This window comes from Pseudomonas sp. AC463 (genome assembly GCF_979253585.1).
This window is the reverse complement of sequence record NZ_CEEDDZ010000011.1, coordinates 170753-224315: the sequence shown is the minus strand read 5'-3', so window position 1 is coordinate 224315 and position 53563 is coordinate 170753. Positions and strand designations below refer to the sequence as shown.

51 protein-coding genes (1 of these 51 only partly in view) are annotated in these 53563 nt (G+C 61.1%); 27 read left to right on the top strand and 24 right to left on the bottom strand.

What is annotated here, in order from left to right; all coding sequences use genetic code 11:
• Positions 1 to 99: 99 nt before the first annotated feature.
• The 5 genes from AC0IYH_RS16295 to exaC form a co-directional block, all read right to left on the bottom strand.
• On the bottom strand, positions 100 to 558 hold the full coding sequence (locus AC0IYH_RS16295) for a GNAT family N-acetyltransferase (RefSeq protein WP_116629415.1): 459 nt from the start codon (positions 556 to 558) through the stop codon (positions 100 to 102).
• A 91-nt stretch (positions 559 to 649) separates the two neighbouring features.
• The gene (gene eutC / locus AC0IYH_RS16290; protein ID WP_471835115.1) at positions 650 to 1483 is read right to left on the bottom strand and encodes an ethanolamine ammonia-lyase subunit EutC; all 834 of its coding nucleotides are present in this window, start codon (positions 1481 to 1483) and stop codon (positions 650 to 652) included.
• Positions 1480 to 2874, bottom strand: a complete 1395-nt coding sequence (locus AC0IYH_RS16285) for an ethanolamine ammonia-lyase subunit EutB (RefSeq protein ID WP_471835113.1) — start codon at positions 2872 to 2874, stop codon at positions 1480 to 1482. The genes eutC and AC0IYH_RS16285 overlap by 4 nt, the downstream gene beginning before the upstream one ends.
• Positions 2875 to 2926: 52 nt before the next feature.
• Positions 2927 to 4360, bottom strand: a complete 1434-nt coding sequence (gene eat / locus AC0IYH_RS16280; RefSeq protein WP_116629412.1) for an ethanolamine permease — start codon at positions 4358 to 4360, stop codon at positions 2927 to 2929.
• 145 nt (positions 4361 to 4505) lie between these two features.
• Positions 4506 to 6026: an acetaldehyde dehydrogenase ExaC gene (gene exaC / locus AC0IYH_RS16275; RefSeq protein ID WP_122774074.1), complete on the bottom strand. Its 1521-nt coding sequence runs from the start codon at positions 6024 to 6026 to the stop codon at positions 4506 to 4508.
• A gap of 275 nt (positions 6027 to 6301) precedes the next feature.
• On the opposite strand from exaC, the gene AC0IYH_RS16270 reads away from it, so the two are divergent.
• The 6 genes from AC0IYH_RS16270 (at position 6302) to AC0IYH_RS16245 (ending at position 15383) form a co-directional block, all read left to right on the top strand.
• A complete protein-coding gene (locus AC0IYH_RS16270; protein ID WP_116629410.1) occupies positions 6302 to 8191 on the top strand; it encodes a sigma-54-dependent Fis family transcriptional regulator in 1890 nt (629 codons plus the stop codon).
• Between the two features lie 139 nt (positions 8192 to 8330).
• Positions 8331 to 11687, top strand: coding sequence for a hypothetical protein (locus AC0IYH_RS16265; RefSeq protein WP_471835110.1), 3357 nt, complete (start codon positions 8331 to 8333; stop codon positions 11685 to 11687).
• A 152-nt stretch (positions 11688 to 11839) separates the two neighbouring features.
• A complete protein-coding gene (locus tag AC0IYH_RS16260) occupies positions 11840 to 12904 on the top strand; it encodes a hypothetical protein (RefSeq protein WP_163821459.1) in 1065 nt (354 codons plus the stop codon).
• A gap of 226 nt (positions 12905 to 13130) precedes the next feature.
• Positions 13131 to 14480, top strand: coding sequence for a UDP-N-acetylmuramate:L-alanyl-gamma-D-glutamyl-meso-diaminopimelate ligase (mpl, locus tag AC0IYH_RS16255; RefSeq protein ID WP_471835105.1), 1350 nt, complete (start codon positions 13131 to 13133; stop codon positions 14478 to 14480).
• Positions 14477 to 15106 (top strand): flavin prenyltransferase UbiX, encoded by a 630-nt coding sequence (gene ubiX / locus AC0IYH_RS16250; RefSeq protein WP_003219402.1) that lies wholly within the window; start codon positions 14477 to 14479, stop codon positions 15104 to 15106. The genes mpl and ubiX overlap by 4 nt, the downstream gene beginning before the upstream one ends.
• Positions 15099 to 15383 carry a YceK/YidQ family lipoprotein gene (locus AC0IYH_RS16245; protein WP_471835103.1) on the top strand — a complete coding sequence of 95 codons (285 nt, stop codon included), beginning with the start codon at positions 15099 to 15101 and terminating at the stop codon, positions 15381 to 15383. Before ubiX ends, AC0IYH_RS16245 begins: the two co-directional genes overlap by 8 nt.
• A gap of 44 nt (positions 15384 to 15427) precedes the next feature.
• Here AC0IYH_RS16245 and AC0IYH_RS16240 read toward each other — a convergent pair whose 3' ends face one another.
• From AC0IYH_RS16240 to AC0IYH_RS16230, 3 genes are all read right to left on the bottom strand, one after another.
• A complete protein-coding gene (locus tag AC0IYH_RS16240) occupies positions 15428 to 16069 on the bottom strand; it encodes an oxidoreductase (RefSeq protein ID WP_116629405.1) in 642 nt (213 codons plus the stop codon).
• Positions 16070 to 16098: 29 nt separating this feature from the next.
• Entirely contained in the window at positions 16099 to 17817 is a 1719-nt protein-coding gene (locus AC0IYH_RS16235; protein WP_471835101.1) for a C13 family peptidase, read from the bottom strand.
• 105 nt (positions 17818 to 17922) lie between these two features.
• Complete coding sequence (locus AC0IYH_RS16230) at positions 17923 to 18378, bottom strand: MaoC family dehydratase (protein ID WP_101273166.1); 456 nt, start codon at positions 18376 to 18378, stop codon at positions 17923 to 17925.
• A gap of 165 nt (positions 18379 to 18543) precedes the next feature.
• Between AC0IYH_RS16230 and AC0IYH_RS16225 the strand changes: the two genes are divergently transcribed.
• The 3 genes from AC0IYH_RS16225 to AC0IYH_RS16215 are packed head-to-tail and all read left to right on the top strand — an operon-like array spanning position 18544 to position 20225.
• Entirely contained in the window at positions 18544 to 18897 is a 354-nt protein-coding gene (locus AC0IYH_RS16225; protein WP_015886074.1) for a CidA/LrgA family protein, read from the top strand.
• A complete protein-coding gene (locus AC0IYH_RS16220; RefSeq protein WP_471835099.1) occupies positions 18894 to 19610 on the top strand; it encodes an LrgB family protein in 717 nt (238 codons plus the stop codon). The genes AC0IYH_RS16225 and AC0IYH_RS16220 overlap by 4 nt, the downstream gene beginning before the upstream one ends.
• Before the next feature lie 21 nt (positions 19611 to 19631).
• Positions 19632 to 20225: an LON peptidase substrate-binding domain-containing protein gene (locus AC0IYH_RS16215; RefSeq protein ID WP_116629402.1), complete on the top strand. Its 594-nt coding sequence runs from the start codon at positions 19632 to 19634 to the stop codon at positions 20223 to 20225.
• Here AC0IYH_RS16215 and AC0IYH_RS16210 read toward each other — a convergent pair.
• Entirely contained in the window at positions 20219 to 21535 is a 1317-nt protein-coding gene (locus AC0IYH_RS16210; RefSeq protein ID WP_116629401.1) for a bifunctional DedA family/phosphatase PAP2 family protein, read from the bottom strand. The two genes, AC0IYH_RS16215 and AC0IYH_RS16210, sit on opposite strands and share 7 nt — an antisense overlap.
• A 169-nt stretch (positions 21536 to 21704) precedes the next feature.
• Complete coding sequence (locus tag AC0IYH_RS16205; RefSeq protein WP_116629400.1) at positions 21705 to 22376, bottom strand: DNA-3-methyladenine glycosylase; 672 nt, start codon at positions 22374 to 22376, stop codon at positions 21705 to 21707.
• A gap of 175 nt (positions 22377 to 22551) precedes the next feature.
• On the opposite strand from AC0IYH_RS16205, the gene AC0IYH_RS16200 reads away from it, so the two are divergent.
• The 13 genes from AC0IYH_RS16200 to AC0IYH_RS16140 all read left to right on the top strand — a co-directional run bounded on the left by AC0IYH_RS16200 (position 22552) and on the right by AC0IYH_RS16140 (position 35002).
• Positions 22552 to 23817 (top strand): glutamate-5-semialdehyde dehydrogenase, encoded by a 1266-nt coding sequence (locus AC0IYH_RS16200; RefSeq protein WP_122774080.1) that lies wholly within the window; start codon positions 22552 to 22554, stop codon positions 23815 to 23817.
• Positions 23817 to 24461: a nicotinate-nucleotide adenylyltransferase gene (gene nadD / locus AC0IYH_RS16195; protein ID WP_471835096.1), complete on the top strand. Its 645-nt coding sequence runs from the start codon at positions 23817 to 23819 to the stop codon at positions 24459 to 24461. Before AC0IYH_RS16200 ends, nadD begins: the two co-directional genes overlap by 1 nt.
• A gap of 69 nt (positions 24462 to 24530) precedes the next feature.
• Positions 24531 to 25025, top strand: a complete 495-nt coding sequence (rsfS, locus tag AC0IYH_RS16190; protein WP_003176298.1) for a ribosome silencing factor — start codon at positions 24531 to 24533, stop codon at positions 25023 to 25025.
• A gap of 9 nt (positions 25026 to 25034) precedes the next feature.
• Complete coding sequence (gene rlmH / locus AC0IYH_RS16185; RefSeq protein WP_003176297.1) at positions 25035 to 25502, top strand: 23S rRNA (pseudouridine(1915)-N(3))-methyltransferase RlmH; 468 nt, start codon at positions 25035 to 25037, stop codon at positions 25500 to 25502.
• Positions 25503 to 25517: 15 nt separating this feature from the next.
• Positions 25518 to 27419, top strand: a complete 1902-nt coding sequence (mrdA, locus tag AC0IYH_RS16180) for a penicillin-binding protein 2 (protein ID WP_116629397.1) — start codon at positions 25518 to 25520, stop codon at positions 27417 to 27419.
• Positions 27420 to 27450: 31 nt separating this feature from the next.
• Positions 27451 to 28554 carry a rod shape-determining protein RodA gene (gene rodA, locus AC0IYH_RS16175; protein WP_050442794.1) on the top strand — a complete coding sequence of 368 codons (1104 nt, stop codon included), beginning with the start codon at positions 27451 to 27453 and terminating at the stop codon, positions 28552 to 28554.
• Between the two features lie 17 nt (positions 28555 to 28571).
• On the top strand, positions 28572 to 29582 hold the full coding sequence (mltB, locus tag AC0IYH_RS16170) for a lytic murein transglycosylase B (protein WP_116629396.1): 1011 nt from the start codon (positions 28572 to 28574) through the stop codon (positions 29580 to 29582).
• Positions 29582 to 30580, top strand: coding sequence for a septal ring lytic transglycosylase RlpA family protein (locus AC0IYH_RS16165; protein WP_116629395.1), 999 nt, complete (start codon positions 29582 to 29584; stop codon positions 30578 to 30580). The genes mltB and AC0IYH_RS16165 overlap by 1 nt, the downstream gene beginning before the upstream one ends.
• Positions 30581 to 30760: 180 nt before the next feature.
• The gene (locus tag AC0IYH_RS16160; protein WP_065910075.1) at positions 30761 to 31918 is read left to right on the top strand and encodes a D-alanyl-D-alanine carboxypeptidase family protein; all 1158 of its coding nucleotides are present in this window, start codon (positions 30761 to 30763) and stop codon (positions 31916 to 31918) included.
• Between the two features lie 84 nt (positions 31919 to 32002).
• A complete protein-coding gene (locus tag AC0IYH_RS16155; protein WP_015886061.1) occupies positions 32003 to 32278 on the top strand; it encodes a DUF493 domain-containing protein in 276 nt (91 codons plus the stop codon).
• Positions 32278 to 32925, top strand: coding sequence for a lipoyl(octanoyl) transferase LipB (lipB, locus tag AC0IYH_RS16150; RefSeq protein WP_471835093.1), 648 nt, complete (start codon positions 32278 to 32280; stop codon positions 32923 to 32925). The genes AC0IYH_RS16155 and lipB overlap by 1 nt, the downstream gene beginning before the upstream one ends.
• Positions 32926 to 32951: 26 nt before the next feature.
• Positions 32952 to 33953 (top strand): lipoyl synthase, encoded by a 1002-nt coding sequence (gene lipA, locus AC0IYH_RS16145; RefSeq protein ID WP_162237654.1) that lies wholly within the window; start codon positions 32952 to 32954, stop codon positions 33951 to 33953.
• Between the two features lie 128 nt (positions 33954 to 34081).
• Positions 34082 to 35002 carry a S66 peptidase family protein gene (locus AC0IYH_RS16140; protein WP_471835092.1) on the top strand — a complete coding sequence of 307 codons (921 nt, stop codon included), beginning with the start codon at positions 34082 to 34084 and terminating at the stop codon, positions 35000 to 35002.
• A 111-nt stretch (positions 35003 to 35113) separates the two neighbouring features.
• Here the strand turns inward: AC0IYH_RS16140 and AC0IYH_RS16135 are convergent, their stop codons facing one another.
• The 5 genes from AC0IYH_RS16135 to leuS all read right to left on the bottom strand — a co-directional run bounded on the left by AC0IYH_RS16135 (position 35114) and on the right by leuS (position 41212).
• Positions 35114 to 36439, bottom strand: a complete 1326-nt coding sequence (locus AC0IYH_RS16135) for a lytic murein transglycosylase (protein ID WP_471835090.1) — start codon at positions 36437 to 36439, stop codon at positions 35114 to 35116.
• Positions 36440 to 36500: 61 nt separating this feature from the next.
• Positions 36501 to 36665 carry an alternative ribosome rescue factor ArfA gene (gene arfA / locus AC0IYH_RS16130; RefSeq protein WP_003176285.1) on the bottom strand — a complete coding sequence of 55 codons (165 nt, stop codon included), beginning with the start codon at positions 36663 to 36665 and terminating at the stop codon, positions 36501 to 36503.
• Between the two features lie 169 nt (positions 36666 to 36834).
• The gene (holA, locus tag AC0IYH_RS16125) at positions 36835 to 37872 is read right to left on the bottom strand and encodes a DNA polymerase III subunit delta (protein ID WP_116629389.1); all 1038 of its coding nucleotides are present in this window, start codon (positions 37870 to 37872) and stop codon (positions 36835 to 36837) included.
• Positions 37873 to 37911: 39 nt separating this feature from the next.
• On the bottom strand, positions 37912 to 38517 hold the full coding sequence (locus AC0IYH_RS16120; RefSeq protein WP_116629388.1) for an LPS assembly lipoprotein LptE: 606 nt from the start codon (positions 38515 to 38517) through the stop codon (positions 37912 to 37914).
• Between the two features lie 88 nt (positions 38518 to 38605).
• Positions 38606 to 41212, bottom strand: a complete 2607-nt coding sequence (gene leuS, locus AC0IYH_RS16115) for a leucine--tRNA ligase (protein WP_471835088.1) — start codon at positions 41210 to 41212, stop codon at positions 38606 to 38608.
• A gap of 262 nt (positions 41213 to 41474) precedes the next feature.
• Here leuS and AC0IYH_RS16110 point away from each other — a divergent pair, with 262 nt between their 5' ends.
• Both AC0IYH_RS16110 and AC0IYH_RS16105 read left to right on the top strand, forming a co-directional pair.
• The gene (locus AC0IYH_RS16110) at positions 41475 to 41792 is read left to right on the top strand and encodes a hypothetical protein (protein ID WP_116629386.1); all 318 of its coding nucleotides are present in this window, start codon (positions 41475 to 41477) and stop codon (positions 41790 to 41792) included.
• A gap of 97 nt (positions 41793 to 41889) precedes the next feature.
• Positions 41890 to 42651 carry a YdcF family protein gene (locus AC0IYH_RS16105; RefSeq protein ID WP_471835086.1) on the top strand — a complete coding sequence of 254 codons (762 nt, stop codon included), beginning with the start codon at positions 41890 to 41892 and terminating at the stop codon, positions 42649 to 42651.
• Between the two features lie 81 nt (positions 42652 to 42732).
• Here the strand turns inward: AC0IYH_RS16105 and lnt are convergent, their stop codons facing one another.
• The 5 genes from lnt to miaB form a co-directional block, all read right to left on the bottom strand.
• The gene (lnt, locus tag AC0IYH_RS16100; RefSeq protein ID WP_116629384.1) at positions 42733 to 44256 is read right to left on the bottom strand and encodes an apolipoprotein N-acyltransferase; all 1524 of its coding nucleotides are present in this window, start codon (positions 44254 to 44256) and stop codon (positions 42733 to 42735) included.
• An 8-nt stretch (positions 44257 to 44264) separates the two neighbouring features.
• Complete coding sequence (locus AC0IYH_RS16095; RefSeq protein WP_005791724.1) at positions 44265 to 45104, bottom strand: HlyC/CorC family transporter; 840 nt, start codon at positions 45102 to 45104, stop codon at positions 44265 to 44267.
• A 42-nt stretch (positions 45105 to 45146) separates the two neighbouring features.
• Entirely contained in the window at positions 45147 to 45605 is a 459-nt protein-coding gene (ybeY, locus tag AC0IYH_RS16090; RefSeq protein WP_116629383.1) for an rRNA maturation RNase YbeY, read from the bottom strand.
• Positions 45598 to 46602 carry a PhoH family protein gene (locus AC0IYH_RS16085; RefSeq protein ID WP_116629382.1) on the bottom strand — a complete coding sequence of 335 codons (1005 nt, stop codon included), beginning with the start codon at positions 46600 to 46602 and terminating at the stop codon, positions 45598 to 45600. The genes ybeY and AC0IYH_RS16085 overlap by 8 nt, the downstream gene beginning before the upstream one ends.
• A gap of 156 nt (positions 46603 to 46758) precedes the next feature.
• Complete coding sequence (gene miaB / locus AC0IYH_RS16080; protein ID WP_471835084.1) at positions 46759 to 48087, bottom strand: tRNA (N6-isopentenyl adenosine(37)-C2)-methylthiotransferase MiaB; 1329 nt, start codon at positions 48085 to 48087, stop codon at positions 46759 to 46761.
• Between the two features lie 131 nt (positions 48088 to 48218).
• Here miaB and AC0IYH_RS16075 point away from each other — a divergent pair, with 131 nt between their 5' ends.
• Positions 48219 to 48545: a DUF1820 family protein gene (locus AC0IYH_RS16075; protein WP_003194436.1), complete on the top strand. Its 327-nt coding sequence runs from the start codon at positions 48219 to 48221 to the stop codon at positions 48543 to 48545.
• Between the two features lie 8 nt (positions 48546 to 48553).
• On the opposite strand, the gene AC0IYH_RS16070 is transcribed toward AC0IYH_RS16075, so the two are convergent.
• From AC0IYH_RS16070 to AC0IYH_RS16055, 4 genes are all read right to left on the bottom strand, one after another.
• Positions 48554 to 49108 (bottom strand): tetratricopeptide repeat protein, encoded by a 555-nt coding sequence (locus tag AC0IYH_RS16070; protein WP_010206766.1) that lies wholly within the window; start codon positions 49106 to 49108, stop codon positions 48554 to 48556.
• A gap of 225 nt (positions 49109 to 49333) precedes the next feature.
• On the bottom strand, positions 49334 to 50617 hold the full coding sequence (gene hemL / locus AC0IYH_RS16065) for a glutamate-1-semialdehyde 2,1-aminomutase (protein WP_122774087.1): 1284 nt from the start codon (positions 50615 to 50617) through the stop codon (positions 49334 to 49336).
• Between the two features lie 11 nt (positions 50618 to 50628).
• Positions 50629 to 51258 (bottom strand): thiamine phosphate synthase, encoded by a 630-nt coding sequence (gene thiE / locus AC0IYH_RS16060; RefSeq protein ID WP_471835082.1) that lies wholly within the window; start codon positions 51256 to 51258, stop codon positions 50629 to 50631.
• Positions 51259 to 51281: 23 nt separating this feature from the next.
• Complete coding sequence (locus AC0IYH_RS16055; protein WP_116629378.1) at positions 51282 to 52079, bottom strand: hydroxymethylpyrimidine/phosphomethylpyrimidine kinase; 798 nt, start codon at positions 52077 to 52079, stop codon at positions 51282 to 51284.
• Between AC0IYH_RS16055 and AC0IYH_RS16050 the strand changes: the two genes are divergently transcribed.
• On the top strand, positions 52078 to 52332 hold the full coding sequence (locus AC0IYH_RS16050; protein WP_133250591.1) for a hypothetical protein: 255 nt from the start codon (positions 52078 to 52080) through the stop codon (positions 52330 to 52332). The genes AC0IYH_RS16055 and AC0IYH_RS16050 overlap by 2 nt on opposite strands.
• Positions 52333 to 52356: 24 nt before the next feature.
• On the top strand, positions 52357 to 53563 hold the 5' portion of the coding sequence (locus AC0IYH_RS16045) for a hybrid sensor histidine kinase/response regulator (RefSeq protein WP_471835080.1). 1184 nt of this gene lie beyond the right edge of the window; the window shows 1207 of its 2391 coding nt (coding positions 1–1207); it begins with the start codon at positions 52357 to 52359; its stop codon lies beyond the right edge, outside the window.

Below are 53563 nucleotides of genomic sequence, written 5' to 3'. Positions count from 1 at the left end.
TTAACCTGTAAACCATGTCCCCGGTTAGAAATGTAAACGATGTCCCCGGTTTGTACCGGGGCAAGCCCCCTCCCACAGGGGGTCTACAGTGCCTGGAAGTCAGTCTTCGCTGATCGGCAAGGTGTAGTTCTTGAATTCGGTATCTTCGCGAAAGCCGATGGACTCGTAGGTCTTCTGTGCCACCAGGTTGTCACTGCTGGTGGACACCCGCAGCCGCACGGCGTGGGTTTCCTTGGCCATTTTTTTTGCGGTACGCATCAGGTTGTCCGCCACCAATTGGCGGCGCGCATCTTCGGCTACATAGATGTCGTTGAGGATCCAAACGCGCTTGAGCGACAGCGATGAAAAGCTCGGGTACAGCTGGCAAAAGCCCAGCAGTTTTTTGTCGTCATCATCGGCCAGGGCCAGGTAGATCACCGATTCCTTGCGGCGCAGGCGCTTTTCCAGAAAGGCCCGCGAGGAGTCCGGAAAGGGCAGCGCGCCATAAAACTCGCGGTATTTGACGAACAACGGGGTCAACAGGTCCAGGTGTTCCAGGGTCGCTTGAGTAATCCGCATGCCAGGCCTCAACTTCCATAGGGGGATGACCACGCGAGCGGCCGTGACTTGATGCTGCCTAAAGAGGCGAAAAAGCGCAATCGTGCGGGTATCAGTCAGTGGGTGGGCTGAGCAGGAAATTTCCTTTCATCAAGTCCGGATCATCGGATTCGATGGTCTGTACCTGCGCTTCATCCTTCAGATTGACCCCCGACAATTGCCGGCGACACGCCTCTTTCATCAAGTACAGCAAACGATGGGCCGCCATGCCATAGCTCAAGCCCTCTAAACGTACATTAGAGATGCAGTTGCGATAGGCATCGGTCAGGCCGACCTTGGGGTTGTAGGTGAAATACAGGCCCAGGCTGTCCGGCGAGCTGAGCCCCGGCCGTTCGCCGATCAGGATCACCACCATTCTGGCGCCGAGCAATTGCCCGATCTCGTCCGCTACCGCCACACGGCCCTGTTCCACCAGAATCACCGGTGACAGGGACCACCCCTCGGCGTGGGTCTGTTCCTCCATGCGTGTAAGAAACGCCAGCGTATGTTTATGTACGGCCAGCGCCGATAAACCATCGGCCACCACAATTGCCAGGTCTACGCCGCCCGGATTGGCCTGGGCGTGTTCGCGCAAGGTTTGCGCCGAGTCATCACTCAAACGCCGCCCCAGGTCCGGGCGTTGCAAGTAGCTATGCCGGTCAGGGGCGGCGCTGTGCAGCAACAGGCTGTCACGCCCGCGTTCGGCCAGTTGGCTGCTTAAGCCTGCGTGGTCGAAGGGCAGGTGCACGGCGTCGCGCGCCTGGGCGTGGGCGAACTGGAAATCCAGTTGGGCACTGGTGGGAATGCTGGTGCCGGTACGCCCCAGGGCGATACGCGCCGGGGTCAGGCGGCGCAGTTCCAGCCACGGGTTGTCGGGCAGGTCTGGTTGCACGGTCGGCTCCTTCATCCCAGTTGCGCCAGGGCGTGGCGAAAGGCCGGTGGCAGGCTGTTGCCGAAATGCACCTTGCCGTCGGCTTGCGTGAAGATGCCCATTTTCGCCAGCCACTGTTCAAATTCCGGTGCCGGCTTTAAACCCAATGTTTGCCGGGCGTACAAGGCGTCGTGGAATGAGGTGGTCTGGTAGTTGAGCATGATGTCGTCGGAGCCGGGGATGCCCATGATGAAGTTGATCCCGGCCACCCCCAGCAGGGTCAGCAGGGTGTCCATGTCGTCCTGGTCGGCTTCGGCATGGTTGGTGTAGCAGATATCGCAGCCCATCGGCACGCCGAGCAGCTTGCCGCAGAAGTGGTCTTCGAGGCCGGCGCGGATGATCTGTTTGCCGTTGTACAGGTACTCGGGGCCGATAAATCCTACGACCGTGTTCACCAAAAACGGCTTGAAGTGCCGTGCTACGGCGTAGGCGCGGGTTTCGCAGGTTTGCTGGTCGACACCAAAATGCGCGTTGGCGGAGAGGGCACTGCCCTGGCCGGTTTCGAAATACATCAGGTTCTGCCCCAAGGTCTCGCGATTGAGGCTCAAGCCCGCCTCGTAACCTTCCTGCAGCACATTGAGGTTGATGCCGAAACTGGCGTTGGCCGCCTCGGTGCCGGCAATCGACTGAAACACCAGGTCCAGCGGCACGCCGCGGTTGATCGCCTCGATGGAGGTGGTGACGTGGGTGAGCACGCAGGCCTGGGTGGGGATTTCGTAGCGCTGGATGATCGCGTCGAGCATCTCCAGCATGGCGCAGATCGAGGCGATGCTGTCGGTGGCCGGGTTGATGCCGATCATGGCGTCGCCGTTGCCGTAGAGCAGGCCGTCGAGAATGCTCGCGGCGATGCCGGCCGGTTCATCCGTGGGGTGGTTGGGTTGCAGGCGGGTCGACAGGCGCCCGCGCAGGCCCATGGTGCCGCGAAACCGGGTGACTACGCGGATCTTCTGCGCCACCAGCACCAGGTCCTGCACGCGCATGATCTTCGAGACGGCCGCAGCCATTTCCGGTGTAAGCCCGGGCGCCAAGGCGCGTAGGGAATGTTCGTCTGCAGCGTCACTGAGCAGCCAGTCGCGAAAGCCGCCGACGGTGAGGTGGCTGACGACGCTAAACGCCTGTTTATCGTGGGTATCGATGATCAGCCGGGTGACTTCATCGCTTTCGTAGGGGATCAGCGCTTCTTCGAGGAAGTGCTTCAATGCAATGTTAGCCAGCGCCATTTGTGCGGCCACGCGCTCGCCGTCGTTCTGCGCGGCGACCCCGGCGAGAAAATCCCCGGAGCGCGCCGGGCTGGCCTTGGCCATCACGTCCTTGAGGCTGTCGAAGCGGTAGGTCTGTGCACCCACCGCGTGGGAAAAGCTTGCCATACAGTGTCTCCTTGACGACGCAAGCAGACGCCCGCGTCGAGGTTTACGGCTATCAGTGCAAGGCGGCCTCTGCGGCCTGGATCGCCGCGAATTCCTCTTCGGGCGTGCCTGCTACCAAGTGATGCCGGCTGTAGAAAGCAAAGTAAGCAATTAATACTCCATAGATGACCGCAGCGCCAATTACCACCCGTGGATCCACCAGAAAGCCCGCCACCACGGCCACGCAGGCCAGTACCAGGGCGACGCCGGAGGTGAAGATGCCGCCCGGTGTGCGGTACGGGCGGTCCATTTTGGGGCGACGGATGCGCAAGGTGATGTGCGCGGCCATCATCAGCACGTAGGAAATGGTGGCGCCAAACACCGCCACCAGAATCAGCAAATCACCCTGGCCGGTCAGCGACAGGCCAAAACCGATGATGCCGGGGATCACCAGCGCCAGCACCGGCGCCTTGCTCTTGTTGGTCTGCGACAGTTTGCGCGGCAGGTAGCCGGCACGGGACAAGGCGAAGATCTGCCGCGAATAGGCGTAGATGATCGAGAAAAAGCTCGCGATCAAGCCCGCCAGGCCGACCAGGTTGACGAAGCTGCCCATCCAGGTCGAACCGCCGTAGGACAGCGCCAGCGCTTCCACCAACGGGTTACCCGACTTGATCAGCGCGTAGGTGCCGGCGCCGCCCGGTGCGATCACCAGAATCAGCAGGGCAAAACTGGTGAGCACCACAATGGCGCCGATTAGGCCGCGCGGCAGGTCGCGCTTGGGGTTCTTGGTTTCTTCGGCGGCCAGCGGCACGCCCTCGACCGCGAGGAAAAACCAGATGGCGTAGGGGATCGCCGCCCACACGCCCACATAACCGAACGGCAGGAAGGTACTGGCGCCCTTGGCTTCGGTCACCGGAATGTCGAGCAGATTGGCGACGTTGAAGTGCGGCACCATCGCCACCAGAAACACGCCCAAGGCAATCGCGGCGACGGCGGTGATCACGAACATCAGCTTCAAGGCTTCACCGACGCCGAAGATGTGGATGCCGATAAAGATGATGTAGAACGCCAGGTAAATCATCCAGCCGCCGATACCGAACAGAGACTCACAATACGCGCCGATAAACACCGCGATGGCGGCGGGGGCGATGGCGTATTCGATCAGGATGGCGGTGCCGGTCAGGAACCCGCCCCAGGGGCCGAAGGCGCTGCGGGCGAAGCCGTAGCCGCCGCCGGCGGTAGGAATCATGGAAGACAGCTCGGCCAGGGAAAAACACATGCACAGGTACATGGTGGCCATCAGCAATGTGGCGAGGAACATGCCGCCCCAGCCGCCTTGGGCCAGGCCGAAGTTCCAGCCGGCGTAGTCTCCGGAGATGACGTAGGCAACGCCGAGGCCGACCAGCAGCACCCAGCCGGCTGCGCCTTTTTTGAGTTCGCGTTGTTGGAAGTATTGAGAGTCGACTTTTTCGAAGTCGACGGAGGATCCAGTAGGTTCGCTAGGCATGGGAAAGTACCTTTCATTGTTATTTTTTTAACTCGGCCTCTGTGTGCCGAATGCAATTCGCAAGTACTTATGAAGATCCAAATGTGGGAAGGGGCTTGCCCCCTCCCACATTTGATTGCATTTCAAATGTGGGAGGGGGTGTTAGTTAGAAGAAGCCCAACGGATTGATGTCGTAGCTCACCAGCAGGTTCTTGGTCTGCTGGTAGTGATCCAACATCATCTTGTGCGTTTCACGGCCCACACCGGACTTCTTGTAACCGCCAAACGCGGCATGCGCCGGGTACAGGTGGTAGCAGTTGGTCCACACGCGGCCGGCCTTGATCGCGCGGCCCATGCGGTAGGCGCGGTTGATGTCGCGGGTCCACACCCCGGCGCCGAGGCCGAACTCGGTGTCGTTGGCGATGGCCAGGGCTTCGGCTTCATCCTTGAAGGTGGTGATGCTCACCACCGGGCCGAAGATTTCTTCCTGGAACACGCGCATTTCGTTGGTGCCCTTGAGCAGGGTCGGCTGGATGTAATAGCCGCCGGCCATATCGCCGGTGAGCTGCTCAACCTTGCCGCCAGTGAGCAACTGTGCGCCTTCGCCCTTGGCGATTTCGAGGTAGGAGAGGATCTTGTCGAACTGCTGCTCGGACGCCTGGGCGCCGACCATGGTGTCGGTGTCCAGCGGGTCGCCGCGTTTGATCTGCTCGATCTTCTTCATCACCACTTTCATGAAGTCGTCGTAGATCGACTCTTCCACCAGCGCGCGGGACGGGCAGGTGCACACTTCGCCCTGGTTGAAGAACGCCAGCACCAGGCCTTCGGCGGCCTTTTCGATAAAGGTCGGCTCGGCTTTCATGATGTCGGCGAAGAAGATGTTCGGCGACTTGCCGCCCAGCTCAACGGTGGACGGAATGATGTTCTCGGCCGCCGCATGCATGATGTGCGAGCCCACAGGCGTGGAGCCGGTGAAGGCAATCTTGGCAATGCGCTTGCTGGTGGCCAGGGCTTCGCCGGCTTCTTTGCCGAAACCTTGCACCACGTTCAGCACGCCCGGTGGCAGCAGGTCGCCGATCACTTCCATCAACACGGTGATACCCAGCGGCGTTTGCTCGGCGGGCTTGAGTACCACGCAGTTCCCGGCGGCCAGGGCTGGCGCGAGTTTCCATGCAGCCATCAGGATCGGGAAGTTCCACGGGATGATCTGCCCGACTACGCCCAGGGGTTCATGGAAGTGGTAGGACGCAGTGTGTTCGTTGATTTCGGCGCTGGTGCCTTCCTGGGCGCGGATGCAACCGGCGAAGTAGCGGAAGTGGTCGGCGGCCAGCGGGATGTCGGCGTTGAGGGTTTCACGCACGGCCTTGCCGTTGTCCCAGGTTTCGGTGATGGCCAGCAGTTCGAGGTTCTGCTCGATGCGGTCGGCGATCTTCAGCAGCACCAGCGAGCGGTCCTGAGCCGAGGTCTTGCCCCAGGCATCAGCGGCGGCGTGGGCGGCGTCGAGGGCCTTGTCGATGTCTTTGGCAGTGGAGCGCGGGAATTCGGCGATAGGCTTGCCGTTGACCGGCGAGGTATTGGTGAAATAGTTGCCGTCGACCGGCGCAACGAATTCGCCACCAATGTAGTTGCCGTACTTGGCCTTGAACGAAACGATCGCGCCTTCAGTACCGGGGTGTGCGTAACGCATGGTGGGTATCTCCTGGCTTTTATGTTTATTGGAGTGCAGCGCTGTTGCTGCGCTTGGTAAAGCGTAGAGCAAAGGTTGGGCCACCGCTTTGCCGCCCAGGTAAATCAAGGGGTTGAGGTGTGTTGCGAGGCGTTGCTGTGTCGGGGTCGATACAGGTTCTGTGACAGTTTGTGCCATAAACGGTACAGCCCGTGACCGGCGGGTCGGCCTGGGATTGCAATGGCCGGTTGGCTGGGGGATGCTGGCTGTTCTCACGCAGGGAGAATAATAAGAACATGCATAACGATCATTTCAGTCGCCATGCCCAGCAGGTCCTCACGGTGGCGCGCGGCCGCGATCCCTCCAGCGATCCTTCCATCGCGCGCTCCTGGCTGCGTTGCCTGGAGGACTACCACCTCGACCCCGCGCAGACCATCGCCCCCACCGTGCTTGAACACGCCCGCCTGCTGGAAAGCCGCGAGCGTCTGCAACAAGTGTTGAGCATCGCCGGCAATGAGATGAACAGCCTGCACCAACAGCTCTCGGGCGCCGGCCACGCCGTGCTGCTGACCGATGCGCGCGGGGTGATCCTCAACTGTGTCACCGCGCCGTCCGAGCGCAGGATTTTCGAGCGCGCCGGGCTGTGGCTGGGCGCCGACTGGAGTGAGGCCCGGGAAGGCACCAACGGCATCGGCACCTGCCTGGTCGAGCGTCAGTCGCTGACGATTCATCGTGATGAACATTTTCGCGGCCGTCATATCGGGCTGACTTGCTCGGCGAGCCCGGTGTTCGACCCCCACGGCGAATTGCTGGCGGTACTGGATGTGTCCTCGGCGCGCGAAGCCGTTTCGCGCCAGAGCCAGTTCCACACCATGGCGCTGGTCAACCTGTCGGCGAAGATGATCGAGAGTTGTTACTTCCTGCGTCACTTTGAACAGCACTGGCTGCTGCGCTTTCACCTGCAGGCCGAGTCGGTGGGCCTGTTCAGTGAAGGGTTGTTGGCGTTCGATGGCGAAGGGCGGATTTGCGCGGCCAACCAGAGCGCGCTGAACCTGCTGGGCCAGGCCCGTGGAGGCTTGCTGGGGCAACCGGTGGAGGCGCTTTTCGACTGCGGCCTCGACCAACTGCTGGGGCGCGCCAGCGCGAATGCCACGGCCAGTTGGCCACTGCGCACGCGCGATGGCCGGCAGCTGTTCGCTGCGTTACGTGGCCAGGTGCGTAGCCTGCCGGCACCCATCGCCCAGCCGCAACCCGAGCGGCAACCTCTGCCGGGCATCTGCATGGGCGATCCGGCCCTGCAAAATGATTTCCGTAAAGCGCTGCGGGTCTTCGAGCGCGACGTGCCGTTATTGATCAACGGCGAAACCGGCTCCGGCAAAGAGGCGTTTGCCAAGGCCGTGCACCACGCCAGCCAGCGTGCCGCCAAACCCTTCGTGGCGCTCAACTGTGCCGCCATCCCGGAAAGCCTGATCGAGAGCGAACTGTTCGGCTATCGCGGCGGCAGTTTTACCGGCGCGCGCAAGGAGGGTATGCAAGGCAAGTTGCAACAAGCCGATGGCGGCACCTTGTTCCTGGATGAAATTGGCGACATGCCGCTGGCCCTGCAGACCCGGCTATTAAGAGTGCTGGACGACCGCATGGTAGTGCCCATCGGCGGTGAGCCCCAGGCAATCGATGTGCGCATCATCAGTGCGACCCATCGTGATTTGCTGGGGTGTATCCAGGGCGGCAGCTTTCGCGAGGATTTGTATTACCGGCTCAATGGGCTGGAAGTTTCATTGCCGGCGCTGCGCGATCGCAGTGACAAATCCCAGTTGCTGGATTTTCTGTTGGAGGACGCATCCGCGCCGCAGAAAGTGCTGCTCGATGTTGCTGCGCGCCAGCAGTTATTGGCGTTTACCTGGCCGGGCAATGTGCGGCAGATGCGCACCGTGTTACGTACGTTGTCGGCGCTGGCTGAGGAGGGGCGGGTTACGTCTGAAGACCTGCCAGCGATCATTCGCCGATCCCAACCGCAAACGGTTGATAAGGCGCTGGACCTGCCGCTGGAGCATGCTGAACGGCTGGCCTTGCTTGACGCGCTGGAGCAGCAGCACTGGCATATGACGCACGCCGCAACGCAGTTGGGGGTTAGTCGCAACACCCTTTATCGCAAATTGCGCAAGCATGGAATTACCCGTCAATGATCGGTGTTATTTCGTACGAATGCGCATTAGATGCAATGTTCTGTCGCATCTTTGTAAGTCGTCTGGTGCACGCTTTGTAGAATCTCCAGCCACTCAATGTAGGAGCAGGGAATTACTGCTTTTACATTGAGGTGTTTGAATGACAAATATTTCTGGTTTTCCTACAGCTTCTGGAATTAATTCCCGCTTGCCTGCCCAGGCGGCCCCTGCTGCGCAGCAGCCGGCCACAGTGCCAGGCACCTCGACGGCTTTTCCAGGCACTCATGGCAACGGCGTTCGACAAAAGCGTGATGCTCCACCGCCTGACACCCTCGAAACGCGTGCTGCCGCAGATGCCCAAGTGGCGAGTGCATTCGGATCCACATTGCATGATCTCTTCTTTGGAACGTCAGTCACCCCGCCGGATGTACCGGTACCCCCGAATTCCACGTTAGGGCGTTGGCGCGGCCTGCTGGACGATGCGCTCGGCAGCCCGGCGTTTACCGCCTGGGCCAAGCAACAGGGGGTGGATACCACGAGCATGAAGTTCAGCCCCTCCCGCGCAGAGATGACCGCCGTTGTTGGCAATGCGTGGAAGACCTTTTCTCTTTCGGACGATTCTGGCTGGGCCGAGGTGTCGCGAGCAGTCTTGGCAGCCGCTCGGCGAATTGCCCCGGGGCCTGGAGAAATATTAAGCGGCGTCTTACCAAAAGGTGATCTGCCATGGGGAGTAGTGGGCGCGTTTTACCTGCGGCCTTTTGAGCTGAGCCCTGAGCAAGTGTCGAGCTTTCACAAGCGTTATGTAGAAAAAGGGCACTTCGAGTTTCCGACCGATCCCTATGGGGCGCTGAGATCGCCGGAGGAATTCGCTAAGCATGAGGAGAGGTTGGGTGACAGCATCAATACCCATGCGCTCATCACCGCACTGGAATCCCAGGTCGACGATGCCGATGGCAAGATCGACTTGAGCAAGGTCAAGATACCTCTTGATCCACGCTCTGCGATTGCCAAGAGGCTCAAGAGCCGCAGAAGGCCGAGTTCAGAGATCAGCGCCGACAGGCTGGTCGGTCAACTCGAGATGAACGTGCCAGGAAATGCTGCGGGTGCGTTAAACGTGGCCCACATGTTGTCTTTCGACCTTGTCCACAGGGCGCCTCATGCCAGCGGCGGTGGCGCATTGCCGTTGACTCGGCTCTCTGAGAGCACCACCTTGGGCATTAACACGAAGAAAAAACTGATAGAAATAGTCGAGCGGTGGAAGACGTTGAACCCTGATCTTGCGCCGCAGGGCCAGGACGGGCCAGCGGCCCAGAGCCTGTTTGGTCGACTGATAAATTGCCTTCCCGACAACATCAGGAAGGTGATCAGCACTGACCCCGAAACCGCACTGAATGAGCTTATTCGAACGCCTGAAGCCAGGGCGCTGGGTAAGAAAATACAGGTTGAATTGGGAGGGGTTGAAACAGCTACCAGCAGCAATGAGTTTGTGAGCGCGGCACTGGCGCTCGAGTTTGACTCTATGGGCGGGGCGGGGCGTCATAACCTGAGTGGCTATAGCTTGTATGGTCAACAGAATATCGGTGCGACGGCCGATCAGATTATCGGCCGCTTTACGCGTCATCTAGAGGGACGGGTCGGGGCTGAAATGGCGCCGATTACGGCGCGGCTGTTGTTGTCGATATCGGCGCCAGAGCTTCTGACAAAAGATATGCCGCCTAACCTGGTTTATGGGTCTCATACGTGGGCCAACTACACCATTGAGGCGTTGCGTATTGAGAAGAGGGTGCCGGGTGCTGTGGCCAATATGACATTTAGCCAAGTGATGGTATTTGGTCAAACAGTCCCGGTTTCAGATAAGGGGCAAGCAGACCTGGAGGAAGTCAGGCGTGCGCCGGTCCTCGACTGGGCAGTGGCCAATGGGGTTATCCGTGCGAAGGAGAACTCAGTTTACTCCGCCGACGATTACAACGTGGCGGCGAACGCAATGGTCAAACAGCAAGGTGAATTGGGGTTGGCGTCAGAGGCCTTGAATGCTGAGCCGGTCAGTCGAAAAGAATTGGCGCTCCAAGAGTTGAAGAGGATTTATGGCAGTGATATAGATTTTGAAAAGAAGGTTATCAAAGACAGTCACGAAGTTTGGCCGGACATTACATATTATTCGGTACTGGACATCTACATGTCTGGGCACCTGGGCCAAAAGGCCTGGGAGTCGCGCGATGAGAAAACGTACCCATTTCATCCCGTGATGACGCGCAAATTTTATTTGTTAGCGGATATTAATAAAAAGTTTGATGACTTATTCGAAAAGTATAAGGCTCGGCGTGAGATCGCGATAAATGTCATGTTCCGATACCATGTTTCACTGTTGCCTGTGGCGGATCGAAACATTCTTGATGGCTCGGACATCAGTTTCTATTCAGTGCGCAAGCCTTACGATAAAAAAGTTGTTGGTAAAGCCGGAGGTCATGAAACCCAAAAGTATGTGAGCAGCAAGCCTAGCCTGGAAGAGACTTTGCAGTTGACCGGGCGCCAAGGCGTACTGATCAAGGCAGATCGAGGCAATGGGGATATCCACTATTACAGCTACTTGCCGGGGCAATCAAAAATCATCAAAGAGCCCGGATTGAAAGCGCCCCTCGTGAATCGCCCGCAAACAGAGTGGAAGAGGCCTGATTCAAGTGGTAAGCCGAACAATAGCATCGGCGATGAACTCAATTTTGATGCGAACCCTTATTATGGTCAGCCGTCACAAGGTGAGAAACCACGCTCACGAATCCTGGTCGAGCAATTAAGTTCTACCCATACAGATCGTGCTTCGGCTCACGTTCCAATTGATTCGGTAAAGCCAATCTCGGGTAGCTATTTTTCCACAAGAAATTTAGCCATGGGTAAAACCGTCAGCGATTTTTTTACTTATGGTCAAGAGGGTCGCAGGAGTGGATTGAAAGGCGTTACTCAACGTGAGCAGGAAATAATAAATAACAAGAAATTGACTGAGCTTTTTCTTAGCCTTGCTCCTTTTTATGATGGCGTCATGAACGCCATTAAGGGGAACGTTGCAGGCGCGATTTTTGACCTCGGATTTGATGCATTGGGGTTTCTTATTCCGGGTGCAAAAGGCTTTGCCACTGCCTTAAAGTCTGGCCGAGGCGCCCTTAAAGCGATCAGCTCCGGGTTTGTCAAAGGGTTAAGCTCCTCCTTAGGGGTTGACGATGTTTTTAAGGCGCCAAAAAATATCGGCGATGGACTAAGCGAAGCCGGACGCCTAGGCGGCAATTTGCTCTCAAAAGTGCAGTCGGGGTTGTCGATTGGTATTAAAAATCATGATGCGCAGAAGCTTTATAAGCATAAGGACGTCGTCAGTGACTTTTACTATAAGCGTCTTGGTCGTTCAGAGAAAATGGGGCCCGTTACCGCAATTTTTCTGCACGGTGCGTGGTATATCTATAATCTTGTAACAAAAACACCGTATGGAATACAGTTGACACAATATGGAGTTGTTCAGGCGGTTGCGTGATGGTTGTTCGGAGTTTGTGGCTGTATATAGTTGTCTGGCAGTAAGCTTTTTCCGGTTGGTAAATTTATCGGAACTTTTTAGAGGCTTTTGTCACATATATAGTGGAGGAAATGGATGGCTTCCTAATGCAAATTAATCATTAGGTGACTTATATGACAAGTATCAACTCTCCCGCATCACAGTGGTATTTTTCTCAGCCACAATTACATCCTGAGACTGTAAGTAAACCTTCGCCTGAACACCTGGCGCCTTCAATCGCCCGCAGTTCCGAGTCTGCTGAAAAAAACACTGGCAGCAGGGCGGCGTCTCTAGAGCCTGAAATGTTTGTCGCAGAAGACGTTAGTGCAAAGCGAGTGCCGCGCGGCTTTAGTAAGCTTTTTAATAGAGCGGGTTTGGGTCTTCCAGCAACCATCAAGGCTCCGGAAGGTGTCAAGGCGCCTGAGGGCGGCAACGTCGCAGTGGCGGGTACTTCTCGCTCGCTGGGGGCGGGCGCGACTAAATTTGATAAGGATTTTGTTGCAGAGCAAGGCAGTCTCAAGACAACAGATGACTATGCCAAAAAGCTTGGGCAGGAAGAGGTGGTGGAGGTTACACCGAAAACCTTTACGTCGACCTTTGAGATCCCGGCGTCAACGGTGAATGGCAAAGCCGTTGACGAATTTTCCAGCGCTAGTCTTAAAAAGTCAGGCGAAGAGCTTAATGAGGCTGCGGCTGCTGCTGATGTGAATTTGGACGCACTTAAACCTGCTGCGTCACCTTATAAAGTGGCGTTGTTTGCTAGTGGCGTCACTGCCGCTACTGGGGTGATCACAAACACCACTATTGAAACAATCAAAAAGGCATTCGCCGATTCGCCGGAGGCTATCTTTAAAAAAGGTCTTGCCGAGGCAAGAGCGGTAGACCAGGTTCAAGATGACGTGTTCACGGCGGTCAACACGCTGAAAACACTTAATGTAGAAGACCAGGTCAAGCCCGACTTTCAGTTGGCTCTTAAATCAAACGAAGAGCGTATGACTTCTCTGGAGTCAATCACCAATGGCCTCGGGCAATACTTTGTGGCGTTGGCCGATAAATACGGCATTCCAACTACGTTCTCGGTGTCGCGTAGCGAAGATCCGGACATTATAGTGCGCGCAAAAGTTATCGAGTCCAAACTGGCTTTTATTACCGACGTCTCTAAACAGGTCACGCTGAAAATAAAAGCGGCAGCGCAATAAGGCATTTTACCCCGTGACTGACTTCTGGCCTGCCAGCAGCACACAGCCTTGAGGACCCATGCTGTTGTATTCGATCGGGTCGCGTGCACGCGGTCTGATCGGATACATCGGCATTTTTGCGTCCCCGAACTGCTGGATTGAAGGCTCACCCATAAACGCTGACTCCTAAAGAGTGCCATTTGCCCCTCCCTGCGCTAACCTGCCTCGATGTTTTACGAGGTCGACTATGCACATTCATATTCTCGGTATCTGCGGTACGTTCATGGGCTCGATGGCGGTGCTGGCCAAAGAGCTGGGCCATCACGTTACCGGCTCCGATGCCAATGTTTACCCACCCATGAGCACGCAACTCCAGGCGCAGGGTATCGAGCTGACCCAAGGCTACGACCCGGCGCAATTCGACCCGGTGCCCGACCTTGTGGTGATCGGCAATGCCATGTCCCGTGGCAACCCGGCGGTGGAGTACGTACTCAATAAAGGTTTGCCTTATGTGTCCGGCCCGCAATGGCTGGCCGACCATGTGCTGCAAGGCCGTTGGGTATTGGCCGTTGCTGGCACCCATGGCAAAACCACCACCAGCAGCATGCTGGCCTGGGTGTTGGAGCATGCGGGCATGAGCCCGGGCTTTTTGATTGGCGGCGTGCCGCAGAATTTCTCGGTGTCGGCGCGTCTGGGTGACACGCCGTTTTTCGTGATTGAAGCCGACGAGTACGACAGCGCGTTCTTCGACAAACGCTCCAAGTTCGTCCACTACCGCCCGCGTACGGCGATCCTCAATAACCTTGAGTTCGATCATGCCGACATTTTCCCGGATCTGGCGGCCATCGAGCGCCAGTTCCACCACTTGGTGCGCACTATCCCGAGCGAAGGCCTGGTGATCCACCCGACCACCGAGCCGGCGTTGCAGCGCGTGATCGAGATGGGCTGCTGGACCCCGGTGCAAACCACCGGCGCCGGCGGGCAGTGGCAGGTCAAGTTGCTCAGTGAAGACGGTTCCCGGTTTGAAGTGCTGTTTGAAGGCGTGGCCCAGGGCATCGTTGATTGGGACATGACCGGCCAGCATAACGTCGCCAATGCCTTGGTGACCTTGGCTGCGGCACGGCATGTGGGCGTGGTGCCGTCGATGGGCGTTGCCGCATTGAGCGCGTTCAAGAGCGTGAAGCGCCGCATGGAAAAGGTCGCCGACGTGAATGGGATTACCATCTACGACGACTTTGCCCACCACCCCACAGCCATTGCTACCACCCTGGATGGCCTGCGCAAGCGGGTCGGCGATGCGCAGATCATTGCGATTGTTGAGCCGCGTTCCAACTCCATGAAGCTTGGCGCCCACCGCGACGGGCTGCCGGACAGCGTCAACGATGCCGATCAGGTGGTGTGGTACGCCCCGACCAACCTTGGCTGGGACCTGCCGGCGATTGCGGCGCTGTGCACCGTGCCGTCGAAGGTGTGTGATTCGATCGAGGGCATCATCGAACACGTCAAGCATCAGGCCAAGCCCGGTACCCACGTGGTCGTGATGAGCAACGGCGGCTTCGGCGGCCTGCACGGAAAATTGGCCGAGGCACTGAAATGAGCGGCCCGGAACGCGTCACCCTGGCGATGACCGGCGCATCCGGCGCGCCGTATGGCCTGCGCCTGCTCGATTGTCTGGTGCGCGAGGACCGCGAGGTGCACTTCTTGATCTCCAAGGCCGCGCAGTTGGTGTTGGCGACGGAAACCGACGTGGCGCTGCCGCCCAAGGTGCAAATGATGCAGGCCTTCCTCACCGAATACACCGGTGCGGCGGCGGGGCAGATCAAGGTCTACGGCAAAGAGGACTGGATGTCGCCGGTGGCCTCCGGCTCCGGCGCGCCGGCGGCGATGGTGGTGGTGCCGTGTTCCACCGGTACGCTGTCGGCGATTGCGACCGGGGCCTGCAACAACCTGATCGAGCGCGCGGCGGATGTGACCCTGAAGGAGCGTCGCCAGTTGATTCTGGTGCCGCGTGAGGCGCCGTATTCGAGCATTCACCTGGAGCACATGCTCAAGTTGTCGAACATGGGCGTGACCATCTTGCCAGCATCCCCTGGCTTCTATCACCAGCCGCAGACCATCGATGACCTGGTGGACTTTGTGGTGGCGCGGATTCTCAACCTGCTGAATATCCCCCAGGACATGCTGCCGCGTTGGGGCGAGCATCATTTGAGCAGCGATGAATAAGGCGCTTATAGTGGTGTTGGCGCTGCACCTGACCGGCTGCGCCACCGCGCGCACCCTGGACGCCGCCCAGCCCGGCGCGCCGGTGGTGTACGCCGGCACGCGGCTGGATTTGTATGCCATGAACGGTGGTTGCTGCGCCAAGGACCGGTTTGGTGCCGAAGCGCCGAGCTACCCTGGTGTAGACCTGCCGGCCAGTGCGTTGCTCGACACATTGCTGCTGCCGCTGTCGGTGTTGACGGTGCTGGGGGTTGGCTTCAACGCCACGGGCGGGCTTTAACCCCAGTCGCACCGTCCCTCCCACATTTTGCTTTGCGTTGAGGCTTATTTACCCAGCTTGCGCAACTCATCCGACTCCACCACCCGCACCCCATCCTGCTCTTCCAGCGCCAGGCGCCACATGGCGCGGGCCAGTTCGCACACTTCAATGCCGTGGTACTTGCCCGGAATCAACCGCGACAGCGGCCCGGCCAATTGCTCGGCGAGGCGCGGCTCCAGGCGTTCCCCCAGCAGCAAGGAGGGCCGCACGATGGTCAGTTGCGGCCAGTCTTGGGCCTTCAGCGCTTGCTCCATTTCGCCCTTGACCCGGTTGTAGAAGATCGACGATTTCGGGTCGGCGCCAATCGCGCTGATCACGATCAGGTGCCGCGCGCCCATGTCCCGGGCACGTCGGGCGAAGGCCACGACCATGTCCAGGTCGACAGCGCGGAAGGCGGCTTCGGAGCCTGCCTGTTTGATGGTGGTGCCCAGGCAGCAGAAGGCGATATCCACGCGGCCGCTCAGTTGCGGCAGGAACACCGCCGGGTCGCCCACCGGGTTTTCCAGATGCGGGTGTTCGGCCAGCGGCTTGCGGCTGGGCGCCAGTACGCGGGTCACGGTGGGTTCGTTGAGCAGGCGGTCGAGCAGGTGTTCGCCGGTGAGGCCAGAGGCGCCAGCGAGCAAGATATGCTGAGGTGTCAGGTACATGGTGTTTCCCCCTTGTTACACATTACAGCTTAGTTGCCTTTGGCTTCCTTGCTATTCATTGAGACGCTTTCGAGCGCCTTTCGTGCCTGCTGTTTGCGTAATAGTTGCCAGTGGGCGATCACCCCCTTGGGGGCCCAGATCTGCGGTTCGGAGGCTTCGAAGTTGTCCGCCTGTTCGCGTTCGGCCACATGCAGTTGCGCGAGCTTGAAGGCTTGCTGCAAGTCGTCGGTCTGGTTGAAGGCTTGGGCGAAGAGGGCGTCGCCGAAGTAGGTAAAGTCGGCCTCCTCGGAGCAACCGAAGGACACCCGGTCGGCGCGCGAGGCGGTCATGATCAGTGTACGTTCGTCTTTCAGCGCCGGGATGAACCCGCCGGAATAGCAGGCGGAAATCACGATGATCTTGTCGCGGTTTTTCAGCGGTGTGAGCACGGCGGCCAGTTCATCGGCGGGCAGGTCGGCCAGCTCCATGCGCGGCTGGTCGAGTACCAGTTCGTGTTCGTGGGTGCCGTGGCTGGTCAGGTAGATGAATACCAGGTCTTCCGGCCCGGTGCGCTCGGCCAGGGTCTGCACGGCGCGGCGCAGGCTTTCGCGGGTGGCCAGAGGGCGGTCGGCGATGTGGTCGCGGTGGTTGACCAGGCGGATCTGCCCGCGCGCACCGAAGCGGGTGGCGAGCATATTGCTGACGTAATCGGCTTCGCGCAGAAACACGCTTTGTTTGCCGTCGCCGGCCACGGCCAGGGTGTACAGCTCCACGGCCGGGGTGGACGCAGGCACGGCGGCGAGGGCCGCATCGAGCAAACGGCCCTGGGCCAGCACGCCGATTTCCAGCGGGTCGGGCAGCAGCTTGCCGTCGGCGTCACGCACGCGCATGCCGTTGACCCACGTGCCGGCCTGCACGGTGCCGTCGGTGAGCACCAGGGTGCCTTTGCCTTGGTAGCTGTCGCTGTCGAAACCGCCGATATAGAAGCTGCCGTCGGTGAGGTTCAGGCGGCCTTCGCCGGTAAAGCGCCAGTCGCTGAACTGGCCGACGTAATGGCTGCCGTCCACGCCAATCAACTCGCCTTTACCGCTCAGCGCGCCTTCCTTGAACTGGCCGATCCACACGTCGCCGTCGGCGTTTTCGTAGCGGCCCTTGCCGTTGAGCTGGTTTTGCTTGAACTGGCCCACATAGATGTCGCCGTCGGCACTGTTGAAGGTGCCGTTGCCCTCCAGCTGGCCGTCCACAAAGTGCCCGCTGAACTGGTTGCCACTGTCGTCGTTGCGCTGGCCTTCGCCATTTGGCTTGCCGTGGGCGATCTGGCCCTGGTATTGGCTGCCGTCGGCCAGCTCCAGGCGGCCGAGGCCGGAATACTGGTCGTCCTTGAATTCGCCGCGATAGGTCATCTGCCCCTCTTTGAGGGTGCCTTCGCCGTTGCGTCGACCGTTCTTGAAGCCGCCCACGTAGTGGCTGCCGGCGGTGGTCAGGCTGCCCTGGCCGTCGAACAGGCCTTGCTGGAACTGGCCTTTATAGACTTCGCCGTTGCTGCCGTGCCATTCGCCCGCGCCGTGCCACTGGCCTTTGTCGAACTGGCCTGCGTACCAGCTGCCGTTGGGGTAGTCCACGCGGCCCTGGCCCTGCAGCAAACCATTGACCACATCGCCCCGGTAACGGCCGCCATCGGGCAGGCGCGCATCGGGCGGCAACAGCGATTCACCGTCTCCGCAAGCGGTGAGCAACAGGGCAAGGGCAAGGGGGGCGAGTGGGCGCATAGCGGGATCCGGATAATTGAGCGCCGAGTATGCCGCAGCTGCGAGTCTCATACATAAATTTACATACGCTGTGGTGAGGTTTATATCCCCACCACAGGCATGGGCTTACACGAAGTAGAGCGACAACGACTCGGCAACGTAAGCAGGTTTTTCCTGGCCTTCGATCTCCAGGGTGGCGGTGGCCTTGAGCAGCCATTGGCCGGGCTTTTTCTCGGTCACGTCGGTGAGCGTCACGTTCAGGCGCACCTTGGAGTTGACCTTCACCGGCTGGATAAAGCGCACGCTGTCCAGGCCGTAATTGACCGCCATCTTCAGGCCTTCGGGCACGATCAGGATGTCTTCCATCAGCTTGGGCATCAGCGACAGCGACAGGAAACCGTGGGCGATGGTGGTGCCAAACGGCGTTTGCGCGGCCTTCACCGGGTCGACGTGGATGAACTGATGATCGCCAGTGGCTTCTGCGAACAGGTTGATGCGGGCCTGGTCGATGGTGAGCCATTCGGAACGTCCCAGTTCCTTGCCGACATAATCTTTGAGCTGCGCTACGGGTACATAGGGCATTACGTCTCTCCTTGGTTCATCAATGCTGTTTTTATGGATTACAGAGAACCAATGTAGATCATCATGGGCAACAGGCTCGGTCAACCCACCATGCTTTTGGCGAATGCCGATGCATAGGGCGGGCGTGCTTATAATGCGGGCGGGTTTTGAAAGGGGGGAGAACGGATGCTGTTACGTGGGCTGACCTGGCTGGTGCTGTTTCAATTGATCGGCACGGCGATCAACCATTTGCTGTTGCCGGTGCTGCCGGGGCCGATCATCGGCCTGCTGCTGATGCTGGGCTTCCTGGTCTGGCGCGGCGAAGTCGGCGAGCCCTTGAGCCTGGCCGCCAGCAGCCTGTTGCGCTACCTGCCGTTGCTGCTGGTACCGCCGGCCGTGGGGGTGATGGTCTACGCCAAGGACATCGCCGCCGACTTCTGGGCCATCGTCGGCGCGCTGGTGTTGTCGCTGGTGATCGCCATGGGCTTTGTCGGCGTGCTGATGCAGCAGATGGTCAAGCGCAAGGAGAAGGATCAATGATCTTCGACTGGCAGGGCGCGTGGACCGCCGTGATTCATCACCCTTTGTTCGGCATCGGCATCACCCTCGGCGCTTATCAGTTGGTGCTCGCGGGCTTTGAGAAAACCCGCTGGATTTTCCTGCAGCCGGTGTTGGTGTCCATGCTGCTGGTGATCGGCGTGTTGCTCACCTGCGGCCTCAGTTATGCCGAGTACCGCAAGAGCACCGAGATCATGGGCATCCTGCTCGGCCCGGCGACGGTGGCCCTCGCGGTGCCGCTTTATCTGAACCTGCGGCGGATTCGCCAATTGTTCTGGCCGATTTTTACTACGCTGGTGGTAGGCGGCGTGTTGGCCACCGGCCTGTGTGTGTTGCTGGGGTGGTGGTTTGGCGCCGAACACATGATGCTGATGACCATGGCGCCCAAGTCGGTGACCTCGCCGATCGCCATGCTGGTGGCCGAGCAGATCGGCGGCGTGGCCGCGTTGGCGGCGGTGTTTGTGCTGATCACCGGGGTGGTTGGCGCGATGATCGGCCCGGCGTACCTGTCGCGCCTGGGTGTGCACAGCCCCGAAGCGCGCGGCATGGCCCTGGGCATGACCGCCCACGCCGTCGGCACCTCGGTGGCCCTGCAGGAAAGCGAAGAATGCGGCGCCTTTGCAGCGCTGGCCATGAGTCTGATGGGCGTGGCCACGGCGGTGTTCCTGCCGCTGGCTGTGTCGGTGATTGTTTAAACCAGGTTTAAGGAAACCTTTATGAGTCTGGCGCTGTTCCCACTCAATACCGTGCTGTTCCCTGGCTGCACCCTCGACCTGCAGCTGTTCGAGGCGCGCTATCTGGACATGATCAGCCGCTGCATGAAAAAGGGCGAAAGCTTCGGGGTGGTGTGCATCCTCGACGGCCGGGAAGTGGGCATGGCCCCGGACGGCTACGCGCTGATCGGCTGCGAAGCGTTGATCCGCGATTTCAAGCAGCAGGACAACGGCCTGCTGGGGATTCGTGTCGAAGGTGGCCGGCGCTTTCGCGTGCGTGACGCCGGGGTGCAGAAAGACCAGCTATTGGTGGCCGAGGTGCAGTGGCTGGAAGAACTGCCCGACCAGCCACTGGAAGAGGAAGACGCCGACCTGCTGGCCTTGCTCCAGGCCCTGGCCGAACACCCGATGGTCGCCTCGCTGGACATGGACGCCCACGCCGATGGCCAGCAAGCCCTGGGCAATCAGCTGGCGTATCTGCTGCCGTTCACCGAGGCCGACAAGCTCGACCTGCTGCAACTCGACGACCCCCAGCAGCGCCTGGATGCGATCCAGATGCTGCTCGACGAGCTGCAAGGCGAGCTCTTCACTCAGTAGGCGTAACGCAGCAGGGCGTGGGAGGTGCCGGTGAGGGCGATAAAACTCAGCACCGCCACCAGCGCCGGCAACAGTAACCACCAGGTTTTCTGCGACATCGCCGGCAGCGGGCTGCGGTACTGGCTTGCGGCGAGGCTGAACGCACACACCGTCATTGCCAGCAGCGTGCCGGCCAGAATGTCCGAAGGCCAATGGGCGCCGAGGTAAACCCGCGACAGGGCAATGAATGCTGCGGGAATGCAGCCCATCAGCATCCAGGTCAGGCGCAGTCGCGTGGGTTGCCCGCGCCCGGCCAACACTGCCAACGCCAGGAAAAACGCAAACGCGCCGGAGGCGTGGCCGCTGGGCATGCTGAAACTGGTCAACGGGTCTGTAAGAATTTCCGGGCGGCCACGTGCGAAAAACAGCTTGGTGCCGGTATTGATCACCGCCGCCCCGGCCAGGGTGGCGCCGACAAACACGGCATGCCGCCATTGCCGCGCCAGTAGCAGCAGGCCGGTGAACACGGCGCTGGCGACGAACATCTTCTTGAACTCACCCAGTTGGGTGATCCGCACCATCACCTCGTCCAGCCACGGGCTGCGATGCTCCTGCACCAGCGCGCTCAGGCCCTGGTCGAAATCGTTGAGGTGCGGGTAGCCGATAAACAGCGCGATCAACAACACCAGGCTGGCGCAGCCGATCCACATGGTGGTGCGGCGATGGCCGCGCAGGCTGCTGTTCAAACTCAGCCCCACCACCACGGCCAGACACGCGGCGACAATCCCCGCTTCCGGCCAGAAACCTTCCGGCAACGGCAGGCGGAACGCGGCGCCGGTCGCCCAGCCCGGCAGCAGATAGGCCACCGACCAGCCGGCGGCGGCCAGCACGCTCACGGCGGCAAAGCGCGGGAACGGCATGTCGCACATGCCCGCCACCATTGGCAGCATGGGGCGCAGCGGGCCGATGAAACGTCCGACCAACAGGCTGGCGATGCCGTACTTGTGAAAGTAGGACTCCGCGCCATTCATCCATTCCGGGTGGTGACGCAGGCCGGGCAGGCGCCGGATGTTTTGATGGAAATGTCGCCCGAGGAAGTAGGAAACACCATCGCCCAATAGCCCGCCGAGAAAGCCCAGCAGCAAGGTTTCACTCAGCGACAACGCGCCGCTGCCGGCCAGCGCCGCAATGGCAAACAGCAACACCGTGCCCGGCACGATCAGCCCGGCGATGGCCAGGCATTCCACGCACGCGACGATAAACACCGCCACCGCCAGCCACTGCGGGTTAACGGTCAGCCAGCCGGTAATGCTATCGAGCCATTGGCCCATAAAACGTCACTCCCTCTTGGTAATCCATAACCCGAAACACTGGAGATCAATTGTGGGAGGGGGCTTGCCCCCGATGGCGGTGGGTCAGTCAAAACTCCTTCACTGATACACCGCCATCGGGAGCAAGCTCCCTCCCACATTGGAACTGTTGCGCTGCGGGCTTCACTGTTCAAATCAAAAAATAATCCCGCCCTTCGACCTGGCCCCGGCGCAGCGGGTTCCGCGTGCAATAAGGCGCATAGCCAGCATCGACAAAGCGATACATCAAGTGTTCATCACGCCCGCTGGGGATGCCCAGGCGGGTGGTCTGGATGATCTGCGTCGGCGCCTGGTCCACGTCGTCGACGTAGAGCAGTTCCTGGTCGAAGCGCTTGGCGTCCCACATCGGCACTTTCAGGCCCAGGGCTTTGCACAGCAGGGTCTGGCCGGCACACAGTTTCTGCGTGGGGCGCGGGCTGCCATCGGCATTTGGGTTGTTCAATAACATTTGCGCCAGGCTGGCCGGGCCGGAGATTTCGTCCACCCACGGATAAGCCGATTTGATCAACACGGCATTGCCCGGGCCTTGAGCGCTGAAGTTCAGCGAATCACCGCCACGGGCGTAATACATGTAGATATGGCCACCATCCAGAAACAAAGCCTTACGCTTTTCTGTGTAGCCAAGTGAAGCGTGACTGCCTTTTTCGGCCACGTAATAGGCTTCGGTTTCAATAATTCGCGCCGAAAGCCAGGTTTCACCGACTCGATGACGGATGACTTTTCCGAGCAGTTCACGCGCGAGCAGTTGCGCATCGCGGTCGAAGAAGCAGTCGGGCAGGGCGCTGGAGGGCAGTTGGGGCATGGCGGTCAGAGGTAAATACGGCTAAATGTGACCGAATAATAACAACTCCCACCTTAATTACCGCTGAACCCCAGGTTTTTACAGTTCATTTCGACCATCCGCCCCTCACCGCTGTCAGTCGCGCTGCGTCACAGCTATAATCTGCCGCTTTCCTCTTTGCCAAGACTCCCTGACCATGACTGAGTCCGTTCTTGACTACATGACCCGCCTGGGTCGCGCTGCCCGTCAGGCCTCGCGGTTGATCGCCCGTGCGAGCACTGCGCAGAAGAACCGTGCGTTGCTGGCCGCCGCCGACGCTCTGGATGCTTCGCGCTCCGAGCTGGCTGCCGCCAACGAACTGGACCTGGCCAACGGCCGCGCCAATGGCCTGGAGCCGGCCCTGCTGGACCGCCTGGCGCTGACCCCGGCCCGCATCGACGACATGATCGAAGGCCTGCGTCAGGTCGCCAAGCTGCCTGACCCCATCGGTGAAATCCGCGACATGCGTTACCTGCCGTCCGGCATCCAGGTCGGCAAGATGCGCGTGCCCCTGGGCGTGATTGGCATTATTTATGAGTCGCGCCCGAACGTGACCATCGACGCCGCGAGCCTGTGCCTCAAGTCCGGCAACGCCACCATCCTGCGGGGCGGTTCCGAGGCCATCAACTCCAACCGCGCGATTGCCACCTGCATCCAGCAGGGCCTGGCCGTGGCCGAGTTGCCAGCCGAAGTGGTGCAGGTGGTGGAAACCACCGACCGTGCGGCCGTGGGCGCGCTGATCACCATGCCGGAATTCGTCGACGTAATCGTGCCGCGCGGTGGCAAGAGCCTGATCGAGCGCGTGAGCCGTGATGCCAAGGTGCCAGTGATCAAGCACCTGGACGGCGTGTGCCACGTCTACATCGACATCGCCGCCGACATCGACAAGGCGATCCGCATCGCCGACAACGCCAAGACCCACCGCTACGCCCCGTGCAACACCATGGAAACCCTGCTGGTGCACGCAGGCATTGCCGATCGCGTGCTGCCGCCGCTGGCTGCCATCTACCGGGACAAGGGCGTGGAGCTACGCGGTTGCGAGCGTACCCGTGCGCTGCTGGGCGCGGACGTGATCGAAGCCACCGAGCTGGACTGGTACACCGAATACACAGCGCCGATCCTGTCGATCAAGATTGTCGACGACCTGGACGAAGCCATCGAACACATCAACACCTACGGCTCCAAGCACACCGACGCCATTGTTTCCGAGCATTTCAGCGATGCCCGGCGTTTCCTCAACGAAGTGGATTCCGCTTCGGTGATGATCAACGCCTCCACGCGTTTTGCCGACGGCTTCGAGTACGGCCTGGGCGCGGAGATCGGCATTTCCACCGACAAGCTCCACGCCCGCGGCCCGGTTGGCCTGGAAGGCCTGACCAGCGAGAAGTACGTGGTGTTCGGCGACGGTCATGTGCGCACTTGATGGCTAAACGCATCGGGCTGCTCGGCGGTACTTTCGACCCCGTGCACATCGGCCATTTGCGCAGTGCCCTGGAAGTCGCGGATGCCCTCGGGCTGGATGAGCTGCGCGTGATGCCCAACGCGCGGCCGCCGCATCGCGACACGCCGCAGGTGTCAGCGCAACAGCGCCTGGAAATGGTGCGCCTGGCCGTAACCGGCATACCGCCGCTGGTGGTGGACGACCGCGAACTCAAACGCGATAAACCGTCCTACACTGTCGACACCCTGGAGCTGATACGCGCCGAGTTGGCCGTAGATGACCAGTTGTTTCTGCTTTTGGGCTGGGACGCATTTTGCGGCCTGCCCTCTTGGCATCGCTGGGAGGAACTCCTCCAGCATTGCCACATCCTGGTTCTGCAACGCCCGGATGCCGACAGCGAACCGCCGGATGCCTTGCGCAACCTGCTGGCCGCGCGGTCGGTAAGTGACCCCTTGGCCCTGACCGGGCCGAACGGGAATATTGCATTCGTCTGGCAGACCCCGCTTGCGGTGTCCGCCACCCAGATCCGTCAACTGCTGGCCAGCGGTAAGTCGGTACGTTTCCTGGTGCCTGACGCGGTCCTGGCCTACATCGATGCGCACGGGCTTTACCGTGCGTCGAACTGAAAAGGCGCGCTTGAACGCACGAACATTCGTGCAGCAAGCGCCCGAACATATGAGCAAAACGAGTTTTTTATGACGAACAAAGACGTAAGCAAAGTTAAGCGCAAAGGCACCTTCAAAAGCGCACCGCTGCCGGTCGAGGCCCACGTTGGCCCGGAACTGGCTGGCGAAGAGCTGGTGAAAGTGGCCGTTGCCGCTCTGGAAGACGTTAAGGCCCAGGACATTCAGGTGCTGGACGTACGCGACAAGCAGAGCATCACCGACTTCATGATCATCGCCACCGGTACCTCCAACCGCCAGATCGGCGCGATGCTCGACAAGGTTCGCGAAGCCGTCAAAGCCCAGGGCGTGAAGCCACTGGGTGAAGAAGGCAAGGGCGACAGCGACTGGGTACTGCTGGACATGGACGACGTGATCGTTCACATGATGACCAGCAACGCGCGTCAGTTCTACGACCTGGAGCGTCTGTGGAAAGGCGCCGAGCAGAGCCGTGCCGCCGACGGCAAGCACCACAGCCCGGAAGTGGGCCACGCGCACTTCGACAAGCTCAACAAAGACCAGGAATAAGGAACGGCTGTGCGCCTGCGTCTGATTGCTGTCGGTTCACGCATGCCCAAGTGGGTGGAAGAAGGTTGGCACGAGTATGCCAAGCGTCTGCCCGCTGAGCTGTCGCTGGAACTGGTAGAGATTCCGCTCAATACCCGGGGCAAGAATGCCGACGTGGCGCGCTTTATCCGTCAGGAAGGCGAAGCCATGCTGGCCAAGGTCGGCCCCAACGAGCGCATCGTCACCCTCGAAGTGCACGGCAAGCCCTGGAGCACCGAGCAGTTGGCGGTGGAACTGGATCGCTGGCGCCTGGATTCGCGTACGGTCAACTTCATGGTGGGCGGCCCCGAGGGGCTGGCGCCGGAAGTCTGTGCGCGGGCCGACCAGCGCTGGTCGCTGTCGGCGCTGACGCTGCCGCACCCGTTGGTAAGGATTCTGATCGGTGAACAGCTGTATCGCGCCTGGACAGTTCTGTCCGGGCACCCTTACCACAAATAATCTGCGCCCCTCCCGATGACCCAGCCGATCCGCATCAAGGACCACGAGAAAGACGCACGTCTTGTACGCGCGCGCGTGGTATTTGGCGCGGTCATGGTGGTGGCCTTGTTGGGTGTGTTGATTGCGCGCCTGTATTTCCTGCAGGTGATCCAGTACGACTATCACTCCACGTTGTCGGAAAACAACCGGGTGCATGTGCAACCGATTCCGCCGACCCGTGGGCTGATTTTCGACCGCAATGGCGTGGTGGTCGCGGATAACCGCCCCAGCTTCAGCTTGAGCATGACCCGCGAGCGTTCCGGCGACTGGCAGCAGATCCTCGATGTGATCGTCGAGGTGCTGCAACTCACCCCGGAAGACCGAGTGATCTTTGAAAAACGCATGAAGCAGGGGCGCCGGCCATTCGAGCCGGTGCCGATCCTGTTTGAGCTGACCGAAGAGCAGATCGCACGGATCGCGGTGAACCAGTTCCGGCTGCCGGGCGTGGAAGTGGTGGCGCAGTTGGTGCGCCATTACCCGCAAGGGCCGCACTTTGCGCACTCGGTCGGCTACATGGGGCGGATCAACGAGAAAGAGCTGAAAACCCTCGATCCGGTCAACTACAGCGGCACCCACCATATCGGCAAAACCGGCATCGAGCGTTTCTACGAGCCGGAGTTGCACGGCCAGGTGGGTTACGAGGAAGTCGAGACCAACGCCCGCGGCCGCGTATTGCGTGTGCTCAAGCGTACCGATCCGGTGCCGGGCAAGGACATTGTGCTGAGCCTGGACATCAAGCTGCAGGAAGCCGCCGAGATGGCCTTGGGCGGCCGACGTGGCGCCGTGGTGGCGCTGGACCCGAAGACCGGCGAAGTACTGGCAATGGTCAGCCAGCCGAGCTTCGACCCCAACCTGTTCGTGACCGGCATCAGCTTCAAGGCCTACGCCGAGCTGCGGGATTCCATCGACCGGCCACTGTTCAACCGCGTACTGCGCGGCCTGTACCCGCCGGGTTCGACGATCAAGCCGGCGGTGGCGATTGCCGGTCTCGACGCGGGTGTGGTCACGGCCTCCAGCCGGGTGTTCGACCCGGGCTACTACATGCTGCCCAACTACGATCACAAATACCGTAACTGGAACCGCACCGGTGACGGCTATGTCGATTTGGACACCGCGATCATGCGCTCCAACGACACCTATTTTTACGACCTGGCCCACAAGCTGGGGATTGATCGCTTGTCGACCTACATGGGCAAGTTCGGCCTGGGTCAGAAAGTCTCCCTGGATATGTTCGAAGAATCCCCTGGCCTGATGCCCTCACGGGAGTGGAAGCGCGCGACCCGCCGCCAGGCGTGGTTCCCGGGTGAGACCCTGATTCTCGGGATCGGCCAGGGCTATATGCAGGCCACGCCTTTGCAACTGGCGCAGGCGACGGCGCTGGTGGCCAACAAAGGCCTGTGGAACCGCCCGCACCTGGCCCGGACCATCGAAGGCGAGAAGCCGGTGGATGACAACCCGATCCCGGACATCGTGCTGCGCGACCCGTCCGACTGGACCAAGGTCAACCACGGCATGCAGCAGGTCATGCACGGCGCCCGTGGTACCGCGCGCAAGGCGGCCATCGGCGCGCAGTACCGCATTGCCGGCAAGAGCGGTACGGCCCAGGTGGTCGCGATCAAGCAGGGCGAGAAATATGACCGCTCCAAGGTCCAGGAGCGCCACCGTGACCACGCCTTGTTTGTTGGTTTTGCGCCAGCCGACGACCCGAAAATCGTGGTGGCGGTGATGGTCGAAAACGGCGAGTCCGGCTCCGGCGTCGCCGCCCCCGTGGTGCGCCAAGTGATGGACGCCTGGCTGTTGGCCGACGACGGCAGGCTCAAGCCCGAATATGGCGGCCCCCCTTCAAGCACCACCGAGGTTACGGCCAGTGAAGAGTAATTTTGACCGCATCCTCTCCAGTGAGGATGTAATGCGTCGCCGCGCGACGTTATTGCAGCGCATGCACATTGATGGCCCGTTGCTGATCCTGCTGCTGACCCTGGCGGCCGGCAGCCTGTTCGTGCTGTATTCGGCCAGTGGCAAGAACTGGGATTTGCTGATCAAGCAGGCGTCCTCGTTCGGCCTGGGCCTGTTGTCGATGGTGGTGATCGCCCAGCTGGAGCCGCGCTTCATGGCGCGCTGGGTGCCGTTGGGGTATGTCGCTGGCGTATTGCTGCTGGTGGTGGTGGACGTGATGGGCCACAACGCCATGGGCGCGACCCGCTGGATCAACATTCCGGGGGTGATCCGCTTCCAGCCGTCGGAATTCATGAAGATCCTGATGCCGGCCACCATCGCCTGGTACCTGTCAAAGCGCACCTTGCCGCCGCAGCTCAAGCACGTGGGCATCAGCCTGATCCTGATTGGCGTGCCGTTTATCCTGATCGTGCGCCAGCCCGACCTTGGCACTTCGTTGCTGATCCTCGCGGGCGGTGCGTTCGTGCTGTTTATGGGCGGGCTGCGCTGGCGCTGGATCCTCAGCGTGCTGGCGGCCGCCGTGCCGGTGGCGGTGGCCATGTGGTTCTTCTTTATGCACGACTACCAGAAGCAGCGGATCCTCACGTTCCTCGATCCGGAAAGCGACCCGTTGGGCACCGGCTGGAACATCATCCAGTCCAAGGCCGCCATCGGTTCCGGCGGAGTATTTGGTAAGGGTTGGTTACTGGGCACTCAGTCGCATCTGGACTTTTTGCCCGAGAGCCACACCGACTTCATTATTGCGGTAATGGGCGAAGAGTTCGGCCTGGTGGGCATTTGCGCGCTGTTGCTGATCTATTTGCTGTTGATCGGGCGTGGGTTGGTGATCACTGCGCAGGCGCAGACGCTGTTCGGCAAACTGCTCGCCGGCAGCCTGACCATGACTTTTTTTGTTTACGTTTTCGTCAACATCGGTATGGTCAGTGGCCTGTTGCCGGTGGTTGGGGTGCCGTTGCCGTTCATTAGCTACGGCGGAACTTCGCTGGTGACATTGCTGTCAGCGTTTGGGGTTTTGATGTCGATTCATACGCATCGCAAATGGATCGCACAGGTTTGAATAAGGTGAAGATGTCAATGCAAGTAATGCGCGGCTGGGCGACTCGGCATGCGTCCTGGATGGGCCTGATTGGGCTGCTGGGCGCGACGCAAGAGGCGCAGGCCGGTGACTACGATGGTTCACCCCAGGTCGCCGAATTTGTCGGTGAGATGACCCGCGACTACGGTTTTGCCGGTGAACAGCTGATGGGCGTGTTCCGCGAGGCGCAGAAAAAGCAGGCGATCCTCGACGCCATCTCCCGCCCCGCCGAGCGCGTGAAGCAGTGGAAAGAATACCGCCCGATGTTCCTCACCGACGCCCGCGTGGCCCGCGGTGTGGACTTCTGGCGCCAGCACGAAGCCGTGCTGGCCCGCGCCGAGCAGGAATACGGTGTGCCGGCCCAGGTGATCGTCGCCATTATCGGCATCGAAACCTTCTACGGCCGCAACACTGGCAGCTATCGGGTGATCGACGCCTTGTCGACCCTGGGCTTCGACTACCCGCCGCGCGCCGACTTCTTCCGCAAGGAGCTGCGCGAGTTCCTGCTGCTGGCCCGCGAAGAACAAGTCGACCCGCTGACCCTCAAGGGCTCCTATGCCGGAGCCATGGGCTTGCCGCAGTTCATGCCGAGCAGCTTTCGCGCCTACGCGGTGGATTTCGACGGAGACGGCCACATCAATATCTGGAGCAACCCCGATGACGCCATCGGCAGCGTGGCCAGCTACTTCAAGCGCCACGGCTGGGTAGCCGGCGAGCCGGTAGTGCTGCGCGCCGATGTCACCGGTGATCGTGCCGACGAAGGTTTGACCCAGGGCATCGAGCCGGCCAAGACGGTCGGGGAGTTGCGGGCGCTGGGCTGGTCGAGTCAGAATGCGCCACGCGACGAGATGCCGGTCACGGCGTTCCGCCTCGAAGGCGAAAACGGCCCGGAATACTGGATGGGCCTGAAGAATTTTTACGCAATCACGCGTTATAACCGCAGTGTGATGTACGCCATGGCCGTGCATCAGCTGTCAGACATGCTGGTCCAAGCACGGGGCAACAAGTAATGCGGGTATCGCCGTTCAAACAACCGCTCAAGCTGGTGGCGTTCGCCGCGTTGTCCCTGCTGGTCGTCAGTTGCTCCACCAGCCGGGGGCCGGCGCAGAAGTCCGGCGGCACCGCGGTGCGTTCCCAGCCGGGCCTGGACATCAACCGCGCGCACAAAGACGGCGCGCCGTGGTGGGACGTCGACGTGTCGAAGATCCCGGATGCCACGCCGACCCTGCACACCGGTCCGTACAAGGCCAACCCTTATACGGTGCTGGGCAAGAGCTACTTCCCGCTGCAAGAGTCCAAGACCTACGTGCAATCGGGCACGGCGTCCTGGTACGGCACCAAGTTCCATGGCCAGAACACCGCCAACGGCGAAGTGTATGACCTGTACGGCATGAGCGCGGCCCACAAGACCCTGCCGCTGCCCAGCTATGTACGCGTGACCAACCTGGACAACAACCGCACGGTGATCCTGCGGGTCAACGACCGTGGGCCGTTCTACTCGGACCGGATCATCGACTTGTCCTACGCCGCCGCCAAGAAGCTCGGCTATGCCGAAACCGGTACCGCGCGCGTGAAGGTCGAAGGCATCGACCCGGCCCAGTACTGGGCCCAGCGTGGCAAGCCGGCGCCGTTGATGCTCAACGAGCCGCAAACCGCGCAACCGCAAGTGACCGCCTCGACCGGCAAGATCGAACAGTGGACGCCGCCGCCGGCGCAGCACGCTCCGGATACCGTGGTCGTGCCTCACGCTGCACCGGGCGCCTCGCTGGCCGGTGGCCAATACCTGCAGGTCGGCGCTTTCGCCAACCCGGATGCGGCGGAACTGTTAAGGTCCAAGCTCAGCGGTATGGTCAACGCGCCGGTTTTCATCAGTTCCATCGTGCGTAACCAGCAGACATTGCACCGGGTGCGCATGGGACCGATCAGCTCGCCGAGCGAAGTCGCGCAAGTCCAGAACAGCGTGCGTATGGCCAACCTGGGGCAACCCAGCGTGGTCACAGCCGAGTAATAAAGTATTGATGGTTCAGGCTCGCATGCGCGCCTGAGCCGTGGTTGTTGGCTCGTTGAACAATAAAAACCCAGGGGCAAGGGGTGAGCGGGCAACCGAACACGTGACAGTCTGGTAGCGGGCTGTCTGAATAAGTTTTGCCCGCGAGGGCAAGTTTCCATAAGCAATTTCGAGAGACGGATGAACATCACCACCTTAGCCAAACGCACGTGCCTGCTTCTTTCGCTGATCATCACCCCGGCCGCCTGGGCGGTTGAAATGGTGCCGGCTTCCCCGCAACTGGCTGCCAAGGCCTGGGTCCTCATGGATGCCGCCAGCGGTAACGTGCTGGTCGAGAACAACGGTGACCAGCGCCTGCCACCGGCCAGCCTGACCAAGCTGATGACCGCCTATATCGCGACCCTGGAAATCCGTCGCGGCCAGATCGGCGAGAACGACCCGGTGACCGTCAGCGAAAACGCCTGGCGTACTGGCGGTTCGCGCATGTTCATCAAGGTCGGCTCGCAAGTCACCGTGAGCGACCTGCTGCACGGCATCATCATCCAGTCCGGCAACGACGCCAGCGTGGCCCTGTCCGAGCACATCGCCGGCAGCGAAGACGCGTTCGCCGACATGATGAACAAAACCGTGGCCGACCTGGGCATGACCAACAGCCACTTCATGAACCCGACCGGTCTGCCGAACCCTGAGCACTACTCGTCGGCTCACGACATGGCGATCCTGGCCCGCGCGATCATCCGCGTTGACCCGGTGCACTACGCGATCTACTCCCAGAAGGAGTTCTTCTGGAACAACATCAAGCAGCCTAACCGCAACCTGCTGCTGTGGCGTGACAAGACCGTCGACGGTCTGAAAACCGGCCACACCGAAGAAGCCGGCTACTGCATGGTGTCCTCGGCTGTACGTGACGGCCAGCGCCTGATCGCCGTGGTATTCGGCACCAACAGCGAGCAGGCCCGCGCGGCCGAGACGCAAAAACTGCTGACCTACGGTTTCCGCTTCTTCGAAACCCAGACCTTCTATCAGAAGGGTGCAGAGCTGGCGACCGCTCCGGTATGGAAAGGCGCAACCTCGCAAGTCAAGGCCGGCCTGGCTGAAGACCTGACCCTGACCATGCCTAAAGGCCAGCTCAAAAAGCTCGCGGCCAGCATGACCATGAACCCGCAACTGGTTGCGCCAATTGCCAAGGGTGACGTGATCGGCAAGGTCGAAGTGAAGCTGGACGACAAGGTGGTGCACAGCGCCGACCTGATCGCGCTGGACGCCGTCGACGAAGGTGGTATCTTCCGCCGCGTGTGGGATAGCATCCGTCTATTCTTCTACAGCTTGTTCAACTGATTGTGTGCACCTGCAAAGCCCCGTGTTGATCCGACACGGGGCTTTGCCCGTCGCCACGGCTTACGCTTACGAGGCCGTTACGCCATGACCGATAAAGAAGTAAAGGCGCCAAAGATCGAATTCCCGGTGGTTGACTATCCCATCAAGGTGATCAGCGATACCGGTGTCGGCCGTAAAGACCTGATCCTTGAGATCGTGCGCAAGCACGCGACCATCAACGATCAGCGCGTGGATGAGCGCTCCAGCTCTACCGGCAAATACACCACGATCCAGTTGCACATCGTTGCGACTGATCAAGACCAGCTCTACAACATCAACAGCGAACTGCGGGCCACCGGCTTCGTGCACATGGTGCTGTGATGTCGCACGTTTTGGGCTTTCGCGAGCTTGGCCAGATGGCCTATGAGCCCGTCTGGCACGCCATGCAGCGTTTCACCAATGAACGCGGCAGCTCGGCCCCCGATGAAATATGGCTGGTGGAACACCCGCCGGTTTTCACCCAGGGCCAGGCCGGCAAGGCTGAGCATCTGTTGCTGCCGGGGGATATTCCGGTGGTGCAGGTCGACCGAGGTGGCCAAGTGACTTACCATGGCCCCGGTCAACTGGTGGCTTATCTGTTACTGGACGTGCGCAAGCTGGGTTTTGGCGTGCGCGACCTGGTAAGCCGCATGGAAGCTTGCCTCATCGAGCTGCTGGCCAGTTACGGCGTGACCGCCGCGGCCAAGCCCGATGCACCCGGTGTGTATGTGGACGGCGCGAAAATCGCGTCCCTCGGTTTGCGGATCCGCCACGGATGTTCGTTTCATGGCCTGGCCTTGAATGTGGACATGGACCTGGCGCCGTTTCGACGGATCAACCCGTGCGGTTACGCCGGGCTGGCGATGACCCAACTGAGCGACCACGCCACACCGATTAAATTTGCCGAGGTAAGTGCCCGGCTGCGCGCGCAGCTCGTCAAACACCTCGACTATGCTGAGCAGACGACCCTTACGGGCGGAATCGACTGATTATGACTACTGATGCAGTGCAAACCATGATCCCGACGTTGGACATCACCGACCGTCCGGCCCCGGCCCCGCGTGCCAAGGTGGAAGCCGGCGTCAAGCTGCGCGGCGCCGAGAAGGTTGCACGCATCCCGGTGAAGATCATTCCGACCACCGAGCTGCCGAAAAAGCCTGACTGGATTCGCGTGCGCATCCCGGTTTCGCCGGAAGTCGACCGTATCAAGGCCCTGCTGCGTAAGCACAAGCTGCACAGTGTGTGCGAAGAAGCCTCGTGCCCGAACCTGGGTGAGTGCTTCTCCGGCGGCACCGCCACCTTCATGATCATGGGTGACATCTGCACCCGTCGTTGCCCGTTCTGCGACGTTGGCCACGGCCGGCCGAAGCCGCTGGACGTCAACGAGCCGGAAAGCCTGGCCATCGCCATCGCCGACCTGAAACTCAAATACGTGGTAATCACTTCGGTTGACCGCGACGACCTGCGCGACGGTGGTGCCCAGCACTTTGCCGACTGCATTCGCGAGATCCGCAAGCTGTCGCCGAACGTGATGCTCGAAACCCTGGTGCCGGATTACCGTGGCCGCATGGACGTGGCGCTGGAAATCACCGCCGCCGAGCCGCCGGATGTGTTCAACCACAACCTGGAAACCGTGCCGCGCCTGTACAAGGCCGCGCGTCCGGGTTCGGACTACCAGTGGTCGCTGACCCTGCTGCAGAAATTCAAGCAGATGATGCCGCACATTCCGACCAAATCCGGCCTGATGCTGGGCCTGGGCGAAACCGACGAAGAAGTCATCGAAGTCATGAAGCGTATGCGCGAACACGACATCGACATGCTGACCCTGGGCCAGTACCTGCAACCTTCACGCAGCCACTTGCCGGTGCAGCGTTTCGTGCACCCGGACACCTTCGCCTGGTTCGCCGAGGAAGGTTACAAGATGGGCTTCAAGAACGTCGCGTCGGGCCCGCTGGTACGTTCCTCGTACCACGCCGACGAACAGGCCAAGCTGGTCAAGGCAAGCCTGGTTTCTTAAGATCTGTGCAACATCGCAGATCCAATGTGGGAGGGGGCTTGCCCCCGATTGCGGTGTGTCAGTCACCCCGCTTTCGGGGGCAAGCCCCCTCCCACATTTCGTTTCGCGCTAATTAGGGAGAATTGTGCATGAGCGTCGCCGTACCTGCTTTGCGAGCCGAAGGCGTTATCGGCTTGATCGCCCCCGCCGGCCCTGCCGCGCTGGACGTGGAAAAAGCCGGGCAATGGATGCGCGCGCGTGGCTACGAGTTGCGGATTTTCGGCGGCGTGTACGAGCGCGATGGCTATCTGGCCGGCAGCGATAAAGTCCGCCTGCGCGACCTGCACGCCGCCTTCGCCGACCCCGAAATCGACGCCGTTTTCTGCCTGCGCGGTGGCTACGGTACGCCACGCCTGATCGACAGCCTGGACTTCGAGCTGCTGCGGGCCTACCCCAAGCCGTTCGTAGGCTACAGCGACATCACCGCCTTGCATCTGGCGATCAGCCGTTACGCCGGTTTCGTGACCTTCCACGGGCCGATGCTGAATGCCGACCTGCTGGGCGACAAGCAGCAGCCCACAGAGTCTTCGCTGTTCAGCCTGCTGCGCGGCCAACTGGGCGCCGGTAGCGTATTGGCGCACCCGGTGGCCTACCCGTTGACCACCATCGAGCCTGGCATCGCCTGTGGGCGCTTGTTGGGGGGTAACCTGTCGATGATTGCCGCCGTCATGGGCACGCCCTTTGAACTCGACGCCGAAGGCATCATCCTGTTCATCGAAGACGTCAACGAACCGATCTACCGCATCGACCGCCTGCTGACGCACCTGCGCCTGGCGGGCAAGTTGAGCCAAGTAGCTGGTGTGTTGGTGGGGGACGTGGCGGGTGTGGACAGTGTTGCGCTGGAGCGCCTGCTGAAGCAGACCTTTGAGCCGTTGTGCATTCCGGTGTTGTCCGGCTGGCGCAGCGGGCATTGCGACCCGAACCTGACGTTGCCGATGGGTGCGCTGGTGCGGCTGGATGCGGGGGAGCAGCGGGTGGTGTTGGAGCAGGATGTGGTGTTCAAGCTCTGAAACCGCATCGGGGGCAAGCCCCCTCCCACATTTGACCGAGTTCCAACTTTGGAATGCGCTTCAGTGTGGGAGGGGGCTTGCCCCCGATGGCGGTAGCCGCCATAAGCAGCTCTAACGGTTCTGCAACGACTCCAGCAACTTCACCGTCGGATACCCATCCGCCGGCCAGCCCAGCGCCTGTTGCGCCGCGCGAATCGCCTTACGCGTATTGGCGCCGATAATCCCGTCCGGGTTGCCCGCGTCATAGCCATTGGCGCTCAGCGCCGTTTGCAGGTCCATGCGCTGGGAGCGGCTCAACGGCAGCTCATCCTTGGGCCAGTCACCGCGAATCACACCAGCGCCGCTAAACCGCTCCGACAGCAGCCCCACCGCCAATGCGTAGGACGACGAGTTGTTGTACTTGAGGATCGCGCGGAAGTTATCCAGCACCAGGAACGCCGGGCCACGGTAGCCGGCCGGCAGCAGCAGGGCGGCAGACAGTTGGTCGACGTTCGGCGGCATGCTCGCGCCCGGTGGCAGCTGGACACCCAGCTTCAGCCACTCGGCGACCGGCTTGCGGATGCCGCCATCGGCCAGGGCGTAGTCGAAGTTGGCCGGCAGTTGTTTCACCTCAAAGCCCCACGGCTGGCCTTTCTGCCAGCCGGAGCTTTGCAGGTAGTGCGCGGTGGAGGCGAGGGCGTCGGCGGGGCTGTTCCAGATATCGCGGCGACCGTCGCCGTCGAAATCCACCGCATGGGTGTTGTAGGTGGTCGGGATGAACTGGGTCTGGCCCATGGCCCCGGCCCAGGAGCCTTTCATCTGGTCAGCCTGGATATCGCCATGCTGGATGATTTGCAACGCGGCCAGCAATTGCGCCTGGGCAAACGCCGGGCGACGGCCTTCATAGGCCAGGGTTGCCAGCGAGCGGATCACCGAGTTGTTGCCCTGGAACTGGCCGAAATTGCTTTCCATGCCCCACACCGACACCAGCGCCTGGCGGTCGACGCCGTAGCGTTGTTCGATGCTTTGGAGGATGTCGGCGTACTTGACCAGCAGCGCCTGGCCATTGCGCACGCGCACGGGCGACAGGGCGCCGTCGAGGTATTCCCACACCGGGCGGGAAAACTCCGGCTGGCTGCGGTCGGCGCGGATCACCGCCATGTCGGGGGTGACGTTGGCGAAGGCCGTGTCGAATACCGCGGCGGTAATACCGGCCTGCAAGGCTTGCGCGCGAAAACCGGCCTGCCATTCGGCGAAGGTCTGGGTCGGTTGGATATCGAGATTGTCCACGGCCAGCGGGGCCACGATAGCGGGCGCGGCGACCGGTGCGGTCTGGAGCGTCGGCAGGGGTTGGGCGTCGGCGGCGGTGGGTTTTTCCGCGCAGGCGACTAGCAGAATGAGGCTGGAGGCAGCGATCAATTGGCGAAGGTGCCAACGACGGGAAAGACTAGAGGGCATGCACAGGTCCAGGGATTACAAATCAGGTGCAGACCTTATCATGCCAGAGGGGCGCTTGCCTTCAGGCAGCCAGAAAGTAAGAAGCCTCCCAGCTATTAGACTGGAAGGCTTCGCGGCGGTAGCTGCCTTTGCCCTTGCCGGCACGTTCCTGACGGCTGCGGAACAGTGGCTGGGCGATGATGGATTTGGCCTTGTTGGGGCCATGCTTGGATGGCTTTTTGCTCATGATGGGTACTCTCGATTGGGTGGGGTGGGGCGGTGCAAATCATCTGCCGAAGTGGCGCGGCTGTAAAGCCTGCGAAGTTTCTGGAAATGTAAATGGGGTCAAAGTGTGGGAGGGGGCAAGTCGAATCGTCGTACCGCCCCTCCCACATTGGAATTGCAGTGGTTTTGAGTTATTCGGCGGGCAGTGTCAGGCGCTGACCGGACATCAGCAGTGACAAGCGACTCAAGCTCATCCACGGAGAACCCGCGGCCTGGCCCTTGATTTGTGCATCGATGCGCTGCGCTTCCAGCAACAGTTGCGCCCAGCGTTGCGCCGAGTGCCGTTGCAGGGCTTTACTCATCAGGGGTTTGCGCTTGTCCCACACCGGCGGCCGGGCCTGGCTGAAACACTTGTCCAGCGGAATGCCCTGGCTGAATTGCAACGAAATATTGGCCAACACCCGCAGCTCTCGGGCCAGGGCCCAGAGAATCACCGGGGGCTCCACGCCTTCACCGCGCAGGCCTTCGAGCATGCGCAGGGCGTGGGCCGGCTCGCCATTGAGGATCGCATCCACCAGCCCGAACACGTCAAAGCGCGCACTGTCGGCCACGGCGCCCTGGACGGTCTCGACGGTAATCTGCCCGTCCTCGGCCATCAGCTTGAGCTTTTCGATTTCCTGGGCGGCGGCAAGCAAGTTGCCCTCGACCCTGGCGGCGATCAGCTCTACGGCGTCTTGAGTCGCCGACAACCCGGCTTGCGACAGGCGTTGGCGAATCCACTGCGGCAGCTGGTTGCTGTCCACCGGCCAGATCTGGATGAACTGGGTTTGCCCGCCTTCCACCAGGGCCTTGCCCCATTTGGTTTTCTGCGCACTGCCGTCGAGCTTGGGCAGGCTGATCAGCAGCACCGTGTCTTCGGCGGGGCGCGAGCAGTATTCCATCAAGGCGGCCGCGCCCTTGTCGCCAGGCTTGCCCGAAGGCAAGCGCAGCTCCAGCAGGCGTTTTTCGGCAAACAGCGACATGCTTGCCCCGGCTTGCAGCAACGTGCCCCAGTCGAAACTGGCGTCGGCGCTGAAGACCTGGCGTTCGTCGAAGCCTTGCTGGCGGGCGGCGCTGCGAATGGCGTCGGCGGCTTCCTGGCACAGCAACGGGTCATCGCCGCTGACAATGTAGACAGGCGCAAGGCCACCTTGCAGGTGTTTGGCGAGTTGGGCGGGGGCGAGTTTCATAGGCAGGGCGAACGGGGCGCTGTGCGCGCCCCGTATGGCTTACTCGACAGGTACTTCAACAGGCGATTGTTTCGGCGTGTTGTCTTCGTACTCTTTGGCGGCTTTGAGCGCGTCGGCATCGGCCTTGGCCTTGTCATCAGCGCGTTGCTGCAAGGTTTCCAGTTGTTCCGGGGTCAGCATCTGCAGGCGCAAGACCATGCGCTGCACCAGCTCGCGACGCATTTCCTTTTGTACCTGGATGATTTCGGAGTCTGAACCCACCAGGTTGTTGCCGTCGTGGCTGACGATTTTCTGCACCTGGATGGTGTCACTCATCAAGGGCAGGTGGTCGCGGCCCTGGATTTCGAAGGTCAGCGCGTTGCTCACTTCTACATCGGAGGCGCGGCCGGCGCTGGCATAGCTCAGGTTACGCTGGGTTTGTTTTTCGTTGGCGAGGAACAGCTTGTAGGTCGCGCCGGTGTAGACGTGAACGCCGCTGTTTTCCAGGACCTGGCGCAGCTGCGTCACGGTTTCGCTATAGGCATCGCGCGCACTGACGTCCAGCTCCTTGATCGCCATGTCATAGGTGCCGGTACCGCGCAGCTGGAAGCCGCAAGCGCTCAGCAGCACGGCAAGGCCCATAACCAGCAAATTGCGTTTGATCATTTTGTTGCTCCCCTTGAAACCATGTGGGCCTTATCGAGGCCCTGAAGGCTTTGTTCGGCGCAGGGCTCAAGCCCTGCGCCCGATCCGATTAGCTAGCGACGATATTGACCAGTTTGCCAGGCACCACGATCACTTTGCGGATCGTCAGGCCTTCGGTAAAGCGCAGCACGTTCTCGTTGACGCGTGCGGCGGCTTCGACTTCTTCACGGCTGGCGGTGGCCGGCATGTCGATCTGGCCACGCAGTTTACCGTTGACCTGGATCACCAGTTGCAGCGTGTCCTGTACCAGCGCGCTGTCATCCTGCACCGGCCAGCGTGCATCGATCACCGTGTCGCTGTGGCCCAGGCGGCTCCACAGTTCGTGGCTGATGTGCGGCGTGATCGGCGCCAGCAGCAGCACGACCGTTTCCAGGCCTTCCTGTACCAGCGCGCGATCCTGTTCGGTGGCTTGCGGTGCTTTTTCCAGCACGTTCATCAGCGTCATTACCTGGGCAATGGCGGTGTTGAATTTGTGGTTCTGGCCCACGTCCTGGCTGGCTTGCTTGATGGCCAGGTGGGTGCTGCGGCGAATCAGTTTCTGCTCATCGCTCAGGGACGCCACGTCCAGCTTGGCCGGCAGGCCCTGGCTGACATGCGCATGCGCCAGGCGCCAGACGCGCTTGAGGAAACGGTGCGAGCCTTCGACGCCGGAGTCGGACCATTCGGCGCTCATGTCGGGCGGCGAAGCGAACATCATGAACAGGCGGCAGGTATCGGCGCCGAACTGGTCGATCATCGACTGTGGGTCAACGCCGTTGTTCTTGGACTTGGCCATCTTCTCGGTGCCGCCGATTTCCACCGGCAGGCCGTCGGATTTCAGCGTGGCGCTGATGACCTTGGCTTTGCTGTCACGCTCAAGCTCCACGTCCGCCGGGTTGAACCAGGTGTAGGCGCCATTGGCTTCGCGGCGATAGTAAGTCTCGGCGATCACCATGCCTTGGGTCAGCAGGTTCTTGAACGGCTCGTCGGAACTCACCAGGCCTTCGTCGCGCATCAGCTTGTGGAAGAAACGCGCGTACAACAGGTGAAGAATTGCGTGTTCAATGCCGCCGATGTACTGATCCACCGGCAACCAGTGGTCGGCCGCGGATTTTTCCACCAGGCCGCCTTCGTAGTGAGGCGAGGCGTAGCGGGCGTAGTACCACGAGGACTCGACGAAGGTGTCCATGGTGTCGGTTTCACGCTTGGCCGGCGCGCCGCATTTCGGGCAGCTGCACTCGTAGAACTCGGGCATGCGCGCCAGCGGCGAACCGGCGCCGTCCGGCACCACGTCTTCGGGCAGCACGACCGGCAGTTGGTCTTCCGGCACCGGCACGTCACCGCAGGTTTCGCAGTGGATGATCGGGATCGGGCAGCCCCAGTAACGCTGGCGGCTGATGCCCCAGTCGCGCAGGCGGAACTGGGTGCGCGAGGCGCCGAGGTTCTTCTTGATCAGGGCAACTTCGATCGCGTCGAACGCGCCGGCGAAGTCCAGGCCGTCGAACTCGCCGGAGTTGATCAGGGTGCCGTGTTCGCCGTAGGCGTCCTGCCACGGGGCCGGGTTGGTGTCGCCCGAGCTGGTACGTACGACCGACTTGATCGGCAGGTTGTACTTGGTGGCAAATTCGAAATCACGCTCGTCGTGCGCCGGCACAGCCATTACTGCGCCATCGCCGTAGTGCATCAGCACATAGTTGGCGACCCACACCGGCAGTTTCTCGCCGGTCAGCGGGTGCTCGACGAACAGCCCGGTCGGCAGGCCTTTTTTCTCCTGGGTGGCAACGTCGGCTTCGGCCACGCTGCCGCCTTTGCATTCGGCGATGAACGCTTGTAGCTCAGGGTTATTCTCGGCTGCCTGGGTGGCCAGCGGATGTTCAGCGGCCACGGCGACGTAGGTCGCGCCCATCAACGTGTCCGGGCGGGTGGTGAAGACTTTCAGTGCGCCCGCTTCGCCGATGGAATCGACGTTGTACGGGAACTGCACTTCCATGCCCTTGGACTTGCCGATCCAGTTGCGCTGCATGGTCTTGACCTGTTCAGGCCAGCCCGGCAGGTCGTCGAGGCTCGACAGCAGTTCATCCGCGTAGGCGGTGATCTTGAAGTAGTACATCGGGATCTGGCGCTTTTCGATGACTGCGCCGGAACGCCAGCCGCGACCGTCGATCACTTGCTCGTTGGCCAGGACGGTCTGGTCGACCGGGTCCCAGTTCACGGTGCCGCTTTTTTTGTAGATCACGCCTTTTTCGAACAGGCGAGTGAACAGCCATTGTTCCCAGCGGTAGTAGTCCGGCTTGCAGGTGGTCACTTCGCGGGACCAGTCCACCGCGAGGCCCAGGCTGCGCAGCTGGTTCTTCATGTAGGCGATGTTTTCGTAGGTCCACTTGGCGGGGGCCACATTGTTTTTCATCGCGGCGTTTTCCGCCGGCATGCCGAAGGCGTCCCAACCCATGGGTTGCAGGACGTTCTTGCCGAGCATGCGCTGGTAGCGGGAAATCACATCGCCGATGGTGTAGTTACGCACGTGCCCCATGTGTAGCTTGCCGCTGGGGTAAGGGAACATCGATAGGCAGTAGTAAGTCTCCTTGCCTGGCTGTTCACTGACTTCAAAGGACTTTTGCTCGTCCCAGAAGGTTTGGGCGGCATTTTCGATTTCACGGGGCTGATATTGTTCGTGCATGGCTACTTTTGAACTGAATAGGGGTGGCCTAATCCTCTTCGGTGCAACGTTCAGGTTGAGCGACACCAAAAAGCGGCGCGTCCGTGCCCAAACCCTGCGGGAAGTGGAGTTACAGGAAGCGCCGTAGCATACATGACCCCACTCTATCGAGGGAAACCCTGATTGCGCGGGCGAGGCCGTCTGTCGCGGCACCAGGCAGGTGCAGCCATGGGGGCTACGCTGTTTATTGGGGAGTGAGTCATATCTTCAATGAGGTGAGGGGATGGTTGAATCGCAGCGAATCGCAACGAAACCGGATATCTACGAAGGACTGATCGACCGATTGGGTCGTGCATTGGATGCAGCGAGGACAGCGGGCCGATTGCGTGACGAACGGCCTGTGGAGTTGGAACTGCGTGGCTTGAGCCGCGCGGAGCTGGAACTGATCAAGGCTTATCTGGAGCGAAATGGGCGCGGTGCGCCTCCTTGGATGGCAACCCCGCCAGCCAAAGAACCTACGCACTCAGCCAAGGTGGTGTGGCTCAAGGATGTAGTGGCCGGTCGTGGTCCGCAAAAGCGCCGGGCCGCCCGCTTCAAGTAATGCACTTCCCCTGAATGCACTGCCGCGCCATGTCACCGTAAGGATTGTCGCTAAACCCCGTTACACCTTAGGCTTCGGGCATCTATGGAGATGCTCGATGCCTATTCGTTATTTCATCAAACAACTGCTCTTGCCGCCCGGCATCTTGTTGCTGCTGCTGGCCCTTGCCTGGTGGTTTCGCCGCAGCCGCCCACGCCTGGCCGGCTGCTGCTTTGCCCTGGGGCTGGGCGGCATGTGGCTGATCAGCCTGCCGGTGATGGTGGAGTGGGGCGCAAAGGCCCTGGAAACCGAGGCGCCCTTGGCGCGTGAAGACTGGTCGAGCCTGGCCCAACGCGCCGATGCCATCGTGGTGCTGGGCTCGGGGCGCGAGCGCGGTGACCCCGCCTGGGGCACCGACCAGCCGACCGGTACCGGCCTGGAGCGCCAGCGCTACGCCGCACGCCTGGCCAAGGCCTCCGGGTTGCCGGTGCTGACCACCGGTGGCCTGCATTACGGCACGCCGCCCAGCGAGGCAGAGCTGATGGCCGTGTCGATGCAGGATGACTTCGGTGTGGCCGTGCGCTGGAAGGAAGAGCGCAGCCGCACTACCTGGGAAAACGCGCAGATGAGTGCCGAGATACTCTTGCCGCAAGGCATCAAGCGTGTGGTGGTAGTGACCCAGGCGTGGCACATGCCGCGTGCGGTGTGGAGTTTTGAACAGGCCGGTTTTACCGTGGTGCCGGCGCCGGTGGGGTTCCTGGGCGTGGACAACGCCCGGCCGCTGGGCGGTTGGATGCCGGAATTCAAGTCGGTGTGGCAGAGCGGGCAGTTGATCAATGAGGCGGTGGGGCAGGTGGGGTATCGGCTGTTCTATCAATAACACCACAAATCAAAAAATGTGGGAGGGGGCAAGTCCGAATCGTCGCACCGCCCCTCCCACATTTGTTTCGGTGTTTGGCTGTTAGACGGTTTTGGCCATTCGACCGGCTAGCAGTGCCCAGCCAAACAATATCAAACACACAATCATCAACGGCCACGAACGCCATTGCAGATACGGCGTGAGGTTGTGCATCGGCACCACTTCACCGTAGAGAATGCCGCGCTCGAACTGCGGGATCTGCACGGTGATCTGCCCAAACGGGTTGATCAACCCGGTCACGCCGTTGTTGGTGGCGCGAATCATCCAGCGGCCGGCTTCCAGCGCGCGCATCTGCGCCATTTGCAGGTGCTGCAAGGGGCCGATGGAGCGGCCGAACCAGGTGTCGTTGCTGATGGTCAACAGTAGGTCGCTCTGGGCCGACAAGCCGGCGGCGAATTCCGGGTACACCACTTCATAGCAAATGAACGGCGCGATCTGATAGCCCTTCGCCTGCAGCATCGGCTGATCGGCAGGGCCGCGGGCGAAGTCCGACATCGGCAGGTCGAAGAATGCAATCAGCCCGCGCAGCATGTCTTGCAGTGGCACGTATTCGCCAAACGGCACCAGTTTCTGCTTGAGGTACGTGCCATCGCCTTCGCCAACCACGGTGATGCCGTTGAAGTAGCGCTTCTGGTGATGAACTTCCTGGCGGATCGGTACGCCGGTGATCAGCGCGGTGTGCCGGTCGGCGGCGAACTTGCCCATCATCCCCAGGTAGCCCTCGACGGACTCCTTGAGCACCGGCACGGCGGTTTCCGGCCATACCAGCAGGTCGACGGGCTTGGAGCTGAAGCTCATGTCGCGGTACAGCGCGAGCTGGGCGTTGAGCTGCTCCGGGTCCCACTTCATGCTTTGTTCGACGTTACCCTGGATCGCCGCCACGCTCAGCGGCGCGCCGGAAGGCGTGGTCCAGGCGTGATGCTTGAGCGCCAGGCCGATCGCCCAGGGCGCGACCAGCAACACCAGGCCCGCGCCGATAAAGGCATTGCGCTTGCTCGCCAACAGACGCGGCAGGTTGCACAGCAGGGCTGCCGTGAGGGCCAGGGCAAACGAGATCAGCCACATGCCGCCCACCGGCGCCAGGCCGGTGAGGGGGCCGTCGAGCTGGCTGTAACCGGAGTACAACCACGGGAAGCCGGTGAGGAACCAACCGCGAAACGCTTCCTGGCCGACCCACAGCGCGGCGAAGGTCAGGGCATCCGCCAGCGGCGCCTCGTTGCGACGCAGCCAGCGGGCCCACAACCAGGCGGGCAGGGCGAAGAACCAGGCGATCGCGGCGGTGAACAGCAGCATCAAGAAGCCAGCCAGCAGCACCGAAGCGCCGCCGAAGTGGTGGATGCTGTAGTAGATCCAGCTGGTGCCGGCGCCGAACAGACCGAACCCGAAACACCAGCCACGGCCCAGGGCCTGGCGTGGGCTCAGGTCCCGCAACCCGACGTAGAACACGCCGACTGCCACCAGTGCAAACGGCCACAGGTCGAACGGCGCCAGCGCCAGGGTGGTGATGGCGCCGGCCACCACGGCCAGCAAGTTACCGGGCCAGCCGGGTGCGATCAAACGGCGCATGTCAGTCCTTAGCGGGCAATCGGAGTCAGGCGGATCAAGTGGATACGACGGCTATCGGCATTCAGAATGCGGAAGCGGTAAGCGCCAATCTCGGTGGTTTCGTTACGTTTTGGCAGATGCCCGAACGCACTCATCACCAGGCCGCCGACGGTGTCGAACTCATCGTCGGAGAATTCGCTGTCGAAGAACTCGTTGAAGTTCTCGATCGGCGTCAGCGCCTTGACCAGGAAATCACCGCTGGGCAGCGGCTTGATATAGCTGTCTTCTTCGACGTCGTGTTCGTCTTCGATGTCGCCGACGATCTGTTCCAGCACGTCTTCGATGGTCACAAGGCCAGCCACGCCGCCGTATTCGTCGATGACGATGGCCATGTGATTGTGGTTGGCGCGGAATTCGCGCAGCAGCACATTCAGGCGCTTGGATTCAGGCACGAAGGTGGCCGGGCGCAGCAGGTCCTTGATGTTGAAGCTGTCGCCGTTCTCCTTGAGGATCAGCGGCAGCAGGTCCTTGGCCAGCAGGACGCCCATGACGTCGTCATGGCTTTCGCCGATCACCGGGTAGCGCGAGTGCGCCGAGTCGATCACGGCCGGGAGGAATTCCCGTGGGGTCTGGGTCGCCTTGATGCTGATCATCTGCGAGCGCGGGACCATGATGTCCCGAACCTGCAGGTCAGCCACCTGGATGGCGCCTTCGACGATGGCCAGCGCTTCGCTGTCCAGCAACTTGTTCTGATGGGCCTCGCGCAGCAGCTCCAGCAGCTCCTGGCGGTTTTTCGGCTCGTGGGCAAAAGCCTGGGTCAGTTTACCCAGCCATGACTTCTGCCCGTTGCTCGATCGGTCTTCGCTCATAGCGATTACTCTGAATCCTTTGTCGTTACAGTTAGATGAATTTCAAGCTTCGTCGTCGGCATACGGGTCCGGGTGACCCAATTCTGCAAGCAACGTTTGTTCCAGTGTTTCCATTTCCTCGGCTTCGTCATCGTCTATATGGTCGTAACCCAAGAGATGCAAGCAGCCGTGGATGACCAAGTGGGCCCAGTGGGCCTCAAGGGCCTTGCCTTGCTCCTTCGCCTCGCGCTCGACCACCTCGACGCAGATCACCAGGTCACCCAGCAGCGGGATATCCAGCAATTCGTCGGGTACGTCGGCGGGGAAGGACAGCACGTTGGTCGCGTAGTCCTTCTGGCGCCAGGTGTGGTTGAGTTCGCGGCCTTCGGGCTCGTCCACCAGGCGGATGGTCAGTTCCGAGTCGGCGGTGCGCTGGCGCAGGGCCAGGGCGCACCATTGACGGAACTGTTCCTCGCTGGGGGCGGGCGCTTCGGTGGCCAGCTGCAGGTCAAGCTCAAGCATCGCGGCGAGCGTCCTTGGACAGGCCATCGTCGCGGTGTTCGAAGCGCTCGTAGGCCTCGACAATGCGTTGCACCAGCGGGTGGCGCACTACGTCCTTGGGCGAGAAGTGCGTGAAACTGATGCCCGGCACGTCCTTGAGCACTTCAATCACATGGCTCAAGCCCGACTTGGTGCCCTTGGGCAGGTCAACCTGGGTAATGTCGCCGGTGATAATGGCCGTGGATCCGAACCCGATGCGGGTAAGGAACATCTTCATCTGCTCGACGGTGGTGTTCTGGCTTTCGTCGAGGATGATGAAACTGTTGCTCAAGGTGCGGCCGCGCATGTAGGCCAGCGGGGCGATCTCGATCACCTGGCGTTCGATCAGCTTGGCCACGTATTCGAAGCCGAGCATCTCGTACAGCGCGTCGTAGAGCGGGCGCAGGTACGGGTCGATCTTCTGGGCCAGGTCGCCGGGCAGGAAGCCGAGCTTCTCGCCGGCTTCAACCGCCGGGCGCACCAGCAGGATGCGGCGCACTTGCTCGCGCTCAAGGGCATCCACTGCACAGGCCACGGCCAGGTAGGTCTTGCCGGTACCGGCGGGGCCGATGCCGAAATTGATATCGTTGCCGAGGATGGCCTTGACGTACTTCTGCTGATTCAAGCCCTTGGGGCGAATCATGCCTTTTTTGGTACGCAGGGCCACGCTGGCTTCGGCCACCGGGTTGTTGGCCAGGTCTTGCACGGCAGATTCCTGCAGGTACAGGTGCACCGTCTCCGGCGACAGCTCACTACCCTTGGTTTCGCGGTAGAGGCGGCGCAGCAGGTTTTCTGCAGACGTGGTGTGCTGGGGTTCACCAATCAACTCGAACTGATTGCCGCGGTTGCGGATCTCGATGCTCAGGCGTTGTTCGATCAGGCGCAGGTGCTCGTCGAACTGCCCGCACAGATTGGCGAAACGGCGAGCCTCAAACGGCTCGAGGATAAAACGATGGGGTTCTGCTATGGGTGCGTTCAAGGTTGCTTTTAGCCGCCCTTTGGCTGTGAAAGTGAAATAGAGAATAACGCCAGTGACCGGTGTGCGAAAGCACTTACGTCATCGGAATGTTGCACGGTTCAAATGTGGGAGGGGGCAAGCGCCCTCCCACATGTTGAGCAGCGGTGATTTGACTATTTACTGGATCAGCGACCCGCGCAGCGAATGCGGTTGCGCTGCATCAATGTGTACATCGGCGAATTGGCCGATCAGCGTCGGATTATCGCAACGGAAGTTTACGATTCGGTTGTTCTCGGTACGGCCCTGCAATTCGCCCGGGTCTTTTTTCGAGTAGTCGGTGACCAGGATGCGCTGGGTCGACCCGACCATCTGTCGGCTAATCTCGAAACCCTGCTGGTTCAAGCGATGTTGCAGCGCGTTGAGGCGCTCTTTTTTCAGCGCTTCCGGGGTTTCGTCCAGCAGGTCGGCGGCCGGGGTGCCGGGGCGCTGGCTGTAGACGAATGAGTAGGAAAAGTCGAAACCGACGTCCTCGATCAACTTCATGGTCTGCTGGAAGTCTTTATCGGTCTCACCCGGGAAGCCGACGATAAAGTCCGAACTGATGCAAATGCCCGGCACCGCCGCGCGCAATTTGCGTAGCTTGGATTTGTATTCCAGGGCCGTGTGGTTGCGCTTCATCGCCGACAGAATGCGATCGGAGCCTGACTGCACCGGCAAATGCAGGTGCTTGACCAGCTCCGGCACGTCGGCGTGGGCCTGGATCAGGCTGTCGGAGAACTCCAGCGGGTGCGAGGTGGTGTAGCGAATGCGCTCGATACCGTCGACTGCGGCGACCACGCGGATCAGTTCCGCCAGGTCGGCCAGGCGCCCGTCGTCGGTCAGGCCGCGATAGCCGTTGACGTTCTGGCCCAGCAGGGTGACTTCGCGCACGCCGTTTTCGGCAAGGTGGATGATTTCCGCCAGCACGTCGTCAAACGGCCGGCTGACTTCTTCACCACGGGTGTAGGGCACCACGCAGAAGGTGCAGTACTTGCTGCAGCCTTCCATCACCGACACGTAGGCACTCGGGCCGTCGATACGCGGTTCTGGCAAATGGTCAAATTTTTCGATTTCCGGGAACGAGACGTCAACCTGCGGCAGCTTGGTGATGCGTGCGGCGTCGATCATTTCCGGCAGGCGGTGCAGGGTCTGCGGGCCAAAGACCACGTCGACATAGGGCGCGCGATCACGGATCGCGGCGCCTTCCTGGCTGGCCACGCAACCGCCGACGGCGATCACCATGTCCGGGTTGGCCAGTTTCAATTCACGCCAGCGGCCCAGCTGCGAGTACACACGGTCCTGGGCCCGCTCGCGGATCGAGCAGGTATTGAGCAGGATCACGTCGGCATCTTCGGCGCGGGCGGTGACTTCCAGGGCCTGGTGTTCACCCAGCAGATCGACCATGCGCGAGCTGTCGTACTCGTTCATCTGGCAACCGTGGGTTTCGATATAAAGCTTCTTGGCCATGGGAATCGTCAACTGGTGGTAAAGAACCGCGCATTATAGGGGGCATGTCCATTGGTTCCTAGCGTTGTGCATCGGGTGCCATGCTATAGTTCGCGCCCTCTTTTATATCCCCAATGTGTTATTCGCCCACCATGACCAAACGTGAAGCTCCAATCTATAAGGTGATTTTCCTAAACCAGGGCCAGGTGTTCGAAATGTACGCCAAGCAGATCTATCAAAGTGATCTGTGGGGTTTCCTGGAAGTGGAAGAGTTCGTCTTTGGCGAGCGCACACAGCTGGTCGTCGACCCGGGCGAAGAGAAGCTCAAGGCCCAGTTCGAAGGCGTGGTGCGCAGCTTTGTGCCGATGCATTCGATTGTGCGCATCGATGAGGTCGAGCGCCTGGGCACGCCGAAGATCAGTGAAGCGCGTGGCACCAGCAATGTGATGCCGTTTCCGATGCCGATGCCTGAGAAGTAAGGCCGTTGTCAGGGCAGGGGTGAGAAGGGCGAACGCCCGTCGGCACTCTGCAGTTCCTGCAGGTAATTGCGGAAAATCTGGCCCAGTACCTGGGTGGCCACTTCCAGCTCATCGCGCTGCATGTGCTCGGCGACTTCGTCGGCGGTGTCCAGCGCGTCTTCGGCGCCGTTGACCGCGGCCATTTTCAGCACGATGTACGCCTGCACGTTGTTGGCCGGCACGCCTTCGCCTTTGAAGAACATGTTGCCCAGTTCGAATTGCGCCTGGGCGTGGCCCTGCAGCGAGGCTTTCTCGAAGTAGCTCAAGGCTTTGTTGAGGTCGCGCGCGGGGTTCTTGCTGTCGTGGAAGTACTCGCCCAACTCGTATTGCGCCTGCGCATCCCCGCCGTCGGCCTGTTTCTGGCACGCGCTCAGGGCTTCGGCCTGGCTGTCTGGCTGGGTATTGAGGGTGCAACGACCCATCGCTGGGATTAACAACGAGTTGCCGCCTGCTTGTGCATGTGCCAGCAGCGGCTGAAGGAGCAACAGGCAGCCCAGAACCAGGGTGCGGCCGGTGCGTTTCATGGGAATCGACTTACCTCTGACGGAGCACGCGGACCCTCACGGGATCCAATAAGCGCGCATTATGAAATAAGCAGGCCTCTGCTTACAAAGTCTTTACTCGTTTTTCTGCTGGTTGGGCAAGTTATCTGCCGGATTGCAGGTAAATTCTCTTAAAAATGAGGAAATATCTGTAAGCAAAGTAGCAAATCGGACACCACCTGGGCGGTGTCCGATTTTTGCCGCCGTTTATTTCAGGGCAGCGAACGCGCGTTCGGCGGCATCCAGGGTCAGTTTCAACTCGGCTTCGCCATGGGCGATCGAGGTGAAGCCGGCCTCAAAGGCACTCGGCGCCAGGTACACGCCACCTTCCAGCATCAGGTGGAAGAAGCGTTTGAACAGGTCGGCGTCACTGCCCATCACGTCATCAAAGGTGACGATATCGTCGGCGCCGCTGAAATACAGGCCAAACATGCCGCCCGCTTGGGTGGTCACGAACGGGATGCCGGCGGCGTCGGCGCGCTGTTGCAGGCCGTCGAGCAGGCGAGTGGTGTAGTCGGTCAGCTCGGCGTGGAAGCCCGGGCGGCTGATCAGGCGCAGGGTGGTCAGGCCGGCGGCCATGGCCAGTGGGTTACCGGACAAGGTGCCGGCCTGGTACACCGGGCCCAGCGGCGCGATGTGGTGCATGATTTCGCGCTTGCCGCCGAAGCAGCCTACCGGCATGCCGCCGCCGATGATCTTGCCGAAGGTGCTCAGGTCCGGCGTGACGCCGTAGTAAGCCTGGGCGCCGCCGAGGGCGACGCGGAAACCGGTCATCACTTCGTCGAAAATCAGCACCACGCCGTGCTTGTCGCACTGCTCGCGCAGGCCTTCGAGGAAGCCCGGCGCCGGCGGCACGCAGTTCATGTTGCCGGCCACCGGCTCGACGATGATGCACGCCACGTCCTGGCCCACTTCATTGAGCATCTGCTCGACGGCGGCGATGTCGTTGAACGGCAGGGTCAGCGTGTGTTTGGCGAACGCCGCCGGCACACCGGCCGAGCTCGGCACGCCCTGGGTCAGCAGGCCCGAGCCGGCCTTTACCAGCAGGCTGTCGGAGTGGCCGTGGTAGCAGCCTTCGAACTTGATGATGCTGTCGCGGCCGGTGAAACCACGGGCCAGGCGAATGGCGCTCATGGTGGCCTCGGTGCCGGAGCTGACCATGCGCACCATCTCCATCGACGGCACGATCGAGCACACCAGGTCTGCCATCTCGGTTTCCATGGCGGTCGGCGCGCCGTAGGACAGGCCGTGTTGCAGTTGCTGGCGCACTGCGTCGAGCACGTCCGGGTGGCTGTGACCGAGGATCATCGGGCCCCAGGAACCTACGTAGTCGACGTAGCGCTTGTCATCTTCGTCGGTGACGTAGGCGCCTTCGGCATGCTTGAAGAACAGCGGCGTGCCGCCCACGCTCTTGAACGCACGCACTGGGGAGTTCACACCGCCGGGGATGTGTTTCTGGGCATCGGCAAACAGGGTTTCGGAACGGGACATGATCGGGCTCTCTAAACTGAAATTTTGACAAGGTCGTTGAAGGCGCGGGCGCGGCGCGTGACTTCCTGGGTGCTGTCGGCGCCAAACAGGCCGTGCACCACGGCGAGCAGGTCGGCACCGTGGGCCACCAGCGGGGCGGCATTCTCCAGGGTGACGCCGCCGATCACGCAGATCGGCAGGTGCAGGCGCTTGCGCGCTTCGGCGAGCATTTCCAGGCTGGCCGCCGGGGCGCCGGGCTTGGTGTTGGAATTGAAGAAGCGGCCAAAGGCGACATAGCTGACGCCTTCCTTGGCGGCCTGCTCGGCCAGTTCGATCTGGCTGTGGCAGGTCGCGCCGATAATGGCTTTGGAACCCAGCAGCGCACGGGCCGGGGTCAGTGGGCCGTCGGTTTGGCCCAGGTGTACGCCGACGCCCAGGCGCGCGGCGAGCTCGGCGTCGTCGTTGATGATCAGCTGGGTTTTGTAGCGCGAACAGAGTTCGTGCAGTTTTTCCGCTTCACGCAGGCGCCGGGCTTCGTCGCTGCTTTTGTCGCGGTATTGCAGCAGGGTCACGCCACCGTCCAGCGCCGCTTCGACGTAGGCGAGGAATTTGCCGGCCAACAGTTGGCTGTCGGTGATGGCGTATAGGCCACGTAGTTTCATCGGGCAGGCCCCTTGGCTTGGTGTTACGAGCAGAAATCCAGCGGCAGACGGCGCGGTACAAACTGGCCCTGGCCGAGTTGTTCGGCGTCACGCAGGGTGCGCCAAGTGTAGTTGAGTGCCGATTGCACGGCGCTGACCAGGCCTTCGCCCTGGGCGATCCGACCCGCCAGTGCACTGGCCAGCGTGCAGCCCGAACCGTGATAGCTGCCGGGCAGGCGCTGGCAGGTGAAGGTCTGCTGCGTGCCGTCGCGGCTGTACAGGCGATTGTGCACTTCATGCTCGTCGCCATGCCCGCCGGTGATCAACAGGTGCTTGATATACGGCAGCAGCTTGGCGGCGCATTCGTCGGCGGTGCCCTCGGGCAGTTCGGCGAGGATGCGCGCTTCGGGCAGGTTCGGCGTGGCGATCAGCGACAACGGCAACAGCCGTTCGCGCATCGCATAGCCGACTTCGTCCTTGCCCAGGCTGCCACCGCCACCTGCGCGCAACACCGGGTCGCAGACCACCGGCAAGTGCGGGTGCGCCTGCAGCAGTTCGACCACAGTGTCGACCATCGCCGTGGAACCGAGCATGCCGAGCTTGACCGCCGCGACCTCGGAGTCGCTGAGCACGGCGTTGGCCTGGGCCATTACCCACTCGCGGTCGAGCACGCGGAAATCGCTGACGTTGACGGTGTTCTGCACGGTCAGGGCGGTAACGGCCGGAGCCGCATGGCAACCCTGGGCGAGCAGGGCTTCGATATCTGCCTGCAAGCCGGCGCCACCACTGGGATCATGGCCGGAGAGACAGAGGACAACAGGGCGGGAGCTGTAGATATTCATGGTGCGCGAGCTTACCACCAAACGCTTTTTGCGTGGCCGTCTGGCGATGGTTGAATTTTGCCGTGAGGGTGACGCTTTTTTGGCGTTTTTTGACCAGCAAAAAACCTCTGTAAGCCTTGATCTAGAGCCTTCCGAAAAATTATTTCAATGGTGTCCAATGGCCTTTACCGGCTATGCTAAAGTGGATCCAAACCACTTAATGTATCGCCGGTGTACGTCTTCTCAAAAGGAATGGGGGGCTTTTTTGACATGACCGGACAGGCCACGCTGGGGCTCTATGCGCTATTTGCTGATTTTATTGTTGTGCGCGCTACCGATGCTCGCCAGCGCCATCGAGTTCAACCAGGACACCCGCAGCCTGCCGCTGGGCCGAGCCATGCAAGTGCTCGAAGACCCGACCGACGCCCTCACGATTGCTGATGTCAGCGCGCCCTCTGCCGCCACCCGGTTCAAACCCCACGACAAAGACACCCTCAACGCCGGCTATTCGCGCTCGGTGTTCTGGCTCAAGGTCAACCTGCATTATTTGCCCAACAACACCCAGGCCCAACGCACTTGGTTGCTTGAGCTGGCCTACCCGCCGCTGGACCACCTCGACCTGTACCTGCCCGACGGCAACGGCACTTACCGCCTGGCCGGGCGCACCGGGGATGCGCTGCCGTTTGCCAGCCGCGAGATTCGCCAGAACAACTATCTGTTCAAGGTCGACTTCAACCCCGGCGAGGCGAAAACCGCCTACCTGCGTCTGCAAAGTGAGGGCTCGATCCAGGCGCCGCTGACCCTCTGGTCGAGCACCGCGTACCTTGAGCAGCAGCCGTTGCGCCTGTACGTGTTGGGCCTGATCTACGGCGTGTTGCTGGGCATGCTGGTCTACAACCTGTTTATCTACCTCAGCGTGCGCGACACCAGCTACCTCTATTACATCTTCTATATCGCCTCGTTCGGCATGTACCAATTGTCGGTGAATGGCGCGGCGGTGGAGTATTTCTGGCCGAACAACCCGTGGTGGGCGAATGCCGCGACGCCGTTCCTGATCGGTTCGGCGGCGCTGTTCGGCAGCCTGTTTGCGCGCAGCTTCCTGCATACCGCGCAGCACAGTCGCTGGATCAACCGCCTGCTGCTGGCGCTGGTGGGGTGTGGCGCGGTGGTGATGCTGTTGTCGCTGATGACCAGCTACGCCCTGGCGCTGCGCCTGGCCACCGGTTTGGCGCTGGTGTTTACCGTGACTATCTTCGTCGCCGCCATCAAGGCCTGGTACTGCGGCCAGCGCGTGGCGCGTTACTTCATCATCGCCTGGTCGGCGTTCCTGCTGGGCGGGGTGGTGAACACGCTGATGGTGCTGGGCTACCTGCCCAATGTGTTCCTCACCATGTACGCCAGCCAGATCGGTTCGGCGATTGAAGTGGCGCTGCTGTCCCTTGCCCTGGCTGATCGCATCAATGCCATGCGCGAGCAACAGGCGCAGATCCTCTTCGACGCCAGCC

Coding starts and splice junctions, on each gene's coding strand:
- arfA (WP_003176285.1), bottom strand. CDS start 36,665: ATGAGCAAAAAGCCATCCAAGCATGGCCCCAACAAGGCCAAATCCATC.
- ybeY (WP_116629383.1), bottom strand. CDS start 45,605: ATGCTTGAGCTTGACCTGCAGCTGGCCACCGAAGCGCCCGCCCCCAGC.
- AC0IYH_RS16260 (WP_163821459.1), top strand. CDS start 11,840: ATGACAAGTATCAACTCTCCCGCATCACAGTGGTATTTTTCTCAGCCA.
- lipB (WP_471835093.1), top strand. CDS start 32,278: ATGTCGCACGTTTTGGGCTTTCGCGAGCTTGGCCAGATGGCCTATGAG.
- eat (WP_116629412.1), bottom strand. CDS start 4,360: ATGCCTAGCGAACCTACTGGATCCTCCGTCGACTTCGAAAAAGTCGAC.
- mltB (WP_116629396.1), top strand. CDS start 28,572: ATGCAAGTAATGCGCGGCTGGGCGACTCGGCATGCGTCCTGGATGGGC.
- AC0IYH_RS16210 (WP_116629401.1), bottom strand. CDS start 21,535: ATGGGCCAATGGCTCGATAGCATTACCGGCTGGCTGACCGTTAACCCG.
- lnt (WP_116629384.1), bottom strand. CDS start 44,256: ATGCGCCGTTTGATCGCACCCGGCTGGCCCGGTAACTTGCTGGCCGTG.
- miaB (WP_471835084.1), bottom strand. CDS start 48,087: ATGGCCAAGAAGCTTTATATCGAAACCCACGGTTGCCAGATGAACGAG.
- AC0IYH_RS16160 (WP_065910075.1), top strand. CDS start 30,761: ATGAACATCACCACCTTAGCCAAACGCACGTGCCTGCTTCTTTCGCTG.
- eutC (WP_471835115.1), bottom strand. CDS start 1,483: ATGAAGGAGCCGACCGTGCAACCAGACCTGCCCGACAACCCGTGGCTG.
- AC0IYH_RS16230 (WP_101273166.1), bottom strand. CDS start 18,378: ATGCCCTATGTACCCGTAGCGCAGCTCAAAGATTATGTCGGCAAGGAA.
- hemL (WP_122774087.1), bottom strand. CDS start 50,617: ATGTCCCGTTCCGAAACCCTGTTTGCCGATGCCCAGAAACACATCCCC.
- AC0IYH_RS16265 (WP_471835110.1), top strand. CDS start 8,331: ATGACAAATATTTCTGGTTTTCCTACAGCTTCTGGAATTAATTCCCGC.
- AC0IYH_RS16140 (WP_471835092.1), top strand. CDS start 34,082: ATGAGCGTCGCCGTACCTGCTTTGCGAGCCGAAGGCGTTATCGGCTTG.
- AC0IYH_RS16055 (WP_116629378.1), bottom strand. CDS start 52,079: ATGAATATCTACAGCTCCCGCCCTGTTGTCCTCTGTCTCTCCGGCCAT.
- AC0IYH_RS16165 (WP_116629395.1), top strand. CDS start 29,582: ATGCGGGTATCGCCGTTCAAACAACCGCTCAAGCTGGTGGCGTTCGCC.
- AC0IYH_RS16105 (WP_471835086.1), top strand. CDS start 41,890: ATGCCTATTCGTTATTTCATCAAACAACTGCTCTTGCCGCCCGGCATC.
- nadD (WP_471835096.1), top strand. CDS start 23,817: ATGGCTAAACGCATCGGGCTGCTCGGCGGTACTTTCGACCCCGTGCAC.
- ubiX (WP_003219402.1), top strand. CDS start 14,477: ATGAGCGGCCCGGAACGCGTCACCCTGGCGATGACCGGCGCATCCGGC.
- mpl (WP_471835105.1), top strand. CDS start 13,131: ATGCACATTCATATTCTCGGTATCTGCGGTACGTTCATGGGCTCGATG.
- thiE (WP_471835082.1), bottom strand. CDS start 51,258: ATGAAACTACGTGGCCTATACGCCATCACCGACAGCCAACTGTTGGCC.
- AC0IYH_RS16240 (WP_116629405.1), bottom strand. CDS start 16,069: ATGTACCTGACACCTCAGCATATCTTGCTCGCTGGCGCCTCTGGCCTC.
- holA (WP_116629389.1), bottom strand. CDS start 37,872: ATGAAACTCGCCCCCGCCCAACTCGCCAAACACCTGCAAGGTGGCCTT.
- exaC (WP_122774074.1), bottom strand. CDS start 6,026: ATGCGTTACGCACACCCCGGTACTGAAGGCGCGATCGTTTCGTTCAAG.
- AC0IYH_RS16135 (WP_471835090.1), bottom strand. CDS start 36,439: ATGCCCTCTAGTCTTTCCCGTCGTTGGCACCTTCGCCAATTGATCGCT.
- AC0IYH_RS16235 (WP_471835101.1), bottom strand. CDS start 17,817: ATGCGCCCACTCGCCCCCCTTGCCCTTGCCCTGTTGCTCACCGCTTGC.
- AC0IYH_RS16070 (WP_010206766.1), bottom strand. CDS start 49,108: ATGAAACGCACCGGCCGCACCCTGGTTCTGGGCTGCCTGTTGCTCCTT.
- AC0IYH_RS16295 (WP_116629415.1), bottom strand. CDS start 558: ATGCGGATTACTCAAGCGACCCTGGAACACCTGGACCTGTTGACCCCG.
- AC0IYH_RS16110 (WP_116629386.1), top strand. CDS start 41,475: ATGGTTGAATCGCAGCGAATCGCAACGAAACCGGATATCTACGAAGGA.
- AC0IYH_RS16215 (WP_116629402.1), top strand. CDS start 19,632: ATGAGTCTGGCGCTGTTCCCACTCAATACCGTGCTGTTCCCTGGCTGC.
- AC0IYH_RS16050 (WP_133250591.1), top strand. CDS start 52,078: ATGGTGCGCGAGCTTACCACCAAACGCTTTTTGCGTGGCCGTCTGGCG.
- AC0IYH_RS16220 (WP_471835099.1), top strand. CDS start 18,894: ATGATCTTCGACTGGCAGGGCGCGTGGACCGCCGTGATTCATCACCCT.
- rodA (WP_050442794.1), top strand. CDS start 27,451: ATGCGTCGCCGCGCGACGTTATTGCAGCGCATGCACATTGATGGCCCG.
- AC0IYH_RS16245 (WP_471835103.1), top strand. CDS start 15,099: ATGAATAAGGCGCTTATAGTGGTGTTGGCGCTGCACCTGACCGGCTGC.
- AC0IYH_RS16095 (WP_005791724.1), bottom strand. CDS start 45,104: ATGAGCGAAGACCGATCGAGCAACGGGCAGAAGTCATGGCTGGGTAAA.
- mrdA (WP_116629397.1), top strand. CDS start 25,518: ATGACCCAGCCGATCCGCATCAAGGACCACGAGAAAGACGCACGTCTT.
- AC0IYH_RS16120 (WP_116629388.1), bottom strand. CDS start 38,517: ATGATCAAACGCAATTTGCTGGTTATGGGCCTTGCCGTGCTGCTGAGC.
- leuS (WP_471835088.1), bottom strand. CDS start 41,212: ATGCACGAACAATATCAGCCCCGTGAAATCGAAAATGCCGCCCAAACC.
- AC0IYH_RS16155 (WP_015886061.1), top strand. CDS start 32,003: ATGACCGATAAAGAAGTAAAGGCGCCAAAGATCGAATTCCCGGTGGTT.
- AC0IYH_RS16205 (WP_116629400.1), bottom strand. CDS start 22,376: ATGCCCCAACTGCCCTCCAGCGCCCTGCCCGACTGCTTCTTCGACCGC.
- AC0IYH_RS16285 (WP_471835113.1), bottom strand. CDS start 2,874: ATGGCAAGCTTTTCCCACGCGGTGGGTGCACAGACCTACCGCTTCGAC.
- lipA (WP_162237654.1), top strand. CDS start 32,952: ATGATCCCGACGTTGGACATCACCGACCGTCCGGCCCCGGCCCCGCGT.
- AC0IYH_RS16225 (WP_015886074.1), top strand. CDS start 18,544: ATGCTGTTACGTGGGCTGACCTGGCTGGTGCTGTTTCAATTGATCGGC.
- AC0IYH_RS16270 (WP_116629410.1), top strand. CDS start 6,302: ATGCATAACGATCATTTCAGTCGCCATGCCCAGCAGGTCCTCACGGTG.
- AC0IYH_RS16075 (WP_003194436.1), top strand. CDS start 48,219: ATGACCAAACGTGAAGCTCCAATCTATAAGGTGATTTTCCTAAACCAG.
- rsfS (WP_003176298.1), top strand. CDS start 24,531: ATGACGAACAAAGACGTAAGCAAAGTTAAGCGCAAAGGCACCTTCAAA.
- AC0IYH_RS16200 (WP_122774080.1), top strand. CDS start 22,552: ATGACTGAGTCCGTTCTTGACTACATGACCCGCCTGGGTCGCGCTGCC.